General features: G+C 67.3%; 45 protein-coding genes and 2 pseudogenes. 13 read left to right on the top strand and 34 right to left on the bottom strand.

The annotated features are described in order from the left end of the window. A partial coding sequence (locus ACTHJ1_RS02960) for a DinB/UmuC family translesion DNA polymerase (protein WP_440187436.1) occupies positions 1 to 472 on the top strand: 472 nt, incomplete at its 5' end. A gap of 43 nt (positions 473 to 515) precedes the next feature. Here ACTHJ1_RS02960 and ACTHJ1_RS02965 read toward each other — a convergent pair. From ACTHJ1_RS02965 to ACTHJ1_RS03070, 22 genes and pseudogenes are all read right to left on the bottom strand, one after another. Next, positions 516 to 3,401, bottom strand: a complete 2,886-nt coding sequence (locus tag ACTHJ1_RS02965) for a tetratricopeptide repeat protein (protein ID WP_440187439.1) — start codon at positions 3,399 to 3,401, stop codon at positions 516 to 518. 7 nt (positions 3,402 to 3,408) lie between these two features. Then, a complete protein-coding gene (locus ACTHJ1_RS02970; protein ID WP_440187555.1) occupies positions 3,409 to 4,929 on the bottom strand; it encodes a tetratricopeptide repeat protein in 1,521 nt (506 codons plus the stop codon). 6 nt (positions 4,930 to 4,935) lie between these two features. Further along, positions 4,936 to 5,220, bottom strand: a pseudogene (locus tag ACTHJ1_RS02975) (glycosyltransferase family 9 protein); the annotation flags it as partial. Positions 5,221 to 5,814: 594 nt separating this feature from the next. Further along, positions 5,815 to 10,638: pseudogene (locus tag ACTHJ1_RS02980) on the bottom strand (tetratricopeptide repeat protein); the annotation flags it as partial. A 95-nt stretch (positions 10,639 to 10,733) separates the two neighbouring features. Continuing rightward, positions 10,734 to 11,192 (bottom strand): GatB/YqeY domain-containing protein, encoded by a 459-nt coding sequence (locus ACTHJ1_RS02985; protein WP_440187442.1) that lies wholly within the window; start codon positions 11,190 to 11,192, stop codon positions 10,734 to 10,736. A 14-nt stretch (positions 11,193 to 11,206) separates the two neighbouring features. Beyond that, positions 11,207 to 12,433: a beta-ketoacyl-ACP synthase gene (locus ACTHJ1_RS02990; protein WP_440187445.1), complete on the bottom strand. Its 1,227-nt coding sequence runs from the start codon at positions 12,431 to 12,433 to the stop codon at positions 11,207 to 11,209. Continuing rightward, complete coding sequence (gene fabG / locus ACTHJ1_RS02995) at positions 12,433 to 13,176, bottom strand: 3-oxoacyl-ACP reductase FabG (RefSeq protein ID WP_440187448.1); 744 nt, start codon at positions 13,174 to 13,176, stop codon at positions 12,433 to 12,435. The genes ACTHJ1_RS02990 and fabG overlap by 1 nt, the downstream gene beginning before the upstream one ends. Beyond that, positions 13,173 to 13,646, bottom strand: a complete 474-nt coding sequence (locus ACTHJ1_RS03000) for an ApeP family dehydratase (protein WP_440187451.1) — start codon at positions 13,644 to 13,646, stop codon at positions 13,173 to 13,175. The genes fabG and ACTHJ1_RS03000 overlap by 4 nt, the downstream gene beginning before the upstream one ends. After that, a complete protein-coding gene (locus ACTHJ1_RS03005) occupies positions 13,643 to 14,902 on the bottom strand; it encodes a beta-ketoacyl-ACP synthase (protein WP_440187454.1) in 1,260 nt (419 codons plus the stop codon). The genes ACTHJ1_RS03000 and ACTHJ1_RS03005 overlap by 4 nt, the downstream gene beginning before the upstream one ends. A gap of 97 nt (positions 14,903 to 14,999) precedes the next feature. Further along, on the bottom strand, positions 15,000 to 15,569 hold the full coding sequence (locus ACTHJ1_RS03010; RefSeq protein ID WP_440187457.1) for a DUF3261 domain-containing protein: 570 nt from the start codon (positions 15,567 to 15,569) through the stop codon (positions 15,000 to 15,002). Between the two features lie 5 nt (positions 15,570 to 15,574). Further along, complete coding sequence (locus tag ACTHJ1_RS03015; protein WP_440187460.1) at positions 15,575 to 16,813, bottom strand: NAD(P)/FAD-dependent oxidoreductase; 1,239 nt, start codon at positions 16,811 to 16,813, stop codon at positions 15,575 to 15,577. Further along, positions 16,800 to 19,148, bottom strand: a complete 2,349-nt coding sequence (locus ACTHJ1_RS03020) for an MMPL family transporter (protein WP_440187463.1) — start codon at positions 19,146 to 19,148, stop codon at positions 16,800 to 16,802. The genes ACTHJ1_RS03015 and ACTHJ1_RS03020 overlap by 14 nt, the downstream gene beginning before the upstream one ends. Further along, positions 19,132 to 19,731, bottom strand: a complete 600-nt coding sequence (locus tag ACTHJ1_RS03025) for a LolA family protein (RefSeq protein ID WP_440187466.1) — start codon at positions 19,729 to 19,731, stop codon at positions 19,132 to 19,134. Before ACTHJ1_RS03025 ends, ACTHJ1_RS03020 begins: the two co-directional genes overlap by 17 nt. Continuing rightward, positions 19,728 to 20,168: an acyl-CoA thioesterase gene (locus tag ACTHJ1_RS03030; RefSeq protein WP_440187469.1), complete on the bottom strand. Its 441-nt coding sequence runs from the start codon at positions 20,166 to 20,168 to the stop codon at positions 19,728 to 19,730. The genes ACTHJ1_RS03025 and ACTHJ1_RS03030 overlap by 4 nt, the downstream gene beginning before the upstream one ends. Then, positions 20,161 to 21,111 carry an LpxL/LpxP family acyltransferase gene (locus tag ACTHJ1_RS03035; protein WP_440187472.1) on the bottom strand — a complete coding sequence of 317 codons (951 nt, stop codon included), beginning with the start codon at positions 21,109 to 21,111 and terminating at the stop codon, positions 20,161 to 20,163. The genes ACTHJ1_RS03030 and ACTHJ1_RS03035 overlap by 8 nt, the downstream gene beginning before the upstream one ends. After that, positions 21,108 to 21,869, bottom strand: a complete 762-nt coding sequence (locus tag ACTHJ1_RS03040; protein WP_440187475.1) for a glycosyltransferase family 2 protein — start codon at positions 21,867 to 21,869, stop codon at positions 21,108 to 21,110. Before ACTHJ1_RS03040 ends, ACTHJ1_RS03035 begins: the two co-directional genes overlap by 4 nt. Then, entirely contained in the window at positions 21,856 to 23,586 is a 1,731-nt protein-coding gene (locus ACTHJ1_RS03045; protein WP_440187478.1) for an AMP-binding protein, read from the bottom strand. Before ACTHJ1_RS03045 ends, ACTHJ1_RS03040 begins: the two co-directional genes overlap by 14 nt. A gap of 2 nt (positions 23,587 to 23,588) precedes the next feature. Next, positions 23,589 to 24,188, bottom strand: coding sequence for a hypothetical protein (locus ACTHJ1_RS03050; RefSeq protein ID WP_440187481.1), 600 nt, complete (start codon positions 24,186 to 24,188; stop codon positions 23,589 to 23,591). Beyond that, positions 24,185 to 24,442 carry an acyl carrier protein gene (locus ACTHJ1_RS03055; RefSeq protein WP_440187484.1) on the bottom strand — a complete coding sequence of 86 codons (258 nt, stop codon included), beginning with the start codon at positions 24,440 to 24,442 and terminating at the stop codon, positions 24,185 to 24,187. The genes ACTHJ1_RS03050 and ACTHJ1_RS03055 overlap by 4 nt, the downstream gene beginning before the upstream one ends. Before the next feature lie 18 nt (positions 24,443 to 24,460). Beyond that, positions 24,461 to 24,721, bottom strand: coding sequence for a phosphopantetheine-binding protein (locus ACTHJ1_RS03060; protein WP_440187487.1), 261 nt, complete (start codon positions 24,719 to 24,721; stop codon positions 24,461 to 24,463). Further along, positions 24,681 to 25,508 (bottom strand): lysophospholipid acyltransferase family protein, encoded by an 828-nt coding sequence (locus tag ACTHJ1_RS03065; RefSeq protein ID WP_440187490.1) that lies wholly within the window; start codon positions 25,506 to 25,508, stop codon positions 24,681 to 24,683. The genes ACTHJ1_RS03060 and ACTHJ1_RS03065 overlap by 41 nt, the downstream gene beginning before the upstream one ends. Further along, the gene (locus ACTHJ1_RS03070) at positions 25,487 to 26,203 is read right to left on the bottom strand and encodes a beta-ketoacyl synthase chain length factor (RefSeq protein WP_440187493.1); all 717 of its coding nucleotides are present in this window, start codon (positions 26,201 to 26,203) and stop codon (positions 25,487 to 25,489) included. The genes ACTHJ1_RS03065 and ACTHJ1_RS03070 overlap by 22 nt, the downstream gene beginning before the upstream one ends. Positions 26,204 to 26,283: 80 nt before the next feature. Here ACTHJ1_RS03070 and ACTHJ1_RS03075 point away from each other — a divergent pair, with 80 nt between their 5' ends. Both ACTHJ1_RS03075 and ACTHJ1_RS03080 read left to right on the top strand, forming a co-directional pair. After that, entirely contained in the window at positions 26,284 to 26,958 is a 675-nt protein-coding gene (locus tag ACTHJ1_RS03075) for a 4'-phosphopantetheinyl transferase family protein (protein WP_440187496.1), read from the top strand. 112 nt (positions 26,959 to 27,070) lie between these two features. Continuing rightward, positions 27,071 to 28,369 (top strand): methyl-accepting chemotaxis protein, encoded by a 1,299-nt coding sequence (locus tag ACTHJ1_RS03080; RefSeq protein ID WP_440187499.1) that lies wholly within the window; start codon positions 27,071 to 27,073, stop codon positions 28,367 to 28,369. Between the two features lie 86 nt (positions 28,370 to 28,455). Here the strand turns inward: ACTHJ1_RS03080 and ACTHJ1_RS03085 are convergent, their stop codons facing one another. After that, the gene (locus tag ACTHJ1_RS03085; protein ID WP_440187502.1) at positions 28,456 to 29,328 is read right to left on the bottom strand and encodes a LysR family transcriptional regulator; all 873 of its coding nucleotides are present in this window, start codon (positions 29,326 to 29,328) and stop codon (positions 28,456 to 28,458) included. A gap of 159 nt (positions 29,329 to 29,487) precedes the next feature. Between ACTHJ1_RS03085 and ACTHJ1_RS03090 the strand changes: the two genes are divergently transcribed. From ACTHJ1_RS03090 to ypfH, 3 genes are all read left to right on the top strand, one after another. Beyond that, positions 29,488 to 30,951 carry an MFS transporter gene (locus ACTHJ1_RS03090; protein WP_440187505.1) on the top strand — a complete coding sequence of 488 codons (1,464 nt, stop codon included), beginning with the start codon at positions 29,488 to 29,490 and terminating at the stop codon, positions 30,949 to 30,951. 93 nt (positions 30,952 to 31,044) lie between these two features. Next, a complete protein-coding gene (locus tag ACTHJ1_RS03095) occupies positions 31,045 to 32,292 on the top strand; it encodes a D-amino acid dehydrogenase (RefSeq protein ID WP_440187508.1) in 1,248 nt (415 codons plus the stop codon). A gap of 136 nt (positions 32,293 to 32,428) precedes the next feature. After that, a complete protein-coding gene (gene ypfH, locus ACTHJ1_RS03100; RefSeq protein ID WP_440187511.1) occupies positions 32,429 to 33,130 on the top strand; it encodes an esterase in 702 nt (233 codons plus the stop codon). A gap of 88 nt (positions 33,131 to 33,218) precedes the next feature. On the opposite strand, the gene queD is transcribed toward ypfH, so the two are convergent. After that, positions 33,219 to 33,689 carry a 6-carboxytetrahydropterin synthase QueD gene (queD, locus tag ACTHJ1_RS03105; RefSeq protein WP_440187514.1) on the bottom strand — a complete coding sequence of 157 codons (471 nt, stop codon included), beginning with the start codon at positions 33,687 to 33,689 and terminating at the stop codon, positions 33,219 to 33,221. Continuing rightward, on the bottom strand, positions 33,686 to 34,318 hold the full coding sequence (queE, locus tag ACTHJ1_RS03110) for a 7-carboxy-7-deazaguanine synthase (RefSeq protein WP_440187517.1): 633 nt from the start codon (positions 34,316 to 34,318) through the stop codon (positions 33,686 to 33,688). Before queE ends, queD begins: the two co-directional genes overlap by 4 nt. A gap of 256 nt (positions 34,319 to 34,574) precedes the next feature. Between queE and ACTHJ1_RS03115 the strand changes: the two genes are divergently transcribed. Next, on the top strand, positions 34,575 to 35,567 hold the full coding sequence (locus tag ACTHJ1_RS03115) for an HD domain-containing phosphohydrolase (protein WP_440187520.1): 993 nt from the start codon (positions 34,575 to 34,577) through the stop codon (positions 35,565 to 35,567). On the opposite strand, the gene ACTHJ1_RS03120 is transcribed toward ACTHJ1_RS03115, so the two are convergent. Genes ACTHJ1_RS03120 through ACTHJ1_RS03130 form a run of 3 tightly spaced genes read right to left on the bottom strand, consistent with a single transcriptional unit; the run spans position 35,546 to position 38,485 of the window. Next, entirely contained in the window at positions 35,546 to 36,352 is an 807-nt protein-coding gene (locus tag ACTHJ1_RS03120) for an NRDE family protein (RefSeq protein WP_440187523.1), read from the bottom strand. The two genes, ACTHJ1_RS03115 and ACTHJ1_RS03120, sit on opposite strands and share 22 nt — an antisense overlap. Positions 36,353 to 36,376: 24 nt before the next feature. After that, complete coding sequence (locus ACTHJ1_RS03125; RefSeq protein ID WP_440187526.1) at positions 36,377 to 36,859, bottom strand: YbaK/prolyl-tRNA synthetase associated domain-containing protein; 483 nt, start codon at positions 36,857 to 36,859, stop codon at positions 36,377 to 36,379. Between the two features lie 24 nt (positions 36,860 to 36,883). Beyond that, the gene (locus ACTHJ1_RS03130) at positions 36,884 to 38,485 is read right to left on the bottom strand and encodes a glycerol-3-phosphate dehydrogenase/oxidase (protein ID WP_440187529.1); all 1,602 of its coding nucleotides are present in this window, start codon (positions 38,483 to 38,485) and stop codon (positions 36,884 to 36,886) included. Positions 38,486 to 38,654: 169 nt separating this feature from the next. Here ACTHJ1_RS03130 and ACTHJ1_RS03135 point away from each other — a divergent pair, with 169 nt between their 5' ends. From ACTHJ1_RS03135 to ACTHJ1_RS03150, 4 genes are all read left to right on the top strand, one after another. After that, on the top strand, positions 38,655 to 39,143 hold the full coding sequence (locus tag ACTHJ1_RS03135) for a hypothetical protein (protein ID WP_440187532.1): 489 nt from the start codon (positions 38,655 to 38,657) through the stop codon (positions 39,141 to 39,143). 29 nt (positions 39,144 to 39,172) lie between these two features. Beyond that, positions 39,173 to 40,024 (top strand): haloacid dehalogenase-like hydrolase, encoded by an 852-nt coding sequence (locus tag ACTHJ1_RS03140; RefSeq protein WP_440187535.1) that lies wholly within the window; start codon positions 39,173 to 39,175, stop codon positions 40,022 to 40,024. Positions 40,025 to 40,082: 58 nt separating this feature from the next. Beyond that, positions 40,083 to 40,526, top strand: a complete 444-nt coding sequence (tadA, locus tag ACTHJ1_RS03145; protein ID WP_440187558.1) for a tRNA adenosine(34) deaminase TadA — start codon at positions 40,083 to 40,085, stop codon at positions 40,524 to 40,526. 118 nt (positions 40,527 to 40,644) lie between these two features. Next, positions 40,645 to 41,559 carry an LD-carboxypeptidase gene (locus ACTHJ1_RS03150; RefSeq protein ID WP_440187561.1) on the top strand — a complete coding sequence of 305 codons (915 nt, stop codon included), beginning with the start codon at positions 40,645 to 40,647 and terminating at the stop codon, positions 41,557 to 41,559. Positions 41,560 to 41,595: 36 nt separating this feature from the next. Here the strand turns inward: ACTHJ1_RS03150 and ACTHJ1_RS03155 are convergent, their stop codons facing one another. The 5 genes from ACTHJ1_RS03155 to ACTHJ1_RS03175 form a co-directional block, all read right to left on the bottom strand. Beyond that, the gene (locus ACTHJ1_RS03155; protein ID WP_440187537.1) at positions 41,596 to 41,934 is read right to left on the bottom strand and encodes a YciI family protein; all 339 of its coding nucleotides are present in this window, start codon (positions 41,932 to 41,934) and stop codon (positions 41,596 to 41,598) included. A gap of 54 nt (positions 41,935 to 41,988) precedes the next feature. Beyond that, the gene (locus ACTHJ1_RS03160) at positions 41,989 to 42,411 is read right to left on the bottom strand and encodes a VOC family protein (RefSeq protein ID WP_440187540.1); all 423 of its coding nucleotides are present in this window, start codon (positions 42,409 to 42,411) and stop codon (positions 41,989 to 41,991) included. A gap of 94 nt (positions 42,412 to 42,505) precedes the next feature. Continuing rightward, the gene (locus ACTHJ1_RS03165) at positions 42,506 to 43,792 is read right to left on the bottom strand and encodes an RNA polymerase sigma factor (protein ID WP_440187543.1); all 1,287 of its coding nucleotides are present in this window, start codon (positions 43,790 to 43,792) and stop codon (positions 42,506 to 42,508) included. Positions 43,793 to 43,815: 23 nt separating this feature from the next. Then, the gene (locus ACTHJ1_RS03170; RefSeq protein WP_440187546.1) at positions 43,816 to 44,244 is read right to left on the bottom strand and encodes a YciI family protein; all 429 of its coding nucleotides are present in this window, start codon (positions 44,242 to 44,244) and stop codon (positions 43,816 to 43,818) included. Positions 44,245 to 44,402: 158 nt separating this feature from the next. After that, a complete protein-coding gene (locus ACTHJ1_RS03175) occupies positions 44,403 to 45,158 on the bottom strand; it encodes an enoyl-CoA hydratase/isomerase family protein (RefSeq protein ID WP_440187564.1) in 756 nt (251 codons plus the stop codon). 253 nt (positions 45,159 to 45,411) lie between these two features. Between ACTHJ1_RS03175 and ACTHJ1_RS03180 the strand changes: the two genes are divergently transcribed. Continuing rightward, positions 45,412 to 47,022, top strand: a complete 1,611-nt coding sequence (locus ACTHJ1_RS03180; protein WP_440187567.1) for an ABC-F family ATPase — start codon at positions 45,412 to 45,414, stop codon at positions 47,020 to 47,022. Positions 47,023 to 47,250: 228 nt separating this feature from the next. Here ACTHJ1_RS03180 and ACTHJ1_RS03185 read toward each other — a convergent pair whose 3' ends face one another. Further along, complete coding sequence (locus ACTHJ1_RS03185) at positions 47,251 to 47,658, bottom strand: hypothetical protein (protein WP_440187549.1); 408 nt, start codon at positions 47,656 to 47,658, stop codon at positions 47,251 to 47,253. 168 nt (positions 47,659 to 47,826) lie between these two features. Between ACTHJ1_RS03185 and ACTHJ1_RS03190 the strand changes: the two genes are divergently transcribed. Next, on the top strand, positions 47,827 to 48,732 hold the full coding sequence (locus ACTHJ1_RS03190) for a LysR family transcriptional regulator (RefSeq protein WP_440187552.1): 906 nt from the start codon (positions 47,827 to 47,829) through the stop codon (positions 48,730 to 48,732). Positions 48,733 to 49,056 lie beyond the last annotated feature (324 nt).

Genomic DNA, 49,056 nt, shown 5'->3' on the forward strand with positions numbered 1-49,056 from the left:
TCATACCGTGGGCGAGCTGGGGCGGCACACCGCGGCCGAGCTCGAGCTGCATTTCGGCCGCTACGGCTATCGCCTGTACGAGCTGGCGCGCGGCATCGACGATCGACCCGTCGAGCCGGATCAGGCGGTTCGGCAGGTGTCGGCCGAGACGACTTTCGAGATCGATCTGCGGCTGGATCAATTGGACGAGGCGCTCGAGCGCCTGGCGAACAAGGCCTGGGAACAGACGCGCAAAAAGGGGCTGGCGGCACGCACGGTGGTGCTCAAGCTCAAGACCGATCGTTTTCGCATTCTGACCCGCAGCCACACGCAGCCGCAGGCCGTGGCCTCGGCGCAGGAGCTGGCGCAATGGGTGCTGGGCATGCGCGAACGCGTCACGCTGCCGCCCTATACGCTTTACAGGCTTGCCGGCGTGGGGTTGAGCAACTTCATCGAAGAGGTTGGAGCGGGGCAGCAGGCGGACCTGTTTTGAAAGTCGGAAAGCCGCCTGGGCGCAGGCGTGACGCGCCTCTTCACTACGGCTCGGACCGACTCGCTGTTTTCCCACATACCAGTGCCTGCAAGGCAGCCGCAACGTCGGCAATCACGGATTGCCAGTCTCCCATCGCGGGTTGATGGAACAAGCGCGCCGTGGGATACCACGGACTGTCGCCGCGGTTGAGCAGCCAGCGCCAGCAACCGTCGTAGCGCGACAGAATCCAGACGGGCCGGCCGAGCGCGCCGGCCAGATGCGCGACGGATGTGTCGACCGTGATGACCAGGTCCAGGTTGACAACCAGGGCCGCGGTATCGGCATAGTCCCGTATCTCGTTCGTCCAATCGATCACATGAAATTCGGCGGGCGGCTTCCTGGCTTCTTCGGCGGGCTCGCCGATCTGCAGGCTGATCCAGCGGATGCCGCAAACGGCCGCAAGCGGGGTCAGTTGCGCGGGCTTCAGGCTGCGTCGGCCGTCGTAGGACGCCGGCTTGCTGCTGCCCGCCCATACCAGCCCCACGTTCAGGCCGGGCCGCGCGGCCGCCAGGCGCTGCGCCCAGGCCTGCGCTTCTACCCGATCGGCGGCCAGGTACGGGACGTCGGCAGGGATCGTGTCCAGGGTCGTGCCCAAGACGGCCGGCAGGGAAAGCATTGGCACCTGAAAATCGAAGACGGCGCTGTCGGGCAGACGGTCGACGACGTCGATGCCGGGCAGCGAGGCGCGCAGCAGCCGGGTCAGAACCGGGGGAACGAGCAAGGTGACATGCGCGCCGAACGCGGCAGCCATCGGCACGTAGCGCACGAACTGCAGGCTGTCGCCGGCGCCCTGCTCATGAAAAATCACCAGCCGTTTGCCGGCAAGCGGTTCACCTTCCCATTCGGGGCAGGCGATCGCAGGCCGCGCTTCATGGATGCGGAAGCGCCAGCGATAGGCCTGGAAGCCGCGCGCCAGATCGCCGGCGCGCAGCAGCGTCAGGGCGCGGTTGTAATGCGCTTCGGCGTAGTCGGGTTCGAGCGCGAGCGCGCTGTCGTAGCTGGCCAGCGCCTCGTCGAGCCTACGCCCCATGTGCAACGCCAGGCCGCGGCTGCCGAATGTTTCGGCGTCGGGCTTGAGCGCGAGCGCACGGCCGTAGCTGGCCGCTGCCTCGTCGAAGCGGTCCAGCTTGTACAAGGCCGTGCCCCGGTTGTTGAACGCCTCGGCCAAGCCGTCGTCCAGGGCGATCGCGGCATCGAAATCGGCCAGGGCCTGGTCATAGCGCTGCTGCGCGGCCAGTTGCACGCCGCGATTGAGGATCGCGACGGCGTCGGCGGTACGACGCGGACTCGCCGCAGTCGGCGCGCCGCAGGTCCCATGCCGGGAAGAGAATGCCTGCAATGCCGTGGCGAGCTCGGCGACGACCGGCTCCCACTGGCCCAGGGCCGGTTGGTGGAATAGGCGCGCGGTCGGATACCAGGGGCTGTCGTTGCGATCGAGCAGCCAGCGCCAGCAGCCGTCATAGCGCGACAGAATCCAGACCGGCTTGCCCAGTCCGCCCACCAGATGCGCCACCGACGTGTCGACGGTGATGACCAGGTCCAGGCCAGCCACCAGCGCCGCGGTATCGGCGTAATCGCGTATCTCGCTCGTCCAATCGATCAATTCCAATCCGGCGGGCGGCGTCCTGGCTTCTTCGGCGGGCTCGCCGATCTGCAGGCTGATCCATCGGACGCCGGGAACGGCGGCAAGCGGAGCGAACTGCGCGAGCTTCAGGCTGCGCCGCGCATCTGCGATGGGCATTTTCTTGCCGCCGGCCCACACCAGGCCCACCTTGAGGTCGGACCGCGTCGGGCCGGGGAGAGCTGCCAGCCGCTGCGCCCAGCCTGCCGCCTCGGCCCGATCGGCGATCAGGTAGGGCGTGCGGGCCGGTATGGTGTCCAGCGTCGTGCCGAACATCGCCGGAAGCGAGAGCATCGGTGCGTGAAAATCGAAGACGGCCTGGTCGGACACATAGGTCGCTACCTCGACGCCGGGCAGCGACGCGCGCATCAGTCGGGTCAGCGCTTGGGGAACCAGCAGAGTGACCTGCGCGCCCAGCGCGACGGCCATCGGCACATAGCGCACGAATTGCAGGGTGTCGCCGTAACCTTGTTCGTGATAGATCGCCAGTCGCTTGCCGGCCAGCGGCTCGCCCTGCCATTCCGGACACGCGAATGCGGTGCGCGGCGCTTCGTTGGCCAGGAAGCGCCAGCGATAGGCCTCGAAACCGTTTCTCAGATCGCCCTGGCGCAACAGCACCAAGGACCGATTCCAATGCGTCTTGGCGTGATCCGGCTTGAGCGCGAGTGCGCGGTCGTAGCTGGCCAGCGCTTCGTCATGCCGCCGCAGATTATCGAGCGCCACGCCGCGGCTATTGAGGGCTTCGACGTAATCGGGCTTGAGCGCGAGCGCGCGGTCGTAGCTGGCCACCGCTTCGCCGAACCTGCCCAGGTCGTGCAGGGCCGCGCCGCGCCGGGTGAAGATGTCGGCGTCGGGCTTGAGTGCGAGCGCGCGATCGTAGCTGACCACCGCCTCGTCGAGCCGGCCTAGTCTGTATAAGGCCGCGCCGCGCGTGTCGAAGGCCTCGGCATCGGGTTGCAGTTCGAGCGCATGGTCGTAGCTGGCCACGGCCTCGGCAAACCGGCCAAGGCTGTACAGGGCCAGGCCGCGGCAACTGTAGGCCTGGGCGTCGGGTTGGAACGCCAGCACGCGATCGTAGCTGGCCACCGCGTCTTCGTGGCGTCCGAGATCGAAGAGAACGATGCCGCGCAAGAGCAGGGCTTCGAGGAAGTCGGGCTTGAGGGCGATGGCGCCATCGAAGCTCGCGACGGCTTCGTTCAGTCGCTGCTGGCCCGCCAGCTCGATGCCTTGCCGGACGAGCGCGATCGCGTCGGTGACCTGGGTATTCATAAGGCGGCTAATCGGGAACGTTCTTGGACGCAAACGTGCTCAACGCCGCTGCGAGTTGGGCCATGACGGGCTCCCACGCCCCGAAGGCGGGCTGCCGGAAAAGACGCGCGGTGGGATACCAGGGGCTGTCCTCGCGGCCGAGCAGCCAGCGCCAGCAGCTGTCGTAATGCAAGGGAATCCAGACCGGTTTGCCCAGCGCGCCGGCCAGATGCGCCACCGACGTGCAGACTGAAATCACCAGGTCCAGACCCGAGACCAGCGCGGCGGTGTCGGCGTAGTCGCCGAGCTCGCCCGTCCAATCGACCAGATCGAGGCCGGCGGGCGGCGTCTTCGCTTGCGCGGCCGGCTCGCCCAGTTGCAGGCTGACGAACTGCACGCCCGCAACGCGCGCGAGCGCCGCAAACTGGTCGAGTCTGAGGCTGCGATGCGCATCGTTGGCTCTTTCTTTGTTGCCGGCCCAGACCAGACCGACTTTGAGAACGGGCTGCGTCAGATCGGGCCGCGCAAGGCCGGGCTGCATCAGGTCTGGCAAAGCCGCCAGCCTCCGGGTCCAGCTTCGCGTCGCGGCCTGATCGGCATGCAAATACGGTATTGCGGCGGGGATCGAGTTCAGCGTCGTGCCGAAAAGCGCCGGCAGGCAGAGCAGGGCGACCTGGTAGTCGAAGGCGGCCGCACCGGGCAGACTGTCGACGACCTCGATGCCGGGCAACGAGGCGCGCAGCAGCCGGGTCAGCGCCGGCCGCACGAGCACGGTGACATGGGCACCGAGCGCGGCCGCCATCGGCGCATAACGGACGAACTGCAGGGTATCGCCGTAGCCGTGTTCGGAGAAGATGACCAGCCGCTTGCCGGCCAGCGGCTCGCCCTGCCATTCGGGGCACGCAAGCGCGGACGGCTCACCGTAGCGCCGCAGGCATCGGCGATACGCCTCGAACCCACGGGCCAGGTCGCCGGCGCGCAGCAGGACCCGGGTGCGGTTCCATTGCGTCTGGGCGTGATCCGGTTCCAGCGCCAGCACGCGATCGTAGCCAGCCAGCGCTTCGTCGCATCGGCCTAGCGTGTCCAGGATCACGCCGCGGCTGCGCAGCGCGTCGACCCGTTCCGGTTCGAGCGTCAGCGCGCGGTCGTAGCAGGCCAGCGCCTGGTCGAAGCGATCGAGGCGATACAGCGCCAGGCCGATCGCTTCGCAGACCTCCGCGGAGCCCGATCCGAGGGCGATCGCCCGATCGGCGCTCTCCAGCGCCGGTTCGAAACGCTGCAGTCGAGCCAGCGCGGCAGCGCGCTGGTTGAGCGCTTCGGGCCAATCGGGTTCGAGCGCCAGCGCATGATCGTAGCTGGTGACGGCATCGTCGACGCGGCCCAGATAAAAGAGCGCGATGCCGCGATTGAGAAAGGCCTCGATGAGGCCGGGCTGCAGGGCGATGGCGCCGTCAAAGCAAGCCAGGGCCTCGTCGAAACGTTGCTGGTAGGCCAGTTGAACGCCATGATTGATGAGCGCCGCGGCGTCATCGGCCGCCGGCGCCGGCATTGCAGGGACCGACGCCAGTTCCCGCAGCGCCGTCGCAAGATCCGCGATGACGGGCTCCCATGCGCCGCTCGCGGATTGACGGAACAGGCGGGCGGTCGGATACCAGGGGCTGTCGTTGCGATCGAGCAGCCAGCGCCAGCAGCCGTCGTAGCGCGACAGGATCCAGACCGGTTTGTTCAGCGCGCCGGCAAGATGCGCCACCGACGTGTCGACGGTGATGATCAGATCCAGGTTGACGGCCAGCGCGGCGGTGTCGGCGAAGTCGTTTATTTCGCTGGTCCAGTCGATCAGCTCGAGCCCGGGCGGCGGTGTCCTGGCTTGCCCGGCCGCCTCGCCCAGCTGCAGGCTGATGAAACGCACGCCGGACATGCCTGCGAGCGGAGCGAGTTGCGCGAGAGTCAGGCTGCGACGCGCATCGTACGACCGGTCCTTGCCGCCCGCCCACACCACGCCTACATTCAGTTCGGGCCGCGCCAGACTGGGCAAAGCCGCCAGCCGATGCGCCCAGGCCGCCGTCGCGGCCTTATCGGCAATCAGGTACGGTGTTTGCGCCGGTATCGTGTCCAGGGCAGTGCCGAAAAGCGAAGGCAGGCAAAGCAGTGCGACCTGAAAGTCGAACACGGTGTTGCTGCGCAGGCTGTCGACGACCTCGATGCCGGGCAGCGAGGCGCGCAGCAACTCCAGCAAGACCGGTTCGACCAGCAAGGTGATGCGCGCGCCGAGCGCAAGCGCCATCGGTACATAGCGCACGAACTGCAGGGTGTCGCCATGGCCGTATTCAGAGAAGATCAGCAGCCGCTTGCCGGCCAGCGATTCGCCTTGCCAGAGGGGGCATGCAAATGCGGACAGATTCCCGTAGCGCTCCATGCACTGGCGATAGGCGTCGAAACCGCGCGCCAGATCGCCGGCCCGCAGCAGCGCCCGCGCACGGTTCCACCGGGTCTCGGCGCGATCCGGCTCGAGCGCCAGCGCATGGTCGTAGCTGGCTATCGCCTCGGTGCATCGGCCCAGTTCATACAAGGCTGCGCCGCGCGCATTGAACGTATCGGCGTCGGGTTCGAGCGCCAGCGCGCGATCGTAGTGGACCAGCGCGTCCTCGAGCTGCCCGCGGCGATAAAGCGCCAGCCCCATGCCGCGGCAGGCCTGCGCGGAATCCGGCGCAGACGGTGCACAGGCCGACGCGAACGCCTGCAACGCCGCGGCGACCTCGGCGACGACAGGAGTCCATTGTCCGACCGCCGGCTGGCGGAAAAGACGTGCGCTCGGGTACCAAGGGCTGTCATCCCGGTTCATCAGCCAGCGCCAGCAGCAGCCTTCATGCAGCAGGATCCAGACCGGTTTGCCCAGCGCACCGGCAAGATGCGCCACCGACGTGCAGACGGTGACGACCAGGTCCAGGCCGGCAACCAGCGCGGCGGTGTCGGCGTAGTCGCCGATCTCGTCCGTCCAATCGATCAGTTTCAGGCCGGCGGGCGGCGTTTTTGCCTGCGCGGCCGACTCGCCCAGCTGCAGGTTGATGAATTGCACGCCGGCAACGGCCGCGAGCGGCGCGAACTGGGCAAGCGTGAGGCTGCGGTATTCGTCGTAGGCCCGGTCCCTGCCTCCGGCCCACACCAGTCCGATCTTGCATCCCGGCAGCGCTTCGAGCCGCCGCGTCCAGGCCGCCGCCGCGGTCTGATCGACAGTCAGGTAAGGGATGTCGGCGGGGATCGTGTCCAGCGTCGTGCCGAAGATCTGCGGCAGACCGAGCATGGGCGCCTGGAAGTCGAACACGGCGTTCCTGGGCAGGCCGTCCACCACCTCGACGCCGGGCAGCGAAGCGCGCAGCAGTCGGGCCAGCACCGGCGGAACGAACACGGTGACGTGCGCGCCGCGCGCAAGCGCCATCGGCACGTAGCGGACAAAATGCAGGCTGTCGCCGAAGCCCTGTTCGTGAAAAATGAGCAAGCGCTTGCCGGCGATCGGTTCGCCTTGCCATTCGGGGCAGGCAAGCCAGTCGGGCCGGGCAGGCCGCTCGTCGATCCGGAAGCGCCACGCATAGGCCTCGAAGCCGCGCGCCAGGTCGCCCGCGCGCAGCAGCGCCTGGGCGCGATTCAACTGCGCTTCGGCGTGATCCGGCTGTAGCGCCAGCGCCTGGTCATAGCTTGCTATCGCATCGTCCAGCCGGCCAAGCATGTAAAAGGCCAGGCCGCGGATGCTGAATATGTCGGCGTCGGGCCGCAGCGCCAGTGCACGGCCGTAGCTGGACGCCGCCTCGCCGAATCGCCCGAGCGCGAAGAGCGCGATGCCGCGGCTGATCCAGGCTTCGGCAAAATCGGGATCGAGCGCGAGGGCCCTGTCGAAATTCGCCACCGCTTCATCGAAGCGCCGGCGATAGTTCAGCTGCAGACCGTATCTGGCGAATTCCACTGCATCGTCGTCGCTGCGGGGCGGGATCGGGGCGGGGAGATCGCCGGTGTCGGGTTGCGGCGCTGCGCGCTGGGCCGAGAACTCGCTCAACGCCTGGGCGACCCGAGCAATGACCGGCTCCCACTGCTGCGCTGCGGATTGATGAAATAAGCGCGCCGTGGGGTACCACGGGCTGTCTTGGCGATGCATCAACCAGCGCCAGCAGCCGTCGTGGCGCGACAGGATCCAGACCGGCTTGTTCAACGCGCCGGCCAGGTGCGCCACCGAGGTGTCGACGGAGATGACCAAATCCAGGTTGGCGACCAGCGCGGCGGTGTCGGCGAAGTCGTTGAGTTCGGCAGTCCAGTCGACCAGGTCGAGCCCGTCAGGCGGCGTCTTCGCTTCGTCGGCCGGCTTGCCCAGTTGCAGGCTGAAGAACCGAACGCCGGCAACGGCTGCAAGCGGAGCAAGTTGATCGAGTTTCAGGCTGCGTCGTGCGTCGTACGACTGCTCCCTGCCGCCAGCCCACACCAGGCCCACGTTCAGGTCGGGCCGCGTCAGGCCGGGCACTGCGGCCAGCCGCCGCGCCCACGATGCCGTCGCCGTCGGGTCGGTCAGAAGATACGGCGTCGCGGCGGGAATCGTCTCCAGCGTGGTGCCGAAGATTCGCGGCAGGCAGAGCATCGGCGCCTGGTAGTCGAAGACGGCCGTCTCGGGCAGGCGATCCACGACATCGACGCCGGGCAGCGATGCGCGAAGCAGCCGGGTCAGCCCCGGCGGAACGAAAAGCGTGACGTGTGCGCCCCGGGCTTGCGCCATCGGCACATAGCGGACGAATTGCAGCGTGTCGCCATAGCCTTGCTCGACAAAGACCACCAGCCGCTTGCCGGCGATCGGTTCGCCTTCCCAGTCGGGGCAGGTGAGCCAGTCGGGCCGGGTGGGCCGCGCCCCGTCGATGCGAAAACGCCAGCGATAGGCCTCGAAGCCGCGCGCCAGGTCGCCGGCACGCAGCAGCGTCACGGCGCGGTTGTAGCGCGTGTCGGCACGATCGGGCTCGAGCGCCAGCGCGCGGTCGTAGCAGGCCAGGGCGTCGTCGAGCCGTCCCAGATGATGAAAGCCCAGGCCGATGCCCTGGCAGATTTCGGCGGAACCCGATCCGAGCGCGATCGCCCTGTCGATGCTGGCCAGCGCTTCGTCGTAGCGCGCCAGCTTCACGAGTGCGGCGCTGCGGCTGGCGAAGATGTCGGCGTAATCGGGCTTGAGCGCCAGCGCGCCGTCGTAGCTGGCCAGCGCATCATCGTAGCGGCCTAGCTTGTACAGGGCCGCGCCGCGGCGGTTGAACGTCTCCGCGTCGGGTCGTAGCGCCAGCGCGTCGCCGTAGCTGGCGGCCGCCTCGTCGAATCGGCCGAGCCCATACAGGGCCGCGCCGCGGTTGTTGAAGGTGTCGGCGTCGGGCTTGAGCGCGAGCACGCGGTCGTAGCTGGTCACTGCCTCGTCCAGGCGCCCGAGATGGGCGAGGACGATGCCGCGGCAGATCAGCGCCTCGGCGAGATCGGGCGCGAGAAGGCTGGCTTTGTCGAACCTTGCCAGCGCTTCATCGAAATGCTGCTGTTCGGTCAGTTGCAGGCCTTGCCTGACCAGCGCTATCGCGTCGCCGGCCGGGTGGGGGGCGGGCGCGGCCGGCGGGGAGGTGTGCGGCGCGGCGTACGCCTTCAACGCTGCTGCGACGTGTGCGATGACCGAGTCCCAGTCTCCCAGCGTGGGTTGATGAAACAGACGCGCGGTCGGGTACCAGGGACTATCTTGGCGGCCCATCAGCCAGCGCCAGCAGCCGTCGTAGCGCGACAGGATCCAGACCGGTTTGCCCAATGCTCCGGCCAGATGCGCGACGGACGTGTCGACGGTAATGATCAGGTCCAGGCCGGCGACCAGCGCTGCGGTGTCGGCGTAATCGCGTATCTCGCTCGTCCAGTCGATCAGTTCAAGGCCGGGAGGCGGCGTCTTCGCTTCGTCGGCCGGCTCGCCGATCTGCAGGCTGATGAATCGGATGCCGGCAACGGCGGCGAGCGGGGCGAGCTGCGCGAGTTTGAGGCTGCGGCGCGCGTCGATGTCGGGCAGACGGCTGCTGCCGGCCCACACCAGACCCACGTTGAGATCGGCCCGTGCCGGACCGGGCGCGGTGGCCAGCCGCTGCGCCCACGAAGCCGCCGCGGTGCGGTCGGCCAGCAGATACGGCACCTGCGCGGGAACGGTGTCCAATGTCGTGCCGAACAGCCGAGGCAGGTCGAGCATGGGCGCCTGAAAGTCGAAAACGGCATTCCTGGACAGGGTGTCGGTGACCTCGACGCCCGGCAAGGACGCGCGCAGCAGCGTGAGCAGCGGCGCGGGCGCGAACACGGTGACCTGCGCGCCGCGCGCGACGGCCATCGGTACGTAGCGCACGAATTGCAGGGCATCGCCATAGCCTTGCTCGACGAAGATCACCAGGCGCCTGCCGGCAAGCGGTTCGCCTTCCCAGTCGGGGCAGGCGATGCCCTCGGGCCGGGACGGGCGCCGCCGTTCGTCCTCGATGCGAAAACGCCAGCGATAGTCTTCGAAGCCGCGCGCGAAGTCGCCTGCGGCCAGGCGTATCAGGGCGCGGTGGAAATGCGCGTCGGCGTAATCGGGTCTGAGCGCGAGCGCACGGTCGTAGCAGGCCAGGGCGTCGTCGAAACGGCCGCCGTTGTGCAGTTCGACGCCGACGATCAGGCAGACCTCGGCGGAACCCGCGCCAAGGGCGATGGCCTGGTCGATGCTTGCCAGAGCCTGGTCGTAACGCTCGAGCTTTGCGAGCGCGGTGCTCCGGCTGTTGAGGACTTCGGCGTAATCGGGCGCGAGCGCCAACGCCCTGTCGTAGCTGGCCACGGCTTCGTCGAACCGGCCCAGCTTGTGCAAAGCCATGCCGCGGATGTTGAACGCCTGGGCGTCGGGCTTGAGTGCGAGGGCCCGGTCGTAGCTGGCTACCGCCTCGTCGAGTCGGTCCAGGGTGTAGAGGGCCAGGCCGCGGCTGTTGTACGCCTCGGCGTCGGGTTTGAGCGCCAGCACGCGGTCGTAGCTGTATACGGCTTCTTCGACGCGGCCGAGATAGAAGAGCGCGATGCCGCGGCCGATCCAGGCCTCGGCGAAATGGGGCTCGAGTGCGACCGCCCGATCGAAGCAGGCGACGGCTTCGCCGAAACGCTGCTGCCCGGCCAGCTGAAAACCTTGTCTGACGGACGCTGCCGCATCGCCGGCCCGCGGCGGTGCGGTGGAGGGAGAGCCGTTTTCAGCCTGCGTGTTCATCTAAGCGCTATTCGGAGGGATATGTCCGCAGATTACCCTGCGCCCGCGCGATTCGATCCGGCGAAGTACGGCGCGGCGCTTCGCTTGCTCGGGCTTCAGCCCAATTTGGCCTTGAGCAGCTTGGACACCTCGGCCATGTCGGCGCGGCCCGCCAGGGCAGGCTTGACGATGGCCATGGCGCGGCCCATGGCGGCCGGGCCGCTCACGCCTTGCGCGGCGACCTCGGTCAGCGCCTTGTCGATGACGGCGGCGACTTCTTCGGGCGAGGCGGCCTGCGGCAGGAATTCCTGCAGCACGGACAGCTCCGCCTTTTCCTGGTCGGCGCTTTCCGTGCGACCGGCCTGCTCGAACGCGGCGATGGACTCGCGGCGCTGCTTGACCTGTTTCTCGATGATGGCGGTGACTTCAGCATCGGACAATTCGCGGCGTTCGTCGACTTCCTTCTGCTTGAGTGCGGCCGAAAGGAAGCGCAGCGTCCCCAGGCGGGCTGTGTCCTTGGCGCGCATGGCAGTCTTGATGTCGTCGGCGATGCGGGTCTTGAGGGAAGTGCTCATGAAGGTCCTCGGTGTCAGGCCCAGCGGCGGAAGATCAACGAGGTGTTGATGCCGCCGAAGGCGAAATTGTTGTTCATGACGTATTCGTGGCTGGCCCGGCGCGGGCCGTCGACGATGTAGTCGAGCTCGCCGCAGCGCGGATCGACCTCGGTGAGGTTTAGCGTGGCGATGTAGCGGTCGTGCTTGAGCATCTCGATACTGAACCACGATTCGAGCGCGCCGCAGGCGCCGAGCGTGTGGCCCAGATAGCTTTTCTGCGAGCTGATGGCCACTCGCGGACCGAAGACCGCCTGAGTGGCCTGGGTTTCGGCGATGTCGCCGTGCTCGGTGGCCGTGCCGTGGCCGTTGACGTAGCCGACGGCCTCGGGCGGCAGTTGCGCGTCGTTTAGGGCCTGCTCCATGGCGACGCGCATGGTGGCGGCTTCGGGCCGGGTGATGTGGCTGCCGTCGGAGTTGCTGCCGAAGCCGACGATCTCGGCATGGATGCGCGCCCCGCGCGCCAGCGCATGGTCCAGCGATTCGAGCACCAGCATGCCGGCGCCTTCGCCGATCACCAGGCCGTCGCGCCGGCTGTCGTAGGGGCGCGGCGAGAGCTCGGGCGCGTCGTTGCGCTGGCTGGTGGCGTAGAGGGCGTCGAAGACGATGGCCTCGCTGGGGCAGAGCTCTTCGGCGCCGCCGGCCAGCATGAGCGCCTGGCGGCCGTAGCGGATGGCTTCGTAGGCATAGCCGATGCCCTGGCTGCCCGAGGTGCAGGCGCTGGAGGTGGGGATGATGCGGCCTTTCAGGCCGAAGAAGATGCCGATATTGGCCGCGGTGGTGTGCGGCATCATGCGCACATAGGAATTGGCGTTGAGGTCGTCGGTGACGCCGTTGAGCAGCATGTTGCCGAAGGCGCGTATTTCGGCGGTGCTGCCCGTCGACGAGCCGCAGGCGACGCCCATGCGGCCGTCTGCGATGTCGGGGTTGTCGATGAGGCCCGCGTCGGTCAGCGCGCGCTCGGCGGCGTACACCGACAACTGCGAGACGCGGCCCATGCTGCGCAGCTGCTTGCGCGTCCAGTGCCCCGGAACCTCGAATTCGGGGATGGGCGCCGCCAGACGGGTATTGAGTTCGGCATAGCGGTCCCAGTCGGACATGACGCGCACGGCGTTGCGGCCGGCGTCGAAGGCGGCCGCGATCGACGGCCAGTCCTGCCCCAGCGCGCAGATGCCGCCCATGCCCGTTACGACGACGCGCTGCATCAGCATAGCCCTCCGTTGACCGCCAGCACCTGACGCGTGATGTAGGCCGCGGCGGGCGACATCAGAAAGGCCACGGCGGCGGCGACTTCGTCGGGCCGGCCCATGCGTTGGGCGGGAATGAGTTTGAGAATTTCGTCCACGGGGACATTGTCGTCGATCATGTCGGTTTCGATCAGGCCTGGGGCTACGCAATTGACGGTGATTTGCCGTTTGGCCAGCTCGATGGCCAGGGACTTGGCCGCGGCGATGACGCCGGCCTTGGACGCGCTGTAGTTGACCTGGCCGCGGTTGCCCGTCAGGCCCGAGACGGACGCGATGCAGACGATGCGGCCCGGCGCGCGTCGCCGCACCATGGGCATGGTCAGCGGGTGCAGCACATTGTAGAAGCCGTCTAGGTTGGTGCGCAGAACCAGGTCCCAGTCGTCGCCGCTCAGCGCGGGGAAAGCGCCGTCGCGGGTCAGGCCGGCATTCAGGACGACGCCGTAGTAGGCGCCGTGCGCCTGGACGTCGGTCTCTAGCGCTTGCCTGCACTGCGCGCGGTCGGCGACGTCGAAGCTCAGAATGCGGGCCTGGCGGCCCAGCGCGAGGATGTCGTCGCGCACGGCTTGCGCCTGATCCATGCGATTGCGACAGTGCAGCACCAGGTCGTAGCCGGCGGCGGCGAGCGCCAGGGCAATGGCGCGGCCTATGCCGCGGCTGGATCCGGTGACGAGGACGGTGGGCGTGTTCACGGGTTCGCTCATGCGGGTTCGATTTCCTGCGTATAGCTTGATATGTCGCCGGGTTGATAGACGTTCAGCCGGGCGTGCGCGATTTCACGCCCGTCTTGCAGAATGCGGCCTTCGAAAATACCCATGCCGCTGTCGTCCTGCAGCGCACGCGTGACCTGGACGGTCAGCGCGGCGCCGGGCGCAAAGGCGTCGACGCGGCATTCGTAGTGGCGCGTGCCGAGCAGAAAGCCCATGCGCGCCGGCTGGCCTGCCAGGAGGGACTGCCGGCCGGACCAGGCCGCCACTGCCTGGGCCAGAATTTCGAGCCCCGCCCAGGGCGGCAGGCTGCCGTCGGCCAGGCTGAAGAGGCCGGGCCGCACGGTGGCGCTCGCCGCCAGGGTCTCGTCGTCGCACGACACGATGTCGTCGAGCAGGACGATGTCGCCCGAGTGCGGCAGTAGCGCAGATGCGGGCATGGGCAGATCCGGCGCGGCCGGCGTCATGATGCGGCTCCCAGAATGAGACTGGTGTTGTTGCCGCCGAAGGCGAAGGAGTTGCTCATGGCGACGCGGCGCTTGCCTGGCGCATAGCGCTGTCCGGCGCCGCTGAAATCGAGTGCGGGCAGAGTCGGGTCGGCCTGGCCGTCCCAGACGTGCGCAGGCAGCGGGCGGGCGGCGTATTCGGGTGTCAGGGTGATCCAGGCCAGGACGGCTTCCAGCGCGCCCGCGGCGCCCAAGGCGTGTCCCGTCAGAGCCTTGGTCGAGGCGCAGGGAACGCCGCGGTCGGGAAAGAGGGCCTGCATCGCCAGGCTCTCCATGGCGTCGTTCAGCTCGGTGCCGGTACCGTGCAGATTGACCCAGCCGATGTCGGCCGCCTGCATCCCGGCTTCGCGCAGCGCCGTCTGCATGGCTTGGCGCGCGCCTCGGCCTGAGGGTTCCGGCGAAGACATGTGCCAGGCGTCGGAGCTTGCGCCGCTGCCGAGCAGCGCCACGCTGCCGCCGTCGGCGGGTTCGCGCTCCATGAGAAAGAGCGCCGCCGCCTCGCCGATGGAAATACCTTTACGTGCTGCGGAGAAGGGGTTGCAGAGCGTGTCGCTGATGGCGCCCAGCGAGGTGAAGCCCTGCAGGGTGAAGCGGCACAGGCTGTCTGCGCCGCCGCAAACCACGGCGTCGCAAATGCCCATGCGCAACCAGGCGTGCGCGGTCATGAGCGCGCGCGCGCTGGATGTGCAGGCGGTGGAGACGGTCTGCGCCGGCCCGGCGCTGCCCAGCCATTGGGCCAGGAAGACCGACGGCGCCGACAGCGCCTGGCGGCGATAGTCGTAGCTATCGGGCCAACGGCCCGTGTCGCGCAACGCGATGAAGGCGCCGGCATTGTCGTTGATGCTGGACGTGCTGGTGCCCAGCACCACGCCCACGCGATGCGCGCCGTGGCGCGCAATCGCCTGGCGCAGCGCGGGTTCGATCTGCTGCGCGGCGGCCAGCAGCAGCTGGTTGTTGCGGCTGCGCTGATGCGCGGCCAGACCTTCGGGCCAGGCGGGCAGCGAACCGGCGCAGGAACCCACCACTGTGGTGCGGCCGTGAATCCAGGCATCGCTGGCCTGCATGCCCGAGGTGTCGCCGGCGTAAAGCCCCCGTGCAACGTCGGCCAGGCTTTCGCCCAGCGCGCAGACCACGCCGGGGCGGCTCAGCCACCCGGCAGATGTCGCGGCTTTCATGATGCCCCCGTGGCGCCGCGCGCCGTCATCCGCGGGGGACATGAACACTTGAGACGGCTCGGCGTGCAGAGACAGCCCCCTTGGCGCTGCGCGCCATCCCCCCAAGGGGGACATGAACACTTGAGACGGCTCGGCGTGTTCATGGCTGATCCTTCAACGGCGACACCACCCAGCTCGTGCCGTCGGCCTGCGTGATGGTGAAGGCGCTTTGCGGCGTGGGCGCTGCGGGCCAGGCGACTGTCCAGAGCGGCGCGCAGTCGCTGCCGCCGCTGCCCAGAAACAGGCGCACGCGACGCCCGTCGGGCAGGGTCTGTGCCCGCCAGGTATCGGGGCCGTAGGCGGCGTCGAGCCGAGCTTGCGGCATCCAGGCAAAGATCAACTCGGCGAACAGGGCGCGGGCCGGGGCATTGGGCGGCAGCAGGCCGTCGCTGCGCCATGCGCCGTTTTGCAGCAGCTGGCGCGCCAGGGGCACACCCAGCGGATCGAAGAGCGACCAGCGGCTGGCCGGGCCGATTTGCTGGGCCACGAGCATGCGGTCCAGGTCCGGCTGCCCCGCGGCATGCTCGACCACGTGGACCTGGCGCGGCAGTCCCAGGTCCAGGTCGGCGTCGTTTAGCGGCACCGGCGGCGCGCTGGCGCAGGCGCCCAGGAAAAGCGTGAGCAGAGGCAGCATCCTGCGCAGCCGAATGAAAGAAAACCGGATGTTCATGAGCGTCATTGCGCGGCACAGGCGCGGCAGAGTTCGGCCAGCATGCGCAGGCGTCGCCGGGGCTCGGCCACGAAGGGGTTGTTCGTGTCCCAGGCATAACCGGCGAGAATGGAACTGATCATGCGCTTGATCTCGGGCTGGGCCTGTTCGTAGAACACCACGTCCTGGAACACGCCGTCGTACCAGCCTTGCACATAGGCGCGGAAGGTCTCCACGCCCACCATCAGCGGCTCGGCGAAGTCGGCGTCCCAGTCGACCTTTTCGCCGCTCAATTGGCGGTGCAGGGCGTCGGCGGCAAGCTTGGACGATTTGAGCGCGATCGTGACGCCCGAGGAAAAGACCGGGTCGAGGAATTCGGCGGCGTTGCCCAGCAGGGCGAAGGCGGGTCCGTGCAGGCGCTTGACCGCGGCAGAGTAGCCGCTGATGATGCCGGCCGGGGTATCCCACACGGCGTTGCGCAGCAGCTTCTTCAGGTTGGGCGCGGCATCGACCCATTGCCTGAGCAGGTCGTCGGGCGGGGCCGCCGCAGGATCGAGCAGCGCCGCGTCGCCGACCACGCCGATCGACGCGCGGCCGTTGGAAAAGGGAATCAGCCAATACCAGATGCCGCGGTGTTCGGGATGCACGCTGATGAGGATCTTGCTTCGGTCGAATTCCCCCTGCGCCGTGCGGTCTTCTACATGCGCGAACACTGCCTTGCGCGGCGGCATGTCGGAAGGCCGCTCCAGATCGAGCAGGCGCGCCAGGACGCGCCCGTAGCCGCTGGCGTCCAGCACGAAGCGGGCCCGGATCGACCTCGATTCGCCGCTCGCCAGATCGCGCACCTGCAGTTCGGCGCCCTGGTCGGTAAAGTCGCCGGCCGTCACCTCTTGCTGAAAGCGCACCTGCACGCCTTGCCGGACGGCCTCGTCGGCCAATATCTGATCGAAGCGGGCGCGTTGCACCTGAAAGGTGGCGCCTGGGCCGGGACTGAATTTGTCGCCGAAATCGAAGTCGGTGTAGCGATCGCCCCAGGCGAACGCCGCGCCGTTCTTGATCTGGAAGCCCTCGGCCTGCACGGCCGGCATCATGCCCGCCTCTTCGACGAATTCCAGGCAGTGCGCCAGCAGGCTTTCGCCGATGGAAAAACGCGGAAAGGTCTGGCGCTCCAGCACCAGCACGTCGTGGCCTTTGCGCTTGAGCAGCGCGGCGGCGACGGCGCCCGCCGGGCCGGCTCCGATAATGACGATTTCACGAGTTTCCATCGTGGTGCGGTTCCTTGTTGGAAAAAGTGAGCCAAGGGGCGATCAGGAGGCAGAAGACGATGCCCAGCGCGACGGTCAGGCCGAAATTGGCGATGGCCGGCGTGCTGCTGAAAGCCAGCAGGCCGAAAGACAGCAGTGTGCAGCTGGCGGCCAGCAGGATGCCCACCAGGCTGGCCTGCGCACCGGCGATACGCTCATAGATGAAGACGGCGTAGTCCACGCCGATGGCCGAGACCAGCAACAGGCCGAAGAGGCTGAAGAGCGTGAGCGGCTGGCCCAGCCAGCCCAGCGCGGCGAGCGTGCAGCAGGTCGCGGCCAGAGGCACGGCCAGGATGCGCCAGGTCGCATGCCGTCCCAGCGTGGCCAGCAGGATCAGCGCGGCCAGGACGTACGAAGCCAGCTTGAGCAGCGCGGCTTCCAGGCGAGTGGTGGTGAACATACGGTTCAGTTCGCTATTTTGATCCACCAGCGTCACGCCGGGAATGCCGGCCGCGATGCCGGCGAGCGCGGAGGCGTCGGGCAAGCCTTGCAGCGTGACGATGCCGGCCGATTGACCATCGTGTCGGCCCAGCCAGAGACCGCGCCATGCTTCGGCCTGCGGGCCGGCCAGGGCGGCGTCTATGTTCATCGCGGGCAAGGCGGCCAGCGCCCGAAGCTCGGCCTGAATGGCGGCAATGGGGATGCCCGCCTGCTGGAAAGCCTGCCAGGGCGTATCTTGCGCGGCGAGTGCGGCCAGGCGCGCCTGTGTTTGACGCTGCACGGCGACGGGCGCGACGAGCTGACTGAGCGAAAGATAGGAGGCCAGCGCGTGCCTGGCTTTGAGCGGCTCCAGCGCGGCGTCGACCCGGGCCGTGCGGCGCAGCAGCTCGTCGTCGCTGTCGGCGCGCACCAGGAAGAACTGGCTGGTGGGCATGAAACCGGTGATCTCGCCGATCTCACGGGCCTGCTGGATGAGCGGCATGGGCAGCGAGACCCACTGGCGCAGATCGTCGCGCAGATCCAGCCGCGCGATGCCGGCGGCGCAGAGCAGGGCGGCGGCGATGACGATCAGCCATCGCGTCCGGCGCCGATCGCGCAGCGCCCGAATAGCGGTCAGGATGCCATCGGCCTGGCGGGCCAGCGCCGGCTGGGGCCGAGGCTGCCAGCGCGCGAACCACGCCGGCATCTGGCAAACCGTGCAGGCATAGGCGCCCAGCAAACCCGCGGTGGAAAAAACGGAGATCTGCGTCAGCGCGGGAAAAGGCGTGAAGGCCAGCGCGACATAGCCAACGAGGCTCGCAGCCAGGCTGATGGTCAGGCCCGGCAGCACGCGGCGCATGACCGGCCAGGCTTGCCAGTCGGCGATGCCGTAGCTCTTGCCCAGCCAATGCATGGGAAAGTCGACCACGAAGCCGATGAGGCTGGCGCCCACGACCAGCGTCAGCACGTGAATATGGCCGAAGACCGCGACGCAGGCGACGAAGCCGGCCAGAAAACCCGCCGCGGCCGGCACGAAGGCCAGCAGGGCGCGCCAGCGCCGCAGCGCCAGGAGCAGCACCAGCACGATGCCCAGCACCGACCCCGCGCCGATGAGGCTGCTTTCATGCACCGCCTGCCTGCGGCCCGCGTCGGCAAAAAGGGCGCCGCCGGTCATGAGCAGTCTGATCTGGTGCGTCTTCAGATCCTGCGCGGCCTGGTGCATGAGCGCCGCGATTTTCTGCGGGCTCTTCTGGTCGAAGGCGTTGCCCAGCGTCTCGGCGCGCACCATCACCCAGGTCCAGCCGTCGCGCTCGGCCTGCAGCGTGCCGCTGGCCGTGTCGAACTGCACTGCGCCGCCCGGACGCAACGCGTCCTGGATGCGGCGTGTGAGGCCCAGCCAATCCTGGTCCAGCGGCACCAGGCCGGCGGCCGAGAAGGGGTCGACGATGTCGCGCGCGCGGCGCTCGGCATAGGCGGCCGGGTCGTTTTCCAGCAACTGCCGGTCTGCGGCCGGCAGCATGGCTACGCGGCCGGCCAGCAGGGCGGCGCGCACCGCGGCCAGATCGGGGCTGTAGTCGGTCTGCACATGCGCGAAGAGGTGGCTGGCCGTCATGCGCGCGCCCAGGTTTCGTGCTTGCGCGACCGCCTCTACACGCTTGCGCGCGCCGACCAGGACGATCATCTGGCGGGTCAAGGGCTCTTGCACGCGGGCCTGGGCCTGGCGCTGCAAGGCATCGCCGCGGGTGGCCGGCAGCAGCGACAGCAGGTCGGACGAGACCGGCCAGCCGTGCCGGCACTGCCAGGCGCCCAGGCAGATCAGGATCGCGAGACCGAGCTGGAACAGCCGCGGCAGCAGGCGTTCATTGCGCGTAGGCACGCTGCTCCTCGTCGTTCAATTGCGCGGCGGGCTGCACGTCCTGCAGCTGCAGCACGGTTCGGTCGCCCTGGGTTTCGCGCAGTTCGATGCGCTGCACCAGCGCGCCACCCTGAATGATGATGGCCTCGAAAATCTGGCTCAGCAGTGCCGAACTGGGCTTCATGGTCATGGTCCAGGCCTGCGCGTTGCCGGCCAGCGAGATGTCGAAGTTTTCCTGCAGACCGTGGGTGTCGCCGGCCAGCACGGCCAGAAAGATGCCGGTTTCGCGGCCGGCGCCCATCTGCTGGGGCAGCGCCTGCCATTGGCCTTGTGCATCGCGCTTGGCGATGCCTTGCGGCGTAATGCGCAGATCCTGCTCGAAGGGGCTGGTCAGCTTCCACAGCAGGCCCTTGCCCTGCGCCAGCGTGAAATCGCCGCGGCTGGTCAGCGGCTGGGCCAGGGAGCGCAGAAATTTCTGCTGCGTGAAGTGGCCCCGCACGATGGGCTGGGCACGCAGCTGCGTCTGCAGTTGATCGAGGCTGAAGGCGCCGGCCATGCACGGCACGAGCGCAAACAGGGCTAGGAATATCCATCGTTTCATCATGCGGCCTTGGTGCGGTTCAATGCGTTTTCCACGGCGCTGATCAGACCGGCGGGGGCGATCATCTGCATTTCTCCCGTGGCCAGGAGCACGGCGATCTGGGCCGTCGAGGCGCGGGTCAGCCGCGTGCCGGTTTCGGTATCGGTGAGCAGGTAGTTGATGAGCAGCCGGTTGCGCCATTCCACCATTTCGGCGCGCACGGTGATCGATTGACCGAAGCGGGCCGGCCGGGCGTAGCGGATGTGCAGGTCGATGACAGGCCAGGCATAGCCGTCCGCGCGCATGGCGTCGTAGTTGTAGCCGATGCTGTCGAGCAGCGCGCAGCGCGCTTCTTCCAGGTACTTGGCATAGTGGCCGTGCCAGGCCACATGCAGCGTGTCGACGTCGTAGAAGGGCACTTTGATCCGGACTTCGGCGCCCAGGACTCCGCGCTTACGCATGATCGTTCCAGAAAGGATAGAAGTTGAACCACTGCAGCGGCGTTTCCCGGCAAGCCAGCGCGAGTTCGTCGGCATAGCGTTGCGCGACGCGCCGGATCGCGTCGTCGCGGGTGGCGCGCGTCCAGGCCAGGTCGACGGCCAGGCGGCGCATGGCGAGCTTGTAGCGTCCGACGCGGGGACCCTGCTCCTGGCGGGCGCAGGACAAAATATTGACCGGGCAGCGCAGTATGCCGGCCAGCAGCCACGGGCCCTGCGGAAACCGCGCGGGAGCGCCGAGAAAGTCCACCTCCACCACGCGGTTGCCGCGCGGCGGGACGCGGTCGCCGGTGATGGCGAGCCATTCGCCGCGGTCGATGCGCTGGCTCAGGTCCAGCATCGCGATGGCGTCCAGTTCGCTGACCTGCATGAGCTCGACGCTGGTGGCGCCGGCCTCGGCCAACACCTGGTTGAAGCGCACGGCGTTGTGGCTGTGTACCAGCACGGTCAGCTTCATGCTCGGCTGGTGCGCCGCCAAGGCGCGGCAGACGTCCAGATTGCCCATGTGCGCGCAGAGCAGGATCTGGCCTCGCGCGCGATCCGGCTTCATCTGGGCGAGCAGACCGTCGGGGTCGTCGAGATCCAGGTCGCGCAGTGTGATCTTGCCTTGCCAGGCGTCGAGCTTGTCGAGCAGGACCTGCGCGAACATGAGGAACTGGCGGTAGACGGCGCAACGCGCGGGAAAGAGGTCGTCTCGCCCGGTGTGCGCGGCCAGGCGGCGCTGATAGTCCGCAACGGCGCGGCGCGCGCGCCTGCCGGTGACATAGAAGTACAGCACGATGAGCCATACCACCGGCGTCAACGTGCGCCGTCCCAGAAGGCGCGTGGCGCGGGCGGTCAGGCGCATCAGAAGGTCGCTGCCGCGCTCGGGCTGGTTGGCCCAGTGCGTGTCGTCGGGCCGGGTCATGCGCGCACCCTTCGCAGGGCCTGGCGCATGCGTCGCGCCAAGAGCCGGGGCGAGCGCCAGAGCATGCCGAAAAAGAGCCGCGCATGCATCAGGCTGATCATGGCGTTGTCGCGCAGACCCTTGAAATGCGAAACGCCGTCCGCGGGATAGGCCACGCGTGTGGGCACCCAGATCATGGGGGTGCCGCGCCAATGCAGGTGCACGATGATGCCGATGTCGTAGTCCATGCGCCGCCCCACCTGGGCGCGCTCGATGACGGCCAGCGTGGGCGGCAGCGGATACAGCCGAAAGCCGCACATGGCGTCGGGGATGTCCAGCGCAAGGGTGTTGATCCATACCCACACGCGGGTCAGCCAGCGGCCGTACAGGCGCGCGCGCGGCGCGTCCGCGCCGTAGATGGGAGCGCCGCCGATCAGGGCGTCGGGATGCGCGCGCGAGAGCGCGAGAAATCGCTGGACGTCCTGCACGGCGTGCTGACCGTCGGCGTCGATCTGCAGCGCGTGGCTGTAGCCCAGCGCATCCGCTGCGCGAAACCCGTCCAGCATGGCCATGCCCTTGCCGCCGTTCGCGGGCCTGCGCACCAGATGCATGTCGGGCTCGCGCGCCAGCGCGTCCAGCACGGCGGCGCAGTCTGCATCCGAACCGTCGTCGATGAGAAGGCACGGCAGGCCCTGGGCCCGCAGGCCGCGGGCCACCGCGGCCACGGTGCGGCCGTGGTTGTAGACCGGTATCAGCGCGCAAGGTCTATGGTTGGGCATGATCGGAGCGATGCAGAATGCGGCCGGACGCGCAGGACGCGCCGGCCTGGGTCAGGGAGAAATGCAGCTTGGCCCGCTCGTCGTCCCAGCTCAGCAGCAGTTCGGCGGCGTCGCCAGGGCGCAGCAGCTTTTGGAACTTCAGCACCTCCATGCCGCCGAAGCGAAGGTCGGGCCGCAGATCGCGCCGTGCGGCGTCGACGGCCCAGCCGATCTGCGTCACGCCGGGCACGATGGGCAGTTGCGCGAAGTGGCCCGAGAAATGCGCCAGATCCAGCGGTACTTCGAAGGCATAGCGCCGCGTCGCCGCGTCGGCCGCGGGCAGGGACTCGAGTTCGGGAGCGCTGGGGCGCGGGCCGGCCAGTCGTTCGAAGACGGGTCGCGTCAGCTTGCCTTGCGTATTCCAGGGCAGTTGCCGCATGAAGCGCCAACTGCGCGGCACGGCCAGGGTTTCGACCTGCGGGGCCAGATGCGCGCGCAGCGCCGCGATGACCGCCTGGCGGCCCTGGTTGCGCAAAGCATGCAGGCCGGCGGGCGTCAGTGCGACGAGCGCGGTCAGTCGGCCGGCGTCGGCCAGCTTGTCGACGTAGGCCTCGTCGACGAAGGCATGACTGGCCAGCGCGCGTTCCACCATGGGCAGGGCAACGCGTTTTTCTTCCAGCTTGATGATGCGGTCCAGACGCCCCAGCAATGCGAAGCCGCCGTGCGCGCGCAGCGCCGCGGCATCGGCAGTCTGCTCGAACCCGCCGTTGGCCCAGGGCGATGTCACCCACAGGGCCTGGCGCTCGTCCAGCCCGACCTCGGCGCGGCCGACGCATTGCCAATCGGACTCGCCCCGGCGCCAGGCCACGACGCCGGCTTCGGAGCTGCCGTAGATTTCGGTCGGCAGCCAGCCCAGTCGCTGGTCCAGGAACTGCGTGGTTGCGCCGGTCAGCGCGCCGCCGGCGGAAAAAATACCGCGCAGGCCTTGCCGCAGCGCTGGCCAGTCCAGATTGCCGCCCAGGCGGCGCAGGAGCGCGGGACTGGCGATCCAGACGCAGGGGGCGTGCGCGTGCACAGCCTGCTGCACTTCTTCCGGGTAGACGAGTTGCGCGCGCACGATGGGGCGGCCCGCGCACAGAGGCCATAGCAGGCGAAAGGGCAGGCCGTACATGTGCTGCGTACTGACGCTGCCCAGGACGGTGACGGGCCGTTCGTCCCGTTCGTGTCCGTGCCCGCGTTCGAGCTCGGGCCATTGCGCCTGCAGCGCGCGGACTTCTTCCATCAATTGGCGCCACGGCTTGTCGATCAGCTTGGGTGTGCCGCTCGACCCGGAAGTCAGAATGCGCACGCCCGGCGCATCCGCATCCAGGCGCACCGCCGGCATGGGCGCGTGCGCAAGCAGTTCGATCAGGCGGATTTGCCCCGCGATCGGGACGGGCAGCTCGCGGTCGCTCAGCCAGGCATCCACGTCGCCTTGCAGGCGCGCGCAGGTGGCCGGCTGGGCGTCGCCCGGCAGGACGGCGACGACGCCCGCGCGCCAGCACGCCAGGAGCGCTGTGGCCAGGTCGGCGGCGTCGTCGAAGAACAGGCCTGCTCGCCGGATGCCGCGGGCCCGCAGGCCGCCTGCCGCCGCCAGGCTGCCTCGAGCCAGCGCAGCCAGATCCAGTGCGGGCTCATGCGCCACCAGCCGCTGCGGCGTCGCCGCGACGATAAGATCGGGCAGGTCTATCCAAGTCATGATCAACGCCGCTGCTTTGCGCTTTGCGAGGCAGCGAGCCCGCAGGGCGCCGCGCCGGGGGACTGCTTGAAGCGCGGCCTTACCAGCCACTCGCCGGCGAACAGCACGCCGGTGAGCACATAGCTGATGCCGCCGTTGTACGCGGTCCACCAGGACCACGGCCCCCACAAGGCCAGGCCTGCGGCCATCAGCCCGTTGAAAACGAAGAAACCGACCCACACCTGCGTGACCTTGCGCGTGTAGCGCACGCCTTCGGGCGGCAGGTCCGGGTGCTGCAGCCGGGCGATGCGTTCGATGAGGGGCGGCCCATAACGCAGGCTCGAACCGAAAATGGCCAGCATGATGACGTTGATGAGCACGGGATACCAGCGCAGTCCGGCCGTGGTTCCGATAAGGGCAAAGACAATGCAGCCTATCAGGGCGAGCAGGGGCGGAACGCGCCCGCCCGGCTGGCTTTTGCCGGGAACGAGCGCGCGCAAAAGCCATAGCGCGGCCATCGGCAGCATGATCAGGCCGGGCTGGGCGCGCTCCATCATGGCGTGAACCCAGAAGGGATAGGCCAGGCCTGCCAGCAGCAGCGCCGCGCCGAGCAACGATTTCATTGTTCCTGCGACGGTTGCTTCTGGTCAATCGCCTCGATGACGTCCTGCACGGTGCGCACGGTGCGGAAATCGTTGGCGTCGAGCTTGCGTCCCGTCTTGCGCTTGATGTGATCGATGAGGTCGATGGCGTCGATGCTGTCGATTTCGAGATCGGTGTAAAGGTTGGCCGTGGGCGTGACGCGTTCGGGCTCGATGTCGAACAGCTCGACCAGCGCGTCGCGCAAGGTCGCCAGTATGGTTTCTCGGGTTTGCATGAAAAAATCCTGGACGGATCAGGCGCTGCGGTGCGACGCGACAAAAGCGGCCAGGCTGGCCACGGTGGCGAAATGCTGTCGCATGTTTTTGGTTTCCGGTTCGAGCGTGATGCCATAGCGCTTTTGCAGCGCCAGGCCCAGCTCCAGGGCATCGACCGAGTCCAGCCCCAGTCCGTCGCCAAAGAGCAGATCGTCGCTGCCGATGTCGTCGGGAGTCATGTCTTCCAGGCCCAGCGTTTCAATGATGAGCGTCTTGATTTCGGGTTCCAGTGCAGCCATCGCAGGCAAGTCTCGCTTCAAAATAATCATGGAGAAAATCGTTCATCTTGCGGCCCGCCGCGGGGGGCAGGTCGTGCGCCAGCCAGCTCTGCGGGTCCAGGTCGGCGCCAACCTCGATGGTATAGCGTATGCGCCGCCTCGGAATGTGCCACCAGGGTTCGCCCTTGGTCAGACTGCGCGGATTCATGTGTATGACGACGGGCGTGACGACGCGGGCGCCGCGCAGCGCGATGGCGCACGCGCCTCGATGAAAACGCGGCATGCTGCCCAGGGGCGTGCGTGTGCCTTCCGGAAACACCAGCAGCGTATCGCCCTGTCGTAGCGCCTGGGCGGCGTGGTCGAGCATCTCCAGGCTTGCGTCGTTGGTGATGTAGCCGGCGTTCTGCACGGGGCCGCGCGTAAATGGGTTGGCGGCGAGCCTATGCTTGACGATGCAGTTGGCATCGGGAATTTGCCCGGCCACCAGAACGACATCGAGCAGCGAGGGATGATTGGCGATGACCAGCTGGCCGGGCCGGCCGAGCCTCTCGGCGCCTCTGAAATCGAGTTCGATGACGCCGACCCGGACCATGAAGCGCGCGAACAGCCCGAAGGTGCGCACGATGGTCCGGCGCGCGCGCCGCTGCCGCGTGCGCACGTCGCCGGGCAAGAGGCGCTGCGCGGGAAAGACCAGCACGCGCAGCGCCAGACCGCCCAGCCCGAAAAGCGCAAAGGACAGGCCCGTGGCGATCAGGCGCCATAGCCAGTAGTCTTGGCGTGGCAGGTTCAGCGGCGCGTCCAGGCCCATGTGCGATTGCCCGCGCGGCAGCGCCAACGCGGTGTATTCAAGGCCAGATGGCGTAGCAGGTTCAAGGGACTGGGCAGCCCGGCATCGTCGGGCGACGTATCGTCGGCGCACAGCTCCAGGCTCAGTTCCGAGCCGCGCTCGACGACGAACGCTGCGGCGTAGGGAAAAGGGACGTCTTCGGTCCAGGGGCGGTAGGCGCAAGGCGGCGTTTCCTCGGCCAGGACGACGAGCACCCGGTCGTGTCCCCGGCTCTGCAGCGCGCCGGCTTCCAGGAAAGCGTGCTCGGCGCCGTCACCCTCGATCGACAGGGCGACGGTTTCGCAGGTTTCCTGTCGCACGATGGACCATTGCCCGAGGATGGCGTTGTGCACGGACAAGGCAAAAGAGGTCGGCGACAGGTCTTCGTCCCGGGCCAGCGTCTGCAGAAGGTCGAAGCCGCGGCTGGTCTCGCCGTGCCGCGAGGCGTAGACGACCGGCATGGGAGGATGGCCTTCGGCCAGCGTCCAGGCACTGGCGAAAACCATACGAGCCATGGAACTGAGCCGCCGGCGCTGCATGGGAGGCAGAAAGTCGAGCCGAGGGGCATCGTCGTGCACGATAGGGCAGAACGGGGCCTGGGCCCAGTCGTGCCAGCAAGACGGATTGTGTATGCTCGGCGCCCACGCCTGCCAGCGGGGGATCGAAAAAGTCAGCATATCGGCCGGATTTTACTGGATCGGATGAAGTTTTTTCAGTATGTTTTCAGTGGGTTGACTATTGGGGTCGGATGTTGGCAGTGGATGTCGTACTAGGCTGGGCCGCACCCGAATCGGCCGCGCATTATGATCCGGCCTCTTTACGGCCCGAGGACAGCGCGCGGATCGATCAACCTCGCGGTGCCCGGGCCGAACGGGACTGGCGAGCCAGCCGCGCCTTGCTCGCCTCCCTGCCGAGGGGCAGCCGCGTTGCCTCGTTGAGCCATAGCCAGGGCCATGCGCTGTGCGTCGCGCTGGCGCCGGATGGGCCGCAGTTGCGCCTGGGGGTCGATCTGGAACGCATCCGTCCGCGCGATGTCGCGGCGCTGGGCCGGTGGGTCTGCAATGCGGGCGAACAGCAGGCCCTGGCGGCACTGAGCGCCGAGCCAGCTCGCCAGCTCGACTACTTTTACATGCTCTGGACCTTGAAGGAAGCCTTCGTCAAGGCGGCCGGCCTGGATTTTCCGATGGACATGCAGCGTGTGGGCCTGGACGGCGGTCCGCAGGGCGCGCTGATCCTGCGCCCGCCGATGGGCGCCTGGGGCGCGTTGTTGCTGCGTCTGGAGCCGGACTGGATGGCGGCCCTGGTCTGGGAGGGCGCGGCGGCGCCGCGCCTGAGCTGGCACGCCGGGCCGGCTGCAGTCGTGCCGCCTTGCCGCAGCCTGGGGCAGTGGCAGGGCGAAGCGCCGGCGGGCGCAAGAAAAATAGTCGAATAATTTCCTGATTTAGTTATACAGTATGTGAGCATTTGTTTGTCGATGCTTACAGGCTGCCGGCGCAACGCCAGCCGGTTGGGCTTGAGCGCTCCCAATGGTTACGGAGGGTCGAATGCTTCTGCTCGGCAAAGGAAAGTCTGCGTTTCATTCAGACCGTGCGCATCTGTCGGCCCGCATGGCGGCAATCGAGCGATCGCAGGCGGTCGTCGAATTTTCTCCCTCGGGAATCATCCGCTGGGCCAACGAGAATTTCCTCTCGGTGGTGGGCTACACGCTCGACGAGGTGGCAGGACAGCACCACGGAATCTTCGTCGATCCTGTCGAGCGCGAGAGCCCGGCCTATCGCGACTTCTGGCATAAGCTCGGCGCGGGGCAATTCGACACCGGCTGCTACAAGCGCATTACCAAGGACGGCCGGGAGGTCTGGCTGCAGGCCAGCTACAACCCGCTGTTCGACGCCAAAGGCCAAGTCACCGGCGTGATCAAGTTCGCCGCGGACGTGACCGCGCAGCAGATGGAAGCCGCCACGGCCCGAGGCGAACTCGAGGCTATCGCCAAAGTGCAGGCGATCATCGAATTCGAGCTCGACGGCACGATCATCACCGCCAACGATCTTTTTCTGCAGGCCATGGGCTATCGGCTGGACGAAATCGTCGGACAGCATCACAGCCTCTTCGTGCGCGCGCCGGAGCGAGACAGCGCCGACTATGCGGATTTCTGGAGGAGTCTCGCACGCGGCGAACACCATACCGGGCAGTTTCTTCGCATCGGCAAGGACGGACGCGAGGTATGGATCGACGCGAGCTACAACCCCATACTCGATGCCGCGGGCCATCCCTTCAAGGTGGTGAAATACGCCACCGACATCACCCGGCGGTTCACCGCCGCGCAGACGCTGAGCGAAACGGTCGAAGGCCTCAAACAGACCGTGAATCAGACCACGCAGGCCAACGATCTGGGCAAGCAGGCCTGCGCAGTGGCCGAGCGCGGCGTGCAGAGCGTGCAGAACGTGGCCAAGACCATGGACATGATTACGCAGAGCGCGGCGCGCATTTCGGAAATCATCAGCATGATGGACCGCATCGCCTTCCAGACCAATATTCTGGCGCTCAATGCCGCGGTGGAGGCGTCTCGCGCAGGCGCGCACGGCCGCGGCTTTGCCGTCGTGGCCTCAGAGGTGCGCAATCTCGCGCAGAACAGCGCCAACGCGGCGCGCGAAGTGCGCGGACTGATCGAGACGTCGGGCGACCAGATCGCGCGAGGCGCATCGCTGGCTCAGGAGGCCGGAGGCGTCATGGCCGAGATCGTGGCGTCATCGCGCAAGGTCGTGCAGATCATGAACGACGTTACCCAGGCATCCGTCGGCCAATCGCAGCAGCTGGATCGTGTCACGGTGAATTTGACCCAATAGCCGCCACGCGGCGGCCGCCCTGTCTGTTTTCCTGGTCGATGGCAGGGCGCAGGACAGCCGGCTTCCTGGAGCAGAACTTCCAGGCCCTACGCGATCAGTTGCCGCGACAGCACCTCTCTTGCCTGGGTCACGGTCTCGCGCTCTCCCGGATAGGGCGGCGTGAGCGAGAACACGGCCTCGGGCAAGGCCGGCAGGCGGTGCTTGGCGCCGAGCCGGACCACGCCGTCCGGAATCGACGATGCACAAAGGCAGCCTACGCCCAGGCCCGCGACAATCATGGACTGCAACCCGGCCACGCCGGAGGCGCTGTGCACGAGCTCGTAGGGCCGCGCTTCTTCTTTGAGCAGGCGCACCGCGGTCTGATGCATCATGCAGTCGTCCGGCAACAGCACCAGCGGCAGACGCTCGGGCAATTGTTCGGCCAGGACCGGCGCGGCGACCCAGTAGATGGGTTCGCGCCGCAGTATCCCGGTCGCGTGTCCGGCGACAGGCCTGAACGGCCCCGTCGAGAGATTCATGACCACGCCCAGGTCGATTTGCCCCCTGGACTGGGCGAGCTCGATCTCGACGCTCTTCATCGCGCGCACGTGCAGGCTCAGGCGCGGGTAGCATTCGCGCAGCCGTGCGAGCATGCCCGCCACTTCGGCAGGGCGGAAGTACTCGGTAATCGCGACGCGCAGTTCGCCCTGGATCGCCTGGCCGCGCAGCTCGTCGAAGGCCGCTTCGTTCAGCGCCACCAGGCGTCGGGCGTGCTCCAGCAGCCGCTCACCCGCCGGCGTGGGTTCCACGCCGCGCTTGCTGCGCACAAAAAGCGGCACGCCCGCGCGCGCTTCCAGTTTGCGCATTTGTTCGCTGACCGTCGATTGCGATAGATGCACGAGCGCTGCCGCCGCAGAGAGGCTGCCGGCCCCGGCCACCGCCGTAAACGTCTTTAGTTGGTCGAATTCGAAGCCGCGCATGGCATCCAATCTATCGGATAAGTCGATGGATAATACTATAAATTCCCGCTTTTTCGTTGCATAAAAGCGAGCCAGAATGACGCCTCGGATGTCCGGCTCGCAGACCCGCCCAGGGTGCGGCGACGGCGTCATTTCTTCGTTTTCACCGGATTTTTCACCATGACCGACAACACCTTCGCGTTGCCGGCTGCGGCGCCCGGCGCCCCGGCCGACACGGCTCCCAGCCATCGCGGCTGGGCACTGGCAGTCCTGCTGGTCGGGGCCATCCTGCCGCCGCTCGATTACTTCATCGTGAACCTTGCCTTGCCGGCCATCCGCGACGGGATCGGTGCGCGTCCGGCCGAGTTGGAACTGGTCGTTTCCGCCTACGCCTGCGCGAACGCCGTCATGCTCATCACCGGCGGCCGCCTCGGGGATTTGTATGGTCGCAAGCGCATTTTCATGACGGGCATGGCGGGCTTCGTTCTGGCGTCCGCGCTTTGCGGGCTGGCCGGCAGCGGCGCCATGCTGGTGGCCGGGCGCATTCTGCAGGGGTTGTTCGCGGCCATACTCGCGCCCCAGGTCCTGGCCACGATCCGCAGCGTGTTCACCGCGCGCGAGCAGGTGCGCGTGATGGGGCTTTACGGCTTCGTTTTCGGGCTGGCCGCTGTCGTCGGGCAGCTCGGCGGCGGCGCGCTGATCAGCCTGCATCCGTTCGGGCTGGGATGGCGGGCTGTCTTTCTCGTCAATCTGCCGATCGGCCTGCTTGCGCTATTGGGCAGTTGGCGTTTCATCCCGGAAAGCCGCTTGCTGCGCGGCCAGCGCATCGATCTGCCTGGCACGATTCTGCTATCGCTTTTCTTGCTGATGCTCGTCTACCCTCTGGCTCGTGGCCGCGAGGCCGGCTGGCCGATGGGAATGATCGCCTGCCTTGTCGGCTCGCTTCCGGTGCTGGCGCTGCTGCTGCGCGTGGAGTGGCGCAGGCAGATGAACGGGAGCGATCCGCTGCTGGATCTGCATCTTTTTCACAATCCCGTCGTCGCGCTGGGGCTGGTGCTGGCGTTTCTGTTCTACGCGATGAGCGCGTTTTTCCTGACCTACGGAATATATCTGCAAGGCGGCTTGCACTGGTCACCGCTCGCCTCGGGTATGGCGATATTGCCGTTCGGCCTCGGCTTTCTGTCGAGCCCGCGGCTGATGCCGCGGCTGGTTCACCGGTTCGGCACCTTTCGCGCACTGACGCTCGGCTACGGGCTATTGGCGGCGGGCATCGCGGCCGTTGCCGCGCTTGCGCGCGCCGGCGCGCCCGGCGCGGGCTTTTACCTGAGCCTGGCGGCGATCGGCATGGGGCAGGGCGTCGTTCTGCCGTCCATTGTGCGCGTCGTCCTGGCCGAGGTCGTGCCCGAGCGCGCGGGCGTTGCATCCGGAATGGTGACGGCGGCGCTGCAGATCGGCGCCGCCGTCGGCGCGGCAACGCTGGGCGGGGTGTTTTTCTCGGTGTTGGGCGGGCATCCGCAGGCCGTCGATTACGTGCATGCCTTCAAGGTCGCGATGTTCGCGCTCGCCGCGGTGCTGCTGATCTGCGTGGCGCTCTCCATGGGGCTTGGGAAACTGCATGCCGCCTTGCGGCGCCCCTGCCCATGAATCCAGGTTATGGGCGCCGGCGGCTTAGCTATTGGCGCTCAGGCCGTCGCGGCTTCGACAATGGGAGCTCCCCATTTTTGTCGCACAAGCATCATGCATATCACCGTGATCGGAGCCGGCGTCGTCGGCGTGACATCGGCTTATTTCCTGGCTCGCCAAGGTCATGAGATCACGCTGCTGGACGCTTGCGCCGAGCCCGCGCAAGGCGCAAGTCAGGCCAACGGCGGGCAACTGAGCTACAGCTATGTGGCGCCGCTGGCCGGCCCGGGCGTGCTCCCCAGCGTGCCGGGGTGGCTGCTGCGCGGGGACGCGCCGCTGCGCTGGCGGCCCACGCTGGATCCGGCCCAGTGGCGCTGGTGCCTGCAGTTTGCGCTGGCGTGCAACGGGTCCGCTTCGCGGGCCTCCACGGCCAGCCTGCAGGCGCTGGCCTATTTGAGCCGGGACGTGCTGCATGCCTTGCAAGAGCAGGAACCGCTGGATTTCGCCCATGTGCGCAACGGCAAGCTCATCGCCTATCGCGACGCGGCCTTGCTCGACAAGGCGCGCAAGCAGGTGGCCTACCAGGCGCAACTGGGCGCCGAGCAGCAGGTGTTGGATGCCGCGGCGACGCTGCGCCTGGAGCCCGCGCTGGCGGGCATGGGCGCCAGCCTGGCCGGCGCCGTCTATACCCCGAGCGAGGAAGCGGGCGATTGCCGGCTTTTTACCGAAGGGCTTTACGAACGCCTGCGCCGTCTGGGCAATGTGCAATGCCGCCTGGGTGCCGCGGTGCGGGGCTTCGACCGGCCGAACGGGCGGCGCATCGCCGCCGTGCGCATCGATGGCGAGGCCGTCAAGACCGACGCCGTGGTGCTGGCTGCGGGCACGGCCACGCCGGCGCTGCTACGCCAGCTCGGAGGCGACGCGCCGATCTATCCGCTCAAGGGTTACAGCCTCACCGTCCCGGTCGAGCCGGACGACAGGAGCGTACCGACCATCAGCGTGACCGACTACCAGCGCCGCATCGTCTACGCCCGCCTGGGCAATGCGCTGCGCATTGCCGCCATGGTGGACATCGACGGCTCGGGCGACGCCGTGCCCGAGCGCGTGGCGCTGCTCAAGCGCCAGGTGCGCGAGTCCTTTCCGGCGCTCGATCTCGGCCGGGCCCGGGCCTGGGCCGGCCAGCGTCCCGCCACGCCCACGGGCGTGCCGCTGGTGGGCCGCAGCCGCGCCGCCGAGAATCTGTGGCTCAATGCAGGGCAGGGCGCGCTGGGCTTCACGCTGGCCTGCGGCAGCGCCGCGCTGCTCACGGCCCAGATGTCGTCCCTGCCGCTGCCGCTGGATGCGCGGGCGTTTCTGCCTTAGGCGCGGCGCGGGCCGGGTGCCGCCGCCGGCGGGCAGCGCGGATCGCGCCGCGGCGACGCGAAGCCGCCCTCCGGCGTTAAGATCTCACGCGAAGAGCGCCGCGTCGGCGCATCGTATTTCGCGGAGCGCCTCGCGCATGGCTTCATCTTCCATCGAGTTCCACCCCAATCCCGACATCGAGGTCATGCAGCTTTTCGTGCTGCTGCACGGCGTGGGCGGCAGTCCCGACAATCTCGAAGCGCTGGGGCTGGCCCTGCGCGTGGCGTTTCCCGGCTCGGTAGTGCTGATCCCGGAAGGCTTTCACGCCTACGACAGCGGCGGCCCGGGCCGGCAGTGGTTCTCGACGCGCGGCGTGGGCGACGACAACCGCGCCGAACGCGTGGCGCAGGCCTTGCCGGCATTGAACGATTATGTACGCGCCGCGCAGCGGCGGCTCAAGATCAAGGCGGGCCACACGGCGCTGGCGGGCTTTTCGCAGGGCGCCATCATGGCGCTCGAAGCGGTGCAGGCCGACGAAGCGCTGGCCGGCCGCGTGCTGGCGTTTTCGGGCCGCTATGCGACCTTGCCGGACAAGGCGCCGCAATACACGACCATCCACCTGCTGCATGGCGCCGACGACGCCGTGATCACCGTCAATCATGCCATGGCTGCGCAGCACCGCTTGGGGCAGCTGCAAGGCGATTCGACCATCGACGTCGCCTCGCATGTGGGCCATGAATTGCATCCGGCGCTGATCAAGCGCGCCATCGAGCGCCTTCAGACCTGCGTGCCCTTGCGCAGCTGGGAGGCGGCCATGGGTCACGACCAGGCGCCGCCGCCGGACGCGACGGTGCATTGAGTTGTCGTCGCCCGGGGGCGGCTCAGGGCAAAGACGCGACCAGGCAGCGCGCGGCATACGTAGGGCGCCGCATGGGGAAGCGCGGCGCCTAGCCTTGGCAATCGGCCCAGCAATTGGGCGTTTCGTACAGACGCACCCGGGTCAGGCGCAGATGGTTGCCATAGTGGCCCCGGTAGTGCGGCGCCAGAGTCTCGAAAGCGATGGCCGCCAGGTTCTCGACAGTAGGAATGCGGTCCAGCACCACGGTTTTGTGGCTGGGCAGCGATTCCAGAAAATCGCGCACCGCCACGTCGCCGTCGTACACCAGAAAGGCGTGATCCCAGACGTCGACGATGTGCGCCTGGGCAATGGCCTTGATCTCGGTGAAGTCCATCAACATGCCGTTGTCGGACGCGCCCGGCGCATTGACGATATCGCCGGAGAGCGTGACTTCGAGCACGTAGCGGTGGCCGTGCAGGTTGCGGCATTGGCTGCGGTGATCGGGAATGCGGTGTCCCGCATCGAATTCCAGCTTGCGGGTGACGGACACGGCCGGACTCGAGGCAGTGGCGTGATTCATGGGATGCCTATGTATTTATGGGTTTGCAGACTCAACCGCCATTGCGGGTGCTGCAGGCAGTAGCGCACGATGCGCTCGGTATTGGCTACCCGCGCAGGGCCATCCATGGGCTGCAGGAAGAAATGTTCGAAGTCCAGGTGCGCGTAGCGCTCGGGCAGGGCCTCGAGCTGCGGATAGACCAGCTTGAGTTCGTTGCCGCGCGTCACCACCACCTGCGAGGTGCCCTTGGGGCTGACGCAGATCCAGTCGATGCCCGCGGGCGGCACGAGAGTGCCGTTGGTCTCGATCGCGATGGTGAAGCCCTGCGCGTGCACGGCGGCGATCAGCGCGTCGTCGAGCTGCAGCAGCGGCTCGCCGCCGGTGAAAACGACATAGCGGTTCTCGGTGCCTTCGCCCCAGCAGGCGGCAATCGCGGCGGCCAGCGCCTGGGGCTCGGCAAACTTGCCGCCGCCCTCGCCGTCGGTGCCGACGAAATCGGTATCGCAGAAAGTGCAGACGGCTTGCGCCCGGTCGCTTTCGCGGCCGCTCCATAGGTTGCAGCCGGCAAAGCGGCAGAATACCGACGCGCGCCCGGCCTGGGCGCATTCGCCTTGCAGTGTCTTGAAGAGTTCTTTGACGGAATAAGTCATAAAAAAACGGCGCGGGCCTGTCTGTGCGTGATCCCTGCGTGATTCGCGGGTGATCTGTACGGAGTCGGCTCGGCGCGGCTGGCGCAAAAGTCAACCTGCCATTTTAACCGGCCGCGTCGCGGCCTGCCCGCGACGGGCGGATGCGGCGGTTTCCGGTCCAGTCCGTCAATCTTGTGAGCAGAAGTTTCAATAAATTCGGCCGATAATTGCAGGCAACCAAGGAGGGAAACTCAAATCCTCCCCAGGAATTCCGCAAATGATCGACGCACCCGACAATCGTCCCCGTCTGCTCGTTGTCGACGATGAGCCCAACAATCTGCAAGTGCTGCGTTACGTGCTGCAAGCCGATTACCGCCTGTTTTTCGCCAGCAGCGGAGAACGGGCCCTGACCATCGCGCGCGAACAGCTTCCCGATCTGGTGCTGCTCGACGTGATGATGCCGCAGATGGACGGCCATGCCGTGTGCGCCGCGCTCAAGGCCGATCCGGCCACGGCGCAGATCCCGGTCATCTTCATCACCGCGCTCACCGACAGCGACGACGAGGCCTACGGCCTGAGCCTTGGCGCGGTGGACTACATCACCAAGCCCATCAGCGCGCCCGTGGTCTGCGCCCGCGTGCGCACGCATCTGTCGCTGGTCCATATGGACGAGCTGCGCGAGACGCGTCTGCAGATCGTGCAGCGCCTGGGGCGCGCGGCCGAATACAAAGACAACGAAACGGGCATGCATGTCATCCGCATGAGCTATTACTCGCAGCGGCTCGCGCTGCAAGCGGGTTTCGACGCGGCATGGGCGGAAGACCTGCTCAATGCTGCGCCTATGCACGATGTGGGCAAGATCGGCATTCCCGACGCCGTGCTGCGCAAGCCCGGTCCGCTCGATGTCGACGAATGGACCGTCATGCGCCGCCATCCCGAGATCGGGGCCGAGATCATCGGCGAACACGCTTCGGGCATCTTGCGCATGGCATGCACCATTGCGCTGTGCCATCACGAGAAGTGGGACGGCAGCGGCTACCCGAACGGCTTGAAGGGCAAGGAGATTCCCGTCGAGGCGCGCATCGTCGCCATCGCCGACGTGTTCGATGCGCTGACTTCGCGCCGGCCGTACAAAGAGCCGTGGTCTCCCTCCCAGGCGCTGGATCACATCCAAACCCAGGCGGGCCGCCATTTCGACCCCGAGCTGGTCGAACACTTCGCCACCTTGATACCCGAGCTGCTGCAGATTCAGCGGCGCTGGGCCGATTGAACGTACCGATCCGCCCAGCGGCCCCACGACAGATCGCTGTCGCCCGCCGCCTGCCCTTGCGGGTCGTAGCGGCGCTCGTGCAGCGCTCCGCCGCCTTCGTCACGCAAGGCCAGCACCGTTGACGCGCGCGTACCGTAATCGGGGCTGACGATGAAGGGGCTGCCGAGCATGCGTTCGCGTTCCAGGGAAAGCCCGGTGCGGGGCAGTTCGGCATCGGCGGCGGTCGCGCGGTCGTACAGCATGGCATAGAGCGCGTCCATTGCAGGCAGGCCGGGATCGGCTTGCGCGATCAGGCACTCGAACGCCTGGCGCACCCGCGCAAGCTTGGGCCAGGGTGTGTCGAGCAGATGATTGGACAGGCCGTAGATGCCCGCCGGCAATTCTCGCGGCGCATCGCCCCGGTTGCCGTAATACCAGGCGCGGCTGGCGTCGCCCACGATCAGATTGAAGCCGTTGTAGCGCTCGCCCTCGGCATGCAGCCGTGTAAGGTAGTCTTCGGCCGTGTCCGCGCTGCGCAACCAGGCCTCGACCAAGGCGCCGCGCGACGGCGCGTCGGCGCGATTGCGGCCGGGTTCGCGGTAATTGGTCACCAGGGCAAAGCGGTTGCCCTGCGTGGCGCCCATCCAGGTGCCGCCGGCCCGCAGATCGCGTCCGGCGTGGATCGCCGGTTCTCCCGGCCAGCGCGCGGCCGGCGCGGCAGGGCGCGCATGGAATTCGTCGCGGTTGGCGGCGACCAGCACCGGCACACCGGGAATCGAGCGCAGGGCAAATACGGCGAGGCACATGGTTTTGAAGGCGAAGCCGCGAGTTCAGGGCTTGATGATCACGGCCTGCTCGGGCACCGCCACGCGAAAGTAATCGTCGGTGCGCATCACGATGGAGGCGTCGAGCCGGCCGGCGTTGAACGCGATTTCGTCGTGCCGGGTGCGCAGCGTGGGGTCCACCACCAGTTGCAGTTCGGGATTGAACGTGAAGGGCGGTATGGCGCCGATCTCGCAGCCGGTGAGTTCGCGCGCCAGGTCGTGCGGCACCAGCGAGGCCTTCTTGCCGCCCACGGCTGCGGCCACCGCGTCCAGGTCGGCCTGGCGATCGGCGGGGAACACCGCCAGCACGTGCTTGCGCGTGTTGGAGGTGATCTTCACGCGGCATACCAGGGCCTTGGCGCCCTGGCTGACCTCGGTGCCGCGGATGGCGGCCACTTCTTCGGATTTGCCGGCGGCGGTGTGATGCACCAGCTTGTAGTCGATCTGGTGGTCTTGCAGCAGCGCTTGCAGCTTGTCGTAGGTGCTCATGGATTCGTGTTCGTGCGGGTGGCGTCAGGCCGGCAGGTATTGCCGCGCAACGGCGTCGAAGTCGCTCAGGGTGCGCGCCTTCCAGGCCTCGTCGCATCCCAGCTCGTCGGCCAGAATGCGCGCCACCTCGGGCGCGGCGGCCAATGCGGCGCGGGCATCGAGGAACAAGGCGCGGTTGCGGCGCGCCAGCACGTCTTCGACGGCGCGCGCATGCTCGAAGCGCGCGGCATAGCGTACGTGGGCTTCGGTGAGGCCGCTGGCGGCGACCAGCATGTGCTCGGTGCCGGGCAGCGCGCGCAGGGCGGGCAGGTCGGTGCCGTAATAGCTGTCGGGCGTGCCGGACTTGGCCGGCAGTTTGGACGGATCGCTCGGCGCGCCGTGCAGCGGCAGCGATTCGGTGCGGCAGGCCGCGGCCGTCAACAGATGTTTTTCGATTGCGGTGTCGAGCACGTCCTGCGCCATGCGGCGGTAGGTCGTCCACTTGCCGCCCGTTACCGTGACCAGGCCGGCGCGCGAGACCAGGATGGTGTGCTCGCGCGACAGCGTCTTGGTGGCCGCGTCGCCCGTGTGCTTGACCAGCGGCCGCAGGCCGGCCCAGATGCTGGTGACGTCGGAACGGGTGGGCGCGCGGCTCAGGTAGCGCGCGGCCGTGTTCAGGATGAAATCCACATCGGCATCCGAGGCCTTGGGCTCGAGCGGCAGGTCGCCGCGCGGCGCGTCGGTGGTGCCGACCAGGGTGTGGCCGTTCCAGGGCACCACGAACAGCACTCGGCCGTCGTCGGTCTTGGGGATGAGTATGGCTTCGTCGCCCGGCAGGAAGTCGCGCGGCAGCGTCAGATGCACGCCCTGGCTGGGCGCCACCATGCCGGGCGCGTCGGGCTCGTCCATGCGGCGCACCGCGTCGACCCAGACGCCTGCGGCGTTGACGACGCAGCGCGCCTTGACCGCGCCCAGTTCGGCGCCGCTTTCCGCGTCTTGCAGTTCGACGCCGGCGATGCGACCGTCTTCATGGACCAGTCCGCTCGCGCGCACATAGTTGACCGCCGTGCCGCCTTGATCCTGCAGCGTGCGCATCAGCGCGATGGCCAGTCGCGCATCGTCGAACTGGCCGTCGTAGTACAGGATGCCGCCGCGCAGCGCGCGGCCGCCCATCTGCGGGGCAAGGGTAGGCGCGTGCGCCAGCGCCTGGTCGCGCGACAGCCAGCGGCTGGGCTTGAGATTGAGCCGGCCTGCGAGCAAATCGTAGATTTTCAGGCCGATGCCGTAAAAGGGCTGATCGACCAGACGGTAGGCCGGCACCACGAAGCCCAGCGGCCAGGCCAGATGCGGCGCGTTGCGATGGAGCAGGCCGCGTTCTCGCAACGCTTCGCGCACCAGCGAAATATTGCCCTGGGCCAGGTATCGCACGCCGCCATGCACCAGCTTGGTGGCGCGGCTGGACGTGCCCTTGGCGAAGTCGGCCGCCTCGATCAGCAGCGTGCGAAAGCCGCGCGAGGCCGCGTCCACCGCCGTGCCCAGGCCGGTGGCCCCGCCGCCGATGACCACCACGTCCCAGTGCGTTTGCGCAAGCGAGGACAGCAGGCGGGATCGATCCGGGGTGTGCGTGGAAGAATCGGGCAGGGTCATGTTCGTGGGCGTTCGTGGGGGCTGGCGAACCAGCGGGGCATTTTTGCAAAATCGAAAAATACGATGAAATATGCTGCAATGTATCGTACGAGTGCAGTCATGCAATCGTGCCACAATCTGCTCTGAGGCGCCGCTTTCGCGAGCGTCCGTTCCAAGAAGGAGGTATGTCATGCAGAATCCTCTCGTCCTGTCACGGCGCGTGGCCCTGGTCCTCGGGGGCGCATCCGTGTTTGCCTTGGCTGCACCGGTCGCCTTGGCCGCTTCTGCGTCCGGCGTCAGCCCGTCCCAGCAGGCCGCCATCAATGCGCAATACCAGCGCGAAGTGGCACGCTGCAAATCCGGCCAAACCAACGAAGACCCGGCGACTTGTCTCAAAGAGGCCGGCGCTGCGCGCCAGCAGGCCATGCAAGGCGGCCTGGACAACCAGCCCGGCGTCAACCAGAACTACAGCCAGAACGCGCTCGATCGCTGCAAGCTCGTGCCGGCAGATCAGCGCAAGAACTGCATGGCGCTGATGCAGGATCCGTCGCGGACCGAAGGCAGCGTGGGCGGCGGCGGCGTGCTGCGCATGTACGAATATCAGGTTCCCGTGCAGCCGGGCCAGACCGACTATTCGCCCGTACCGATTCCTGCGGCGCCGCCGGCTCAGCAGCAATAGCCGACCCTCGCAATCCACCCAGTCTCTTCATGTCCGACGTCATCGCCCTGGTTTTCGATTTCGACGATACGCTGGCGCCCGACAGCACGACCGGTTTTCTCGAAAGCCTGGGCGTGGACACGGCGGCCTTCTGGAAAGAATCGGTCGGCCCGCTGCTGTCGGACCAAGACTGGGATCCGGTTCCCGCTTATCTTTACCGCATGATCGAGCTGTCGCGCGCGGGCGCGCACGGCGGACCGATCACGCAGCAAAAGCTGCGCGACTGGGGCCGGCGGCTGCCCCTGCATGACGGCGTGACCACGCTGTTCCCGCGCCTGCGCGATGCGGTGCGGGCTACGCACCCCAAGGTGCAGCTGGAGTTCTATCTCATCTCCAGCGGCATCGGCGACGTGGTGCGCAATACCCCCATTGCGCACGAATTCACCGATATCTGGGCCTCCGAATTCGCCTATGGCGAAGACGGCGGCATCGCGTTTCCGCGCCGCCTGGTCAGCTTCACCGACAAGACGCGCTACATCTTCCAGATCCAGAAAGGCATTATCGGCGCCGAGTTCCGCGGCAAGCCCTTCGAGGTCAACCGCAAAGTTCCCGCCGACCGCTTGCGCGTGCCGCTCAGGCAAATGGTGTTCGTGGGCGACGGCTACACCGACATCCCGTGTTTTTCGCTCATCAAGGGGCAGGGCGGCTATGCCTTCGGCGTCTGGGATCCCCGCCACAAAGACAAGCGCAGCCGCGCCTGGGGCTTCATCGAAGAAGGGCGGGTGTCCAACCTCAATCAGGCGCGCTACGACGACAACGCCGAGCTGTATCAGCTGCTGGAAGTGGCCGTGACCAGCCTGGCCAACGGCATCACGTTGAACGCGCGGGCCTATCGTGGCTGACCCGGCGGCCGAGGCGGGCCTGCCCGCCATCGCGCCGGCCGACCTGGACGAGCGCATGATGGCGCTGGCCCTGGATCAGGCCAGGCTGGCCGCGACCGCAGGCGAGGTGCCCGTGGGCGCCGTCGTGGTCGACGCGGCCGGCGCCGTGCTGGGCGCGGGCTACAACCGCACCATCACCGACAGCGACCCCACCGCGCATGCCGAGATCGTCGCGCTGCGCGCAGCGGCCGCGCGGCTCGCCAACTACCGCTTGCCCGGCCTGTCGCTCTACGTCACGCTGGAGCCCTGCGTGATGTGCATGGGCGCCATGATGCACGCGCGGCTGGCACGGGTGGTCTTCGGCGCCGCCGATCCCAAGACCGGCGCCTGCGGCAGCGTGCTGGACGTCGGCGCAGTCGATAAAATCAATCACCACACCACCGTATGCGGCGGCGTCATGGCCGAATCGTGCGGCGGTCTCCTGCGCGAATTCTTCCGCGAGCGCCGGCGCAAGGAAACCTGAAGCAATGAACAAGAAAAAGCAGAACAAGAACGCACGGGCCGAACATGGCGAAGCCGGGCATCTGTGCGACGACGCGTGCGAACACACCGGCGACGCGCATAACCACGACGACGAACACATGCATCGTCACGAGCCGGCCCCGGCAAGTGGCGTCTACCTGATCTCGCCGTCGTCGGCGGTGCACAATCCCGAGGCACTGGACCTGGCCTGCAAACGTCTCGCAGCCGAGGGCTTCGCGGCCGCCATCGACCGCGCTGCGAAGGCCGTGCACCAGCGTTTCGCGGGCACCGACACACAGCGGCTGGCCGGCCTGCAACGCGCCATCAAGCAAAAGCATCCCATCGTCATGGCCACGCGCGGCGGCTACGGCCTGTCGCGCCTGCTGCCCCTGATCGACTGGAAGGCCATGGCCGACAGCGGCAAGCGCTTCGTGGGCCTGAGCGATTTCACGGCTTTCAATCTGGCGCTGCTGGCGCGCACGGGCGCGGTCAGCTACACCGGCCCCTGCGCCGCGGCCGACTTCGGCGCGCCCAAGCCCGACGAGCTCACCGTGGCCCTGTTCGGCGAACTCATGCGCGGCGAGCTCGAGATCCTCAGCTTCGAGACGTCGGACGCCGACGCGGTGGATGCGCGCGGCATCTTGTGGGGCGGCAACCTGGCCATGGTGGCATCGCTTCTGGGCACGCCCTATCTGCCCAAGATCAAGAAGGGCATTCTCTTTCTGGAAGACGTGGGCGAGCACCCTTACCGGGTCGAGCGCATGCTGGCCCAGCTCTGTCAGGCCGGCGTGCTCGAACACCAAAAGGCCATCGTGCTGGGCCATTTCAGCGACTACCGCCTGGCCGCGCACGATGCGGGCTACGACATGCCCGAGGTCGTCAAATGGCTGCGCAAAACCGTCAAGATACCGGTCGTCACGGGCCTGCCTTATGGCCATGTGCGCACCAAGGCCACGCTGCCCATCGGCCAGAAGGTGGGCATCGCCACCGAAAAAGGCATGGCCCACCTGGTGCTCGACGAGCACGTGCATTGAACCGAGCGTTCGGGGCCGACCCCGAACGCCGCGTGCCTACCGCGCTATCGCCAGCTCCCGCACGGGTCGCACCTCGATGCTGCCGTAGCGCGCCGGGGGTATCCCCGCCGCGATCTGAATGGCCTCGTTCAGGTCCTTGGCATCGACCAGGTAAAAGCCCGCGAGCTGCTCCTTGGTTTCGGCAAAGGGACCGTCGAAGAGCGAGGTCTGGCCGTTGCGCACGCGCACCGTCGTGGCGCGGCTGACCGGATGCAGCGGCTCGGCGGCGAGCAAATGCAGGCTTTCGCGCAACTGCTCGCCGTAAGCGAAGCAGACTTCGTCCGGGCAGGCGCTCCAGTTCTCCTCTTCGAGATAGACCAGGCACAGGTATTTCATAAAGCCTCCTAGTGTTGTGGCGGGCGGCGATCCTGCGGGGCCGCCGCCGCACGGTCAAGCGTCCAGGCGCTCGCCGTTGAGCGACCAGGTCGTGCCGAAGCGGTCGACGCACATCGAGAATTCCTTGGCCCAGAAGGTCGCCTGCGGCGCCATGATCACCTGGCCGTTTTCCGACAATGCGTCGAACACCCTGCGGGCCTGCGCCGTGCTCGAGAAGTTCATCGCCAGCGCGACGCCCTGGATGCCCTGATAGGGCATGCCGGGCGGGCAGTCGCCGGCATAGAGGTGGCCGCCGTCGGGCAGGACGAGGTCGGCATACATGATCAGATCGGCCGCTTCGGGCGGGACCTGGTGCGGCGCGGGAGCGTCGCCCATGCGCATCATGGCGCCGATGCGCCCGTCCAGGGCGCGCTCATAAAAATGCATGGCCTCGGCGCATTGTCCATTGAAAGACAGGTAGGGGATCGGATTGCTCATTGTTGTGTCCAGTCGGTAGGGTTCAGGGAGTCTTGCTACTGCCTCTTCTAGTCGAACGGGTTCCGGTGTTTTCGACACGCGGAGCAAAAAATTTTTAGTCGCCCGCCGCCGCGTCGGGTAATTCGTCGAGCCGTCGCTGCAGGAAGCGGCGCTCGGGTTCCTGCTGCGCCAGGGCCAGCGCGCGCTCATAGGAGGCGCGCGCCTCGCTTGCGCGTCCGGCGCGCCGGCACAGATCGGCATGGGCGGCATGGGTCAGGTGGTAGGTCGCCAAGGGGGCCTGCGTGAGCATCGGGGCGACCAGGGCCAGGCCGGCCTCGGGGCCGTCGCGCATGGCGAGCGCAACGGCGTGATTGAGCCGCACCACCGGCGTCGGTTCGAATTGCAGCAGGCGTTCGTACAGGCCCGTGATCAGTGCCCAATCGGTGTCAGCCGCCGTGGCGGCGTCCGAATGCACGGCCACGATGGCGGCCTGCAGCGTATAAGCGCCGTAGCCCTCGCCGCGCACGGCGTCCAGCGCCATGGCGCGGCCCACGCCCAGTTCGGCCGCGTCCCAGCGCCGGCGATCCTGCGCTTCCAGCGGCACCAGTTCGCCGTCGGCGTCCACGCGCGCGTCGCGCCGGGCGTGATGCAGCAGCATCAGCGCCAGCAGGCCGCGCACTTCCGTGTCGGGGCAGAGCCGCACCAGCAGCCAGCCCAGTCGAATGGCTTCCGCGGCCAGGTCCAGGCGCAGCGCGCGCTCGCCGCTGCTGGCCGAATAGCCTTCGTTGAAGACGAGATAGAGCACGCGCAGCACGCTGTCCAGGCGCTCGGCGAGTTGGTCCGGTTGCGGCACTTCGTAGGGGATGCGCGCATCGCGGATCTTGGCCTTGGCGCGCACGATGCGCTGCGCCAGGGTCGAGGGCGGTATCAGAAAGGCGCGCGCGATTTCTTCCGTCGCCAGGCCGCACACCTCGCGCAGGGTCAAGGCGATGCAGGCTTCTTCCGACAGGCTGGGATGGCAGCAGGTGAAGATGAGCCGCAGGCGGTCGTCCTCGATCGCCTCGCGCTCATCCCAGTTGGGCGCCGGGTCGGGCACCGATTCGATGAACTCGGCGTGGTCTTCCCCGCTGACGAAGCGCGCGTCGCGGCGCAGGCGGTCGATGGCCTTGAATCGGCCGGCCGAGACCAGCCAGGCGACCGGGTTGGCCGGCACGCCGTCGCGCGGCCACTGCTCGGCCGCAGCCAGGAAGGCATCGTGCTCGGCTTCCTCGGCCAGATCGAGGCTGCCCAGCAGCCGCACCAGCGTTGCGAAGACACGCCGACCGTCGCGGCGGTAAACGGCCTCCAGCGAGGCCAGGCTGTCGCGATCGGGGGCCGCGCCGGGCTTGGCCGTGTCAGACACGGCCGAGTCCGACGCTGCGCCGGTCAGCTTTTCCGGGGCTGGGCACAGGCAAAGGCTTCCTCGTGCAGGGTGCGCGCTTCGTCCGTGAGGGCGTCGCCGAAGTCTTCCATTTCATAGAAGGGGCGTATCTCCATCTCGGAATCGCCGGGCATCGGGTTGGGGCAGCGGCGCACCCATTCGATGGCTTCCTCGATGCTGCTGACTCGCCAGACCCAGAAGCCGGCCACCAGCTCTTTGGTTTCGGCGAAAGGGCCGTCGATCACCGTGCGCGCCGCGCCCGAAAAGCGCACCCGCACGCCGTGGGAACTGGGCTTGAGGCCGTCTCCCGCCTCGAGTATGCCGGCCTCGGCCAGCTCCTCGTTGAAACGTCCCATTTCCAGCATCAGCTCCTGGGTGGGCAGGATGCCCGCTTCGGATTCCTTGCTGGCTTTCACGATTACCATGACGCGCATTTCGATCTCCTGATTTGGCAAATAAGGGCGGCGCCCTTATTGCCTAGTCGAACGGCGGCGGCGCGTTTCGACAGGCGATGAAAAAAGTTACCGAGGCGTCGATCGTGGCCATTGGCGACTGGCCGGCCGGGCTCGGCGGATGGGTCAGGCGTAAACGATCATGCTCCCGGATCGTCGTCGCGTTCCACCACCCACGCGGGTTTGCGCTTTTCCAGGAACGAAGCCAGGCCTTCGCGGCCGTCGGGGGTGGCGCGCTGCGCGGCCAGCCGCGCGATGGTCTCGTCGATGATCGGCGCCCCGATGGGCTGGCCGGCCACGTCGCGGATCAGGCGCTTGCATTCGGCCAAAGCCGACGGCGAGGCCAGCATGAACGATTCGAGCAACTGGCGCACCCGCTGGTCGATTTCGCCGTCCTCGCACAGCTCGTGCACCAGGCCCATGCGCCAGGCTTCGGCGGCGGAGATCACCTCGCCCGTGAGGAACCAGCGGCGCGCGGCACGCTCGCCCATGGCACGCAGCACATAAGGCGAGATCATGGCGGGGATCAGCCCCAGGCGCGTCTCGGTGAGCGCGAACTTGGCCTGCTGCGCGGCCACGGCCACGTCGCAAGCCGAGATCAGCCCCAGGCCGCCGGCCATGCAGGGGCCGTGAATGCGGGCGATGACCGGCTTGGGGCAGGTGTGCACGGTGTAGAGCAGGGTGGCCAGCGCCTGGGCGTCGGCGCGGTTCTCGGCCTCGGGCGCCTGAGCGCTTTCTTTCATGCGGTTGAGGTCGGCGCCGGCGCAGAAGGCCTTGCCGTGCCCGGCCAGGACAATGGCGCGGATACCGGCGTCTTTGCCCAGGGCCTCGAAGGCCCGGGTCAGTTCGGCGATCAGCGCAGGGCTGAGCGCGTTGCGCACGTCGGGACGATTCATCCAGACCGTGGCGGTTTGCGGGCTGTAGACGACTTCGATGGTTTCAAATGAATCAGGCACGGCGGCTCTCCTTGCGGTACGGCAGGATAACGCAGGTTCGCTACACGGATATGGCATTGCCCAGGGGCCTTCGGGCCGCGGCGGCTTCAGGGTTTCGGGCCGGTTTCGCATCGAGCCGAGCCGGGGTGCAAAGGCCGTTTCAAGAAAAAAACGTAAAATGCCAGGTTTTCCCGCATTTTTCGACGCCGCTTCCGTGATCTCCACTGCCAATCTCACCATCCAGTTCGGCCCCAAGCCGCTATTTGAAAACGTCAGCGTCAAGTTCGGCGAGGGCAACCGCTATGGCCTGATCGGGGCCAACGGCTCGGGCAAGTCGACCTTCATGAAGATCATCGGCGGCGATCTTGAGGCCTCCAGCGGCAACGTGTCGCTCGACCCCGGCGTGCGCCTGGGCAAGCTGCGCCAGGATCAATTCGCCTTCGAAGACGTGCGCGTGCTGGACGTGGTGATGATGGGCCACACCGAGATGTGGACCGCCATGAACGAGCGCGACGCCATCTACGCCAACCCCGAGGCCAGCGAAGACGACTACATGCGCGCCGCCGACCTCGAAGCCAAGTTCGCCGAATACGACGGCTATACCGCCGAGGCGCGCGCCGGCGAGCTGCTGCTGGGCCTGGAGATCGCGGTCGACCAGCACAACCTGCTCATGCGCGAGATCGCGCCCGGCTGGAAGCTGCGGGTGCTGCTGGCGCAGGCGTTGTTCTCCAACCCCGACGTGCTGCTGCTGGACGAGCCGACCAACAACCTGGACATCAACACCATCCGCTGGCTGGAAAACGTGCTCAACGGCTATCGCAGCACGATGATCATCATCAGCCACGACCGCCACTTCCTCAACCAGGTCTGCACCCACATGGCCGACCTGGATTTCGGCGAGCTGCGCATCTACCCCGGCAACTACGACGACTACATGCTGGCTTCGGCCCAGGCGCGCGAACGCCAAAGCGCCAGCAACGCCAAGGCCAAGGAACGCATCAGCGATCTGCAGGACTTCGTGCGGCGCTTCTCGGCCAACAAGTCCAAGGCGCGCCAGGCCACCTCGCGCCTGAAGCAGATCGACCGCATCAAGGCCGAGCAGGTCGAGGTCAAGCCCTCGTCGCGCCAGAATCCCTACATCCGCTTCGAGCAGGCCAAGGTCATGCACCGCCTGGCGGTCACCATCGAAAACCTGGGCAAGCGCTACACGGACGAGGCGGGGTTCGTGTTCAAGGGCTATTCGGCCATGATCGACGCGGGCGAGAAGGTCGCCATCATCGGCGCCAACGGCGTGGGCAAGACCACGCTGCTGCGCCTGCTGGCCGGCGACCTGGAACCGACCGAAGGCACGGTCAAGTGGTCGGAGAACGCCGACCTGGGCTATATGGCGCAGGACGTGTCGGATCAGTTCCAGCAGACCGACATCAATCTGTTCGACTGGATGGACGACTATCGCCAGCCGGGCGACGACGACCAGTCCGTGCGCTCGGCGCTGGGCCGCCTGCTGTTCTCCGGCGACGACCTGCCCAAGGCGCCCAAGGTGCTGTCGGGCGGCGAGAAGAACCGCATGACCTTCGGCCGCCTGATGCTGGGCCGGCACAACGTCATGCTGCTCGACGAGCCTACCAACCACCTGGACATGGAATCGATCGAGTCGCTGCAGTTCGCGCTGGAAAAGTACGAAGGCACGCTGTTCTTCGTCTCGCACGACCGCGAATTCGTCAGCGGCCTGGCCAGCCGGGTCATCGAGATCAAGGCCGACGGCAGCATCAACGACTACCGCGGCAACTACGAAGACTTCCTGACCAGCCAGGGCGTGGAGTAAACGCGCCTAAGCCCTGCTGGCGGTTGCGCTGCCGGGGCTGATGCTCATTCGACAGGGGAGCGCGCCGTCGCCTCCCCGACCACCACGCTTTTCAGCCTGTTGCGCAGCGCGGCAACCGTCTGCGCGCCGTTCAGTTGCTCGAACGTGGAGCAGGCCGCTATTGCCGGTCGCAGAGGCGGCAGCCGGACTGGTTGGCGGCACAGAGTTCGTTATGACGCTCTGGTCGATTTAGTTCTGCAACCCATCGACCCATCGCGCCGCCGCATCTGCCGTATCTTGCGGCGTCGTATTGAAGGCGATGGCCGCGGCGGGGGCACCCTGGTGCACCGCGTTCACCAATTGCTCGAAGAGCAGCAGGCTCTTGGGCGGGATGCGCAGGCCGCCTCCGATGACGACGGCGTCATAGCTCACGTCGGCGAGCCGCTGCTTTACCGCATCGGCTGCGCAGGCGTCCGGCTGCACAAGGCATAGGTCGGCGGCCCAGCCGCGGTCGGCCATCAGTTGCATGCCGATCGCGATGCCGGCGTGGATTTTCGCGGCGTCGAAACCGGGCGGGAGCGCCGGATCCGAAAAATCGACGGTCTCGGGCGATTGGCCGATGAACAGCACACGCTTGGTTTTGGTGGTTGAGGTCATGATGAGTTCCTTGATGGTCGGCAGGTTTTCGGGTTGGACGGAATCGCGTTATCGCCGGCCTAGTGAAGACGGCATGGTGGTTTGTCCCGGTGATTGAAGATTATTTCGTCTCAAAATCGGTGCATAGACTAAAATATTGAGATTGTTTGTCTCAAATATGGAACCTATTTGGACCTTCTCGCTCTCGCCGACTTCAACCTCGTTGCGGTCCACGGCGGTTTCGGCCGCGCCAGCCGCGCGAGCGGCCAGCCCAAAGCCACGCTGTCCCGGCACGTACGCGAACTGGAAGACAGCCTCGGCGTACGCCTGATCGAGCGCGGGTCGCGCACCTTGCGGCTAACCGAAGAGGGCGCCGTCCTGCACGCGCGCACCGGGTCGAGAATCGGCGAGATCGCCGAAGCGCTGCAGGACGTCAAGGCCGGTCTCGGCCGTCCGAGCGGGCGGCTGCGGGTCAGCGTGCCCATGCTGTTCGCCCACACCAGTCTGGGCCCGCTCGCGGCCGCTTTCCGCGACGCCTACCCGGAGGTTCTGCTCGAAGCGTCGTCGGACGACCGGTTCGTCGACCTGGTCGCCGAGGCGTTCGATGTCGTCGTGCGCGTGAACCCGCCCGACAGCGATCTGGTAGGCCGATGCTTTCTTCGCAATCGCCAGGTGCTCGTCGCGCCGCCCGATCTTGCGCGCCCCGCCGCTGCACAGGCGGGTCAGTCGGCCAGGTTTCCCGCCGTCATGCGTCCCGGGGCGCCCGACGACACACCATGGCATGTCGTCGACGAGGCAAGCGGCCAGGAAGCGCAGTTCCATCCGCAGGCGGTATTGCGCCTGGCTTCACCCCTGTCGATTCGCGATGCCGTGATCGCCGGAGCCGGGGCGGCAATGATCCCGCGCTCGATCGCCGTCGACGCGCTTGCGTCAGGCCGACTCGTAAGCTGGGGGCTTTCGGCAGAGCCCGCGGTAGAAGTCTGGGTGCTGCATGGGTCGCAGCGATTGGTCAGCCCAAAGGTAAGGGCGTTTGTCGACTTCGTCTGCGACTACTTCGACAAAGAGGCCAAACGAGACGTGCTGACGCAGGGATGATGAAAGGCTTGAGCGGATCTTCAACAGATATGCTCGATGTCTATGGCGAGACATGCAACGGCGCACCACGACCAGGGACTGATCGTTTCCCACGGCAATTGGGAATATGGTCAAAATCGGGTCTGATAGCGGTCTCTTGTCGGCCAAAACGCGTCGTTCGACACCATGGCGTGAATCGTCGACAATCAGGTGAAAAACCTTCATCGCGACGGAAAACGGGCGGATGGAACCTTGCAAGATTCAATATACGGTCAATAACCTTTGCCAATGGGCAGGCATGGGCGACTTCGTGCTGATTCCGCCCGATCGCAGCTACGAGATAAC

The organism is Bordetella sp., from assembly GCF_051960075.1.
GTDB lineage: Bacteria > Pseudomonadota > Gammaproteobacteria > Burkholderiales > Burkholderiaceae_B > Bordetella.

Excerpts from the sequence above, each read along its gene's own strand:
- ACTHJ1_RS02965 (WP_440187439.1), bottom strand. The coding sequence starts at position 3,401 with ATGAATACCCAGGTCACCGACGCGATCGCGCTCGTCCGGCAAGGCATC.
- ACTHJ1_RS02970 (WP_440187555.1), bottom strand. The coding sequence starts at position 4,929 with ATGCCGGCGCCGGCGGCCGATGACGCCGCGGCGCTCATCAATCATGGC.
- ACTHJ1_RS02985 (WP_440187442.1), bottom strand. The coding sequence starts at position 11,192 with ATGAGCACTTCCCTCAAGACCCGCATCGCCGACGACATCAAGACTGCC.
- ACTHJ1_RS02990 (WP_440187445.1), bottom strand. The coding sequence starts at position 12,433 with ATGCAGCGCGTCGTCGTAACGGGCATGGGCGGCATCTGCGCGCTGGGG.
- fabG (WP_440187448.1), bottom strand. The coding sequence starts at position 13,176 with ATGAGCGAACCCGTGAACACGCCCACCGTCCTCGTCACCGGATCCAGC.
- ACTHJ1_RS03000 (WP_440187451.1), bottom strand. The coding sequence starts at position 13,646 with ATGACGCCGGCCGCGCCGGATCTGCCCATGCCCGCATCTGCGCTACTG.
- ACTHJ1_RS03005 (WP_440187454.1), bottom strand. The coding sequence starts at position 14,902 with ATGTCCCCCGCGGATGACGGCGCGCGGCGCCACGGGGGCATCATGAAA.
- ACTHJ1_RS03010 (WP_440187457.1), bottom strand. The coding sequence starts at position 15,569 with ATGAACATCCGGTTTTCTTTCATTCGGCTGCGCAGGATGCTGCCTCTG.
- ACTHJ1_RS03015 (WP_440187460.1), bottom strand. The coding sequence starts at position 16,813 with ATGGAAACTCGTGAAATCGTCATTATCGGAGCCGGCCCGGCGGGCGCC.
- ACTHJ1_RS03025 (WP_440187466.1), bottom strand. The coding sequence starts at position 19,731 with ATGATGAAACGATGGATATTCCTAGCCCTGTTTGCGCTCGTGCCGTGC.
- ACTHJ1_RS03030 (WP_440187469.1), bottom strand. The coding sequence starts at position 20,168 with ATGCGTAAGCGCGGAGTCCTGGGCGCCGAAGTCCGGATCAAAGTGCCC.
- ACTHJ1_RS03035 (WP_440187472.1), bottom strand. The coding sequence starts at position 21,111 with ATGACCCGGCCCGACGACACGCACTGGGCCAACCAGCCCGAGCGCGGC.
- ACTHJ1_RS03040 (WP_440187475.1), bottom strand. The coding sequence starts at position 21,869 with ATGCCCAACCATAGACCTTGCGCGCTGATACCGGTCTACAACCACGGC.
- ACTHJ1_RS03045 (WP_440187478.1), bottom strand. The coding sequence starts at position 23,586 with ATGACTTGGATAGACCTGCCCGATCTTATCGTCGCGGCGACGCCGCAG.
- ACTHJ1_RS03050 (WP_440187481.1), bottom strand. The coding sequence starts at position 24,188 with ATGAAATCGTTGCTCGGCGCGGCGCTGCTGCTGGCAGGCCTGGCCTAT.
- ACTHJ1_RS03055 (WP_440187484.1), bottom strand. The coding sequence starts at position 24,442 with ATGCAAACCCGAGAAACCATACTGGCGACCTTGCGCGACGCGCTGGTC.
- ACTHJ1_RS03060 (WP_440187487.1), bottom strand. The coding sequence starts at position 24,721 with ATGGCTGCACTGGAACCCGAAATCAAGACGCTCATCATTGAAACGCTG.
- ACTHJ1_RS03065 (WP_440187490.1), bottom strand. The coding sequence starts at position 25,508 with ATGGGCCTGGACGCGCCGCTGAACCTGCCACGCCAAGACTACTGGCTA.
- ACTHJ1_RS03070 (WP_440187493.1), bottom strand. The coding sequence starts at position 26,203 with ATGCTGACTTTTTCGATCCCCCGCTGGCAGGCGTGGGCGCCGAGCATA.
- ACTHJ1_RS03080 (WP_440187499.1), top strand. The coding sequence starts at position 27,071 with ATGCTTCTGCTCGGCAAAGGAAAGTCTGCGTTTCATTCAGACCGTGCG.
- ACTHJ1_RS03085 (WP_440187502.1), bottom strand. The coding sequence starts at position 29,328 with ATGCGCGGCTTCGAATTCGACCAACTAAAGACGTTTACGGCGGTGGCC.
- ACTHJ1_RS03090 (WP_440187505.1), top strand. The coding sequence starts at position 29,488 with ATGACCGACAACACCTTCGCGTTGCCGGCTGCGGCGCCCGGCGCCCCG.
- ACTHJ1_RS03095 (WP_440187508.1), top strand. The coding sequence starts at position 31,045 with ATGCATATCACCGTGATCGGAGCCGGCGTCGTCGGCGTGACATCGGCT.
- ypfH (WP_440187511.1), top strand. The coding sequence starts at position 32,429 with ATGGCTTCATCTTCCATCGAGTTCCACCCCAATCCCGACATCGAGGTC.
- queD (WP_440187514.1), bottom strand. The coding sequence starts at position 33,689 with ATGAATCACGCCACTGCCTCGAGTCCGGCCGTGTCCGTCACCCGCAAG.
- queE (WP_440187517.1), bottom strand. The coding sequence starts at position 34,318 with ATGACTTATTCCGTCAAAGAACTCTTCAAGACACTGCAAGGCGAATGC.
- ACTHJ1_RS03115 (WP_440187520.1), top strand. The coding sequence starts at position 34,575 with ATGATCGACGCACCCGACAATCGTCCCCGTCTGCTCGTTGTCGACGAT.
- ACTHJ1_RS03120 (WP_440187523.1), bottom strand. The coding sequence starts at position 36,352 with ATGTGCCTCGCCGTATTTGCCCTGCGCTCGATTCCCGGTGTGCCGGTG.
- ACTHJ1_RS03125 (WP_440187526.1), bottom strand. The coding sequence starts at position 36,859 with ATGAGCACCTACGACAAGCTGCAAGCGCTGCTGCAAGACCACCAGATC.
- ACTHJ1_RS03130 (WP_440187529.1), bottom strand. The coding sequence starts at position 38,485 with ATGACCCTGCCCGATTCTTCCACGCACACCCCGGATCGATCCCGCCTG.
- ACTHJ1_RS03135 (WP_440187532.1), top strand. The coding sequence starts at position 38,655 with ATGCAGAATCCTCTCGTCCTGTCACGGCGCGTGGCCCTGGTCCTCGGG.
- ACTHJ1_RS03140 (WP_440187535.1), top strand. The coding sequence starts at position 39,173 with ATGTCCGACGTCATCGCCCTGGTTTTCGATTTCGACGATACGCTGGCG.
- tadA (WP_440187558.1), top strand. The coding sequence starts at position 40,083 with ATGGCGCTGGCCCTGGATCAGGCCAGGCTGGCCGCGACCGCAGGCGAG.
- ACTHJ1_RS03150 (WP_440187561.1), top strand. The coding sequence starts at position 40,645 with ATGCATCGTCACGAGCCGGCCCCGGCAAGTGGCGTCTACCTGATCTCG.
- ACTHJ1_RS03155 (WP_440187537.1), bottom strand. The coding sequence starts at position 41,934 with ATGAAATACCTGTGCCTGGTCTATCTCGAAGAGGAGAACTGGAGCGCC.
- ACTHJ1_RS03160 (WP_440187540.1), bottom strand. The coding sequence starts at position 42,411 with ATGAGCAATCCGATCCCCTACCTGTCTTTCAATGGACAATGCGCCGAG.
- ACTHJ1_RS03170 (WP_440187546.1), bottom strand. The coding sequence starts at position 44,244 with ATGCGCGTCATGGTAATCGTGAAAGCCAGCAAGGAATCCGAAGCGGGC.
- ACTHJ1_RS03175 (WP_440187564.1), bottom strand. The coding sequence starts at position 45,158 with ATGAATCGTCCCGACGTGCGCAACGCGCTCAGCCCTGCGCTGATCGCC.
- ACTHJ1_RS03185 (WP_440187549.1), bottom strand. The coding sequence starts at position 47,658 with ATGACCTCAACCACCAAAACCAAGCGTGTGCTGTTCATCGGCCAATCG.